The 57,292-nt window shown below is 56.8% G+C and carries 54 protein-coding genes, 4 tRNA genes and 2 pseudogenes (2 of these 60 running past the window's edge); 46 read left to right on the forward strand and 14 right to left on the reverse strand.

The genetic code is table 11. The features are described 5' to 3' along the window. From uvrB to G556_RS0101820, 12 genes are all read left to right on the forward strand, one after another. A protein-coding gene (gene uvrB, locus G556_RS0101765; protein WP_028821545.1) for an excinuclease ABC subunit UvrB crosses the window boundary here: on the forward strand, window positions 1-1,271 show its 3' portion. The gene continues 811 nt to the left of window position 1, outside the view; only the last 1,271 of its 2,082 coding nucleotides appear in the window; its start codon lies beyond the left edge, outside the window; the stop codon is at window positions 1,269-1,271. Between the two features lie 395 nt (window positions 1,272-1,666). Beyond that, on the forward strand, window positions 1,667-2,200 hold the full coding sequence (locus G556_RS0101775) for a hypothetical protein (RefSeq protein ID WP_028821546.1): 534 nt from the start codon (window positions 1,667-1,669) through the stop codon (window positions 2,198-2,200). Next, the gene (locus G556_RS09850; RefSeq protein ID WP_162139739.1) at window positions 2,188-2,973 is read left to right on the forward strand and encodes a hypothetical protein; all 786 of its coding nucleotides are present in this window, start codon (window positions 2,188-2,190) and stop codon (window positions 2,971-2,973) included. The genes G556_RS0101775 and G556_RS09850 overlap by 13 nt, the downstream gene beginning before the upstream one ends. Before the next feature lie 58 nt (window positions 2,974-3,031). After that, window positions 3,032-3,925, forward strand: a complete 894-nt coding sequence (gene tsaE, locus G556_RS11795) for a tRNA (adenosine(37)-N6)-threonylcarbamoyltransferase complex ATPase subunit type 1 TsaE (RefSeq protein WP_051176536.1) — start codon at window positions 3,032-3,034, stop codon at window positions 3,923-3,925. Then, window positions 3,922-4,581 (forward strand): tRNA (adenosine(37)-N6)-threonylcarbamoyltransferase complex dimerization subunit type 1 TsaB, encoded by a 660-nt coding sequence (gene tsaB / locus G556_RS0101790; protein WP_028821548.1) that lies wholly within the window; start codon window positions 3,922-3,924, stop codon window positions 4,579-4,581. Before tsaE ends, tsaB begins: the two co-directional genes overlap by 4 nt. After that, window positions 4,578-5,021, forward strand: a complete 444-nt coding sequence (locus G556_RS09860; protein WP_051176537.1) for a GNAT family N-acetyltransferase — start codon at window positions 4,578-4,580, stop codon at window positions 5,019-5,021. The genes tsaB and G556_RS09860 overlap by 4 nt, the downstream gene beginning before the upstream one ends. 19 nt (window positions 5,022-5,040) lie before the next feature. After that, complete coding sequence (gene tsaD / locus G556_RS0101800) at window positions 5,041-6,084, forward strand: tRNA (adenosine(37)-N6)-threonylcarbamoyltransferase complex transferase subunit TsaD (protein ID WP_028821549.1); 1,044 nt, start codon at window positions 5,041-5,043, stop codon at window positions 6,082-6,084. 12 nt (window positions 6,085-6,096) lie between these two features. Beyond that, window positions 6,097-6,597, forward strand: coding sequence for an NUDIX hydrolase (locus G556_RS0101805; RefSeq protein WP_028821550.1), 501 nt, complete (start codon window positions 6,097-6,099; stop codon window positions 6,595-6,597). Window positions 6,598-6,760: 163 nt separating this feature from the next. After that, complete coding sequence (locus G556_RS0101810) at window positions 6,761-7,807, forward strand: thioester domain-containing protein (protein WP_162139740.1); 1,047 nt, start codon at window positions 6,761-6,763, stop codon at window positions 7,805-7,807. 228 nt (window positions 7,808-8,035) lie between these two features. Then, window positions 8,036-8,272, forward strand: a complete 237-nt coding sequence (locus G556_RS11365; RefSeq protein ID WP_155941714.1) for a hypothetical protein — start codon at window positions 8,036-8,038, stop codon at window positions 8,270-8,272. Then, window positions 8,218-8,505 carry a hypothetical protein gene (locus G556_RS0101815; protein ID WP_028821552.1) on the forward strand — a complete coding sequence of 96 codons (288 nt, stop codon included), beginning with the start codon at window positions 8,218-8,220 and terminating at the stop codon, window positions 8,503-8,505. Before G556_RS11365 ends, G556_RS0101815 begins: the two co-directional genes overlap by 55 nt. A 148-nt stretch (window positions 8,506-8,653) precedes the next feature. Then, on the forward strand, window positions 8,654-9,097 hold the full coding sequence (locus tag G556_RS0101820) for a Fur family transcriptional regulator (protein ID WP_028821553.1): 444 nt from the start codon (window positions 8,654-8,656) through the stop codon (window positions 9,095-9,097). On the opposite strand, the gene G556_RS09865 is transcribed toward G556_RS0101820, so the two are convergent. Both G556_RS09865 and G556_RS0101830 read right to left on the reverse strand, forming a co-directional pair. Beyond that, window positions 9,094-9,834 carry a trimeric intracellular cation channel family protein gene (locus G556_RS09865; protein ID WP_051176538.1) on the reverse strand — a complete coding sequence of 247 codons (741 nt, stop codon included), beginning with the start codon at window positions 9,832-9,834 and terminating at the stop codon, window positions 9,094-9,096. The genes G556_RS0101820 and G556_RS09865 overlap by 4 nt on opposite strands. Window positions 9,835-9,870: 36 nt before the next feature. Then, window positions 9,871-10,227, reverse strand: a complete 357-nt coding sequence (locus G556_RS0101830; protein ID WP_036915384.1) for a hypothetical protein — start codon at window positions 10,225-10,227, stop codon at window positions 9,871-9,873. A 191-nt stretch (window positions 10,228-10,418) separates the two neighbouring features. On the opposite strand from G556_RS0101830, the gene mutA reads away from it, so the two are divergent. The 3 genes from mutA to meaB are packed head-to-tail and all read left to right on the forward strand — an operon-like array spanning window position 10,419 to window position 15,559. Next, window positions 10,419-12,341, forward strand: coding sequence for a methylmalonyl-CoA mutase small subunit (mutA, locus tag G556_RS0101835; RefSeq protein ID WP_028821555.1), 1,923 nt, complete (start codon window positions 10,419-10,421; stop codon window positions 12,339-12,341). After that, on the forward strand, window positions 12,338-14,518 hold the full coding sequence (gene scpA / locus G556_RS0101840) for a methylmalonyl-CoA mutase (RefSeq protein WP_028821556.1): 2,181 nt from the start codon (window positions 12,338-12,340) through the stop codon (window positions 14,516-14,518). Before mutA ends, scpA begins: the two co-directional genes overlap by 4 nt. 27 nt (window positions 14,519-14,545) lie before the next feature. Then, complete coding sequence (gene meaB / locus G556_RS0101845; RefSeq protein ID WP_028821557.1) at window positions 14,546-15,559, forward strand: methylmalonyl Co-A mutase-associated GTPase MeaB; 1,014 nt, start codon at window positions 14,546-14,548, stop codon at window positions 15,557-15,559. Window positions 15,560-15,619: 60 nt separating this feature from the next. Here the strand turns inward: meaB and G556_RS0101850 are convergent, their stop codons facing one another. Then, complete coding sequence (locus tag G556_RS0101850) at window positions 15,620-16,948, reverse strand: MFS transporter (RefSeq protein ID WP_036915386.1); 1,329 nt, start codon at window positions 16,946-16,948, stop codon at window positions 15,620-15,622. Between the two features lie 9 nt (window positions 16,949-16,957). After that, window positions 16,958-17,692 (reverse strand): glycerophosphoryl diester phosphodiesterase, encoded by a 735-nt coding sequence (locus G556_RS0101855; RefSeq protein WP_028821559.1) that lies wholly within the window; start codon window positions 17,690-17,692, stop codon window positions 16,958-16,960. A gap of 349 nt (window positions 17,693-18,041) precedes the next feature. On the opposite strand from G556_RS0101855, the gene G556_RS0101860 reads away from it, so the two are divergent. Together G556_RS0101860 and G556_RS0101865 are read left to right on the forward strand one after the other, a co-directional pair. Next, window positions 18,042-19,769 (forward strand): glycerol-3-phosphate dehydrogenase/oxidase, encoded by a 1,728-nt coding sequence (locus G556_RS0101860; RefSeq protein WP_028821560.1) that lies wholly within the window; start codon window positions 18,042-18,044, stop codon window positions 19,767-19,769. Window positions 19,770-19,901: 132 nt separating this feature from the next. Further along, entirely contained in the window at window positions 19,902-20,852 is a 951-nt protein-coding gene (locus G556_RS0101865; protein ID WP_016456561.1) for a sugar-binding transcriptional regulator, read from the forward strand. Between the two features lie 88 nt (window positions 20,853-20,940). On the opposite strand, the gene G556_RS0101870 is transcribed toward G556_RS0101865, so the two are convergent. Next, window positions 20,941-21,444: a phosphoribosyltransferase gene (locus G556_RS0101870; RefSeq protein WP_024111569.1), complete on the reverse strand. Its 504-nt coding sequence runs from the start codon at window positions 21,442-21,444 to the stop codon at window positions 20,941-20,943. 183 nt (window positions 21,445-21,627) lie between these two features. On the opposite strand from G556_RS0101870, the gene tkt reads away from it, so the two are divergent. Both tkt and G556_RS0101880 read left to right on the forward strand, forming a co-directional pair. Continuing rightward, window positions 21,628-23,685 carry a transketolase gene (tkt, locus tag G556_RS0101875; RefSeq protein ID WP_028821561.1) on the forward strand — a complete coding sequence of 686 codons (2,058 nt, stop codon included), beginning with the start codon at window positions 21,628-21,630 and terminating at the stop codon, window positions 23,683-23,685. 109 nt (window positions 23,686-23,794) lie between these two features. Further along, window positions 23,795-24,541, forward strand: a complete 747-nt coding sequence (locus G556_RS0101880; RefSeq protein ID WP_028821562.1) for a fructosamine kinase family protein — start codon at window positions 23,795-23,797, stop codon at window positions 24,539-24,541. Window positions 24,542-24,889: 348 nt separating this feature from the next. Here G556_RS0101880 and G556_RS11205 read toward each other — a convergent pair whose 3' ends face one another. The 3 genes from G556_RS11205 to G556_RS0101895 all read right to left on the reverse strand — a co-directional run bounded on the left by G556_RS11205 (window position 24,890) and on the right by G556_RS0101895 (window position 27,811). After that, the gene (locus tag G556_RS11205) at window positions 24,890-25,042 is read right to left on the reverse strand and encodes a methionine/alanine import family NSS transporter small subunit (RefSeq protein WP_081675474.1); all 153 of its coding nucleotides are present in this window, start codon (window positions 25,040-25,042) and stop codon (window positions 24,890-24,892) included. Further along, window positions 25,043-26,716 carry a sodium-dependent transporter gene (locus tag G556_RS0101890; protein WP_233418158.1) on the reverse strand — a complete coding sequence of 558 codons (1,674 nt, stop codon included), beginning with the start codon at window positions 26,714-26,716 and terminating at the stop codon, window positions 25,043-25,045. A 111-nt stretch (window positions 26,717-26,827) separates the two neighbouring features. After that, the gene (locus G556_RS0101895; protein WP_028821564.1) at window positions 26,828-27,811 is read right to left on the reverse strand and encodes a malate dehydrogenase; all 984 of its coding nucleotides are present in this window, start codon (window positions 27,809-27,811) and stop codon (window positions 26,828-26,830) included. Window positions 27,812-28,127: 316 nt separating this feature from the next. Here G556_RS0101895 and G556_RS09870 point away from each other — a divergent pair, with 316 nt between their 5' ends. The 5 genes and pseudogenes from G556_RS09870 (at window position 28,128) to G556_RS0101915 (ending at window position 32,900) form a co-directional block, all read left to right on the forward strand. Further along, window positions 28,128-29,558: a hemolysin family protein gene (locus G556_RS09870; protein ID WP_036915391.1), complete on the forward strand. Its 1,431-nt coding sequence runs from the start codon at window positions 28,128-28,130 to the stop codon at window positions 29,556-29,558. Between the two features lie 26 nt (window positions 29,559-29,584). Next, complete coding sequence (locus G556_RS09875; protein WP_051176540.1) at window positions 29,585-30,652, forward strand: BMP family ABC transporter substrate-binding protein; 1,068 nt, start codon at window positions 29,585-29,587, stop codon at window positions 30,650-30,652. 5 nt (window positions 30,653-30,657) lie between these two features. Then, window positions 30,658-31,206, forward strand: a pseudogene (locus tag G556_RS11670) (ribonuclease H family protein); the annotation flags it as partial. A gap of 66 nt (window positions 31,207-31,272) precedes the next feature. Next, a pseudogene (gene proC / locus G556_RS11675) lies at window positions 31,273-32,058 on the forward strand (pyrroline-5-carboxylate reductase); the annotation flags it as partial. Between the two features lie 569 nt (window positions 32,059-32,627). Beyond that, window positions 32,628-32,900, forward strand: coding sequence for a hypothetical protein (locus G556_RS0101915; protein WP_155941715.1), 273 nt, complete (start codon window positions 32,628-32,630; stop codon window positions 32,898-32,900). A 189-nt stretch (window positions 32,901-33,089) separates the two neighbouring features. Here G556_RS0101915 and G556_RS0101920 read toward each other — a convergent pair. Then, window positions 33,090-33,161, reverse strand: a tRNA-Val gene (locus G556_RS0101920). A gap of 110 nt (window positions 33,162-33,271) precedes the next feature. Further along, window positions 33,272-33,763 carry a SixA phosphatase family protein gene (locus tag G556_RS0101925; protein ID WP_036915393.1) on the reverse strand — a complete coding sequence of 164 codons (492 nt, stop codon included), beginning with the start codon at window positions 33,761-33,763 and terminating at the stop codon, window positions 33,272-33,274. Between the two features lie 140 nt (window positions 33,764-33,903). On the opposite strand from G556_RS0101925, the gene G556_RS0101930 reads away from it, so the two are divergent. From G556_RS0101930 to G556_RS0102015, 18 genes are all read left to right on the forward strand, one after another. After that, window positions 33,904-33,976: transfer RNA gene (locus tag G556_RS0101930), tRNA-Gly, on the forward strand. Between the two features lie 34 nt (window positions 33,977-34,010). Continuing rightward, window positions 34,011-34,081 (forward strand) — tRNA-Cys (locus G556_RS0101935). Between the two features lies 1 nt (window position 34,082). Then, window positions 34,083-34,157, forward strand: a tRNA-Val gene (locus tag G556_RS0101940). Between the two features lie 181 nt (window positions 34,158-34,338). Next, window positions 34,339-36,579 carry an acyltransferase family protein gene (locus G556_RS0101945; protein ID WP_028821567.1) on the forward strand — a complete coding sequence of 747 codons (2,241 nt, stop codon included), beginning with the start codon at window positions 34,339-34,341 and terminating at the stop codon, window positions 36,577-36,579. 104 nt (window positions 36,580-36,683) lie between these two features. Then, complete coding sequence (gene thrS, locus G556_RS0101950) at window positions 36,684-38,699, forward strand: threonine--tRNA ligase (protein WP_028821568.1); 2,016 nt, start codon at window positions 36,684-36,686, stop codon at window positions 38,697-38,699. Then, window positions 38,692-39,255 carry an HIT family protein gene (locus G556_RS0101955; protein ID WP_016456547.1) on the forward strand — a complete coding sequence of 188 codons (564 nt, stop codon included), beginning with the start codon at window positions 38,692-38,694 and terminating at the stop codon, window positions 39,253-39,255. The genes thrS and G556_RS0101955 overlap by 8 nt, the downstream gene beginning before the upstream one ends. Further along, window positions 39,255-39,878 carry a phosphatidylinositol phosphate synthase gene (gene pgsA, locus G556_RS09885; RefSeq protein WP_036915397.1) on the forward strand — a complete coding sequence of 208 codons (624 nt, stop codon included), beginning with the start codon at window positions 39,255-39,257 and terminating at the stop codon, window positions 39,876-39,878. Before G556_RS0101955 ends, pgsA begins: the two co-directional genes overlap by 1 nt. Then, entirely contained in the window at window positions 39,878-40,732 is an 855-nt protein-coding gene (locus tag G556_RS09890; RefSeq protein WP_051176541.1) for a phosphatidylinositol mannoside acyltransferase, read from the forward strand. The genes pgsA and G556_RS09890 overlap by 1 nt, the downstream gene beginning before the upstream one ends. Then, entirely contained in the window at window positions 40,729-41,877 is a 1,149-nt protein-coding gene (locus G556_RS0101970; protein WP_028821569.1) for a glycosyltransferase family 4 protein, read from the forward strand. Before G556_RS09890 ends, G556_RS0101970 begins: the two co-directional genes overlap by 4 nt. A 19-nt stretch (window positions 41,878-41,896) precedes the next feature. Further along, complete coding sequence (locus G556_RS0101975) at window positions 41,897-42,472, forward strand: CDP-alcohol phosphatidyltransferase family protein (protein ID WP_036915400.1); 576 nt, start codon at window positions 41,897-41,899, stop codon at window positions 42,470-42,472. Further along, window positions 42,469-43,260, forward strand: coding sequence for a DUF881 domain-containing protein (locus G556_RS09895; protein ID WP_051176542.1), 792 nt, complete (start codon window positions 42,469-42,471; stop codon window positions 43,258-43,260). The genes G556_RS0101975 and G556_RS09895 overlap by 4 nt, the downstream gene beginning before the upstream one ends. Before the next feature lie 3 nt (window positions 43,261-43,263). Further along, the gene (locus G556_RS0101985) at window positions 43,264-43,596 is read left to right on the forward strand and encodes a small basic family protein (RefSeq protein ID WP_016456541.1); all 333 of its coding nucleotides are present in this window, start codon (window positions 43,264-43,266) and stop codon (window positions 43,594-43,596) included. Continuing rightward, window positions 43,589-44,296 carry a DUF881 domain-containing protein gene (locus tag G556_RS0101990; protein ID WP_028821571.1) on the forward strand — a complete coding sequence of 236 codons (708 nt, stop codon included), beginning with the start codon at window positions 43,589-43,591 and terminating at the stop codon, window positions 44,294-44,296. Before G556_RS0101985 ends, G556_RS0101990 begins: the two co-directional genes overlap by 8 nt. A gap of 189 nt (window positions 44,297-44,485) precedes the next feature. After that, complete coding sequence (locus G556_RS0101995; RefSeq protein WP_036915402.1) at window positions 44,486-44,989, forward strand: FHA domain-containing protein; 504 nt, start codon at window positions 44,486-44,488, stop codon at window positions 44,987-44,989. Next, the gene (gene ftsR / locus G556_RS0102000; RefSeq protein WP_028821573.1) at window positions 44,989-45,687 is read left to right on the forward strand and encodes a transcriptional regulator FtsR; all 699 of its coding nucleotides are present in this window, start codon (window positions 44,989-44,991) and stop codon (window positions 45,685-45,687) included. Before G556_RS0101995 ends, ftsR begins: the two co-directional genes overlap by 1 nt. 46 nt (window positions 45,688-45,733) lie before the next feature. Beyond that, complete coding sequence (locus G556_RS0102005) at window positions 45,734-46,192, forward strand: bifunctional nuclease family protein (RefSeq protein WP_016456537.1); 459 nt, start codon at window positions 45,734-45,736, stop codon at window positions 46,190-46,192. A 144-nt stretch (window positions 46,193-46,336) separates the two neighbouring features. After that, complete coding sequence (locus tag G556_RS0102010) at window positions 46,337-46,885, forward strand: MerR family transcriptional regulator (protein ID WP_028821574.1); 549 nt, start codon at window positions 46,337-46,339, stop codon at window positions 46,883-46,885. 35 nt (window positions 46,886-46,920) lie between these two features. Next, window positions 46,921-47,934, forward strand: coding sequence for a YihY/virulence factor BrkB family protein (locus tag G556_RS0102015; RefSeq protein WP_036915404.1), 1,014 nt, complete (start codon window positions 46,921-46,923; stop codon window positions 47,932-47,934). Between the two features lies 1 nt (window position 47,935). On the opposite strand, the gene G556_RS0102020 is transcribed toward G556_RS0102015, so the two are convergent. Beyond that, complete coding sequence (locus G556_RS0102020) at window positions 47,936-49,150, reverse strand: pyrophosphate--fructose-6-phosphate 1-phosphotransferase (protein ID WP_028821576.1); 1,215 nt, start codon at window positions 49,148-49,150, stop codon at window positions 47,936-47,938. Window positions 49,151-49,284: 134 nt separating this feature from the next. Here G556_RS0102020 and G556_RS10920 point away from each other — a divergent pair, with 134 nt between their 5' ends. Together G556_RS10920 and G556_RS0102030 are read left to right on the forward strand one after the other, a co-directional pair. Further along, window positions 49,285-49,674 carry a hypothetical protein gene (locus G556_RS10920; protein ID WP_051176543.1) on the forward strand — a complete coding sequence of 130 codons (390 nt, stop codon included), beginning with the start codon at window positions 49,285-49,287 and terminating at the stop codon, window positions 49,672-49,674. Between the two features lie 55 nt (window positions 49,675-49,729). After that, window positions 49,730-50,353 carry an L-threonylcarbamoyladenylate synthase gene (locus tag G556_RS0102030; protein WP_016456532.1) on the forward strand — a complete coding sequence of 208 codons (624 nt, stop codon included), beginning with the start codon at window positions 49,730-49,732 and terminating at the stop codon, window positions 50,351-50,353. On the opposite strand, the gene G556_RS0102035 is transcribed toward G556_RS0102030, so the two are convergent. Beyond that, window positions 50,354-51,256, reverse strand: a complete 903-nt coding sequence (locus G556_RS0102035) for a LysR family transcriptional regulator (RefSeq protein ID WP_028821577.1) — start codon at window positions 51,254-51,256, stop codon at window positions 50,354-50,356. A 72-nt stretch (window positions 51,257-51,328) separates the two neighbouring features. Between G556_RS0102035 and G556_RS0102040 the strand changes: the two genes are divergently transcribed. Both G556_RS0102040 and G556_RS0102045 read left to right on the forward strand, forming a co-directional pair. Further along, window positions 51,329-52,372, forward strand: a complete 1,044-nt coding sequence (locus G556_RS0102040) for a YeiH family protein (protein ID WP_051176544.1) — start codon at window positions 51,329-51,331, stop codon at window positions 52,370-52,372. 65 nt (window positions 52,373-52,437) lie between these two features. Then, on the forward strand, window positions 52,438-53,325 hold the full coding sequence (locus G556_RS0102045; RefSeq protein WP_028821579.1) for an acyl-CoA thioesterase: 888 nt from the start codon (window positions 52,438-52,440) through the stop codon (window positions 53,323-53,325). Between the two features lie 44 nt (window positions 53,326-53,369). Here the strand turns inward: G556_RS0102045 and G556_RS0102050 are convergent, their stop codons facing one another. Continuing rightward, window positions 53,370-54,629, reverse strand: coding sequence for a dihydroorotase (locus tag G556_RS0102050; protein ID WP_028821580.1), 1,260 nt, complete (start codon window positions 54,627-54,629; stop codon window positions 53,370-53,372). Window positions 54,630-54,734: 105 nt separating this feature from the next. After that, window positions 54,735-57,292: the 3' portion of an aminopeptidase N gene (gene pepN, locus G556_RS0102055; RefSeq protein WP_028821581.1), read on the reverse strand. The gene runs 43 nt beyond the window's last position; 2,558 of the gene's 2,601 nt are visible here — the last part of the coding sequence; its start codon lies off the right edge, out of view; the stop codon is at window positions 54,735-54,737.

Genomic DNA, 57,292 nt, shown 5'->3' on the forward strand with positions numbered 1-57,292 from the left:
TTGAGCAAGAACTCAACGAGCGCGTCGAGGAACTAGAAACCCAGCACAAACTTTTGGAGGCCCAGCGCCTGCGGATGCGCACCACTTACGATCTCGAGATGATGGCTCAGATCGGAACCTGCTCGGGCATTGAGAACTACTCGAGGCACATCGACGGCCGTCCGCCGGCGTCTCCGCCGAACTGTCTGCTTGACTACTTCCCGGAGGATTTCGTTCTCGTGGTTGACGAATCGCACGTCACCATTCCGCAGATCGGCGGCATGTACGAGGGCGATATGAGCCGAAAGCGCACTCTGGTGGAGCATGGCTTCCGCCTGCCCAGCGCAATGGACAACAGGCCGCTAAAGTTCAACGAATTCGTCGAGCGCATCGGTCAGACCATCTACCTTTCTGCGACTCCTGGGCCGTATGAGATGGAGCGCTGCGATGGGGTTGTGGAGCAGATTATTCGCCCAACTGGCCTCGTCGACCCCGAGATCATCGTGAAGCCAACCCACAACCAGATCGATGATCTGATGGGCGAGATCAACGAGCGCACGCAAAAGTATGAGCGCGTTTTGGTAACGACCCTGACCAAACGGATGGCCGAGGACCTCACCGATTATTTGGTGGAAAACGGTATCAGGGCCCGTTACCTGCACTCTGAGATCGACACGCTGCAGCGAGTGACTCTGCTTCGCGAATTGCGCGAGGGGCAGTACGACGTGCTAGTTGGCATCAACCTGCTCCGCGAGGGCCTAGATCTTCCCGAGGTGTCTTTAGTTTCTATTCTTGATGCGGACAAGGAGGGTTTCCTGCGTTCTCAGCGCTCGCTGATTCAGACGATCGGTCGTGCTGCACGCAACGTTTCGGGCCAGGTGCACATGTATGCCGACAAGATAACCGACTCTATGGAGACGGCCATCGACGAGACGAATCGTCGTCGCGAAAAGCAGATCGCTTACAACAAGGAACACAACATCGACCCGAAGCCGCTGCGCAAGAAGATTTCGGATATTACGGAGCTGCTCGCCAGGGAAGAGGCAGACACCGATGCGCTGCTTGGTAAAAAAGCTCCGCGTGGCCTGCACAGCGCTCTTGACGTTGACAACCGCAAGAAGATCGACCCGAAGGACATCCCGCAATCTGAGTTGGCCGACCTCATCGTTGAGCTGTCCACCCATATGAACACCGCTGCAGGCGAACTACAGTTTGAGCTAGCAGCCAGGTTGCGCGACGAAATCGCGGATCTAAAACAAGAGCTGCGGCAGATGGTAGAGGCAACGAAGTGATTAAGGGGCTCGGAATTGATTTCGTATTCGTACCCCGGAACTGGTCAAGGCTATTAGCTGACTAAATTGGCGAGCAGATCATATCTGCTCGCCAATTTTTTGCAGATAAAGTGCTGTCGCCTTTGCTTTTTCTTGCCCGCCAGGCGGCTTAACAGATGGGCCAACCCGAGGGTGCGCATTTTTTTGGCATCGGAAAATTACAGGTTTCTCGATTTTTCGAATCGGATGGCGGAAAGCTTGGGGAAATATCTGCATGAGCGCTTTGGCTGCTGATTTTCCAACTCAGTGAAATGGGAACAAAATGCCAGGCTCAGAATAAGGTATTGGGTATTAATTTCCCCCTAGGGGATCGGTTTGGTCGGCTAACATTTCCATATCCCACCCACCCCCGGAAAATGGAAATGAAAGCTGCACCACCCACACTCGCCCTGCTAATTTTGCTGACCGGCTGCGGCGCAACAGCGCCCGAAACCCAGCCGAAAACGCCGACGCCTGCGGCTGCCTCCGAAACCACCGACCCGCTATACGAAGAAGCCGTGGCCGTAGCAAAAGCTATCGACGAGATCGATCAGAGGTACTACTACCAAAACAAGTACGATCCGTTCCCCGAAGAGGAATACAGCAAATACGCTGCCGGGGATTTTATGGATGCTAGTAAGGCCTTTTATGAGGTAGCTAAATCTGAGGGAACTAAGTGGCTGTCAGTCGAAAACGCGACCACTAACTATTCCCTGATCCCTGGAGTCTCTTTAGAGGGCGCAGAAGTTGTACTGCAGCAATGCTCCGACGGGACCAATGCGATATTTGAAGAAAATGGGCAACAGAAAAAAGGTGGAAAAACGAGATCTAGGTTCTTCTTAAAAAGATTCGACGGGGATCTGAAAATTTTCAAGTCCATTTTTGAAGAAGGTGCTCAATGCGAAGCATAAGAAGGCATCTTTCTTGTATACCAGTATTAGTGATGGTGCTTTCTTTTAATGTGAGCAACTCGTTTGCTTCACAAGACAATGTGAGAGTTGGTTATAGGAATGATTCTGGAACCGTCACCGTGGAGGCGTCGTCCCCTGGCGTTGTAGCCGAGGCCCCGGTGGTAACCGGACCTGCGGCGTCGAAGCCTTTAACTATGGCCGAGATCCAGGCGAACTCGCATCTCTGGGAACGCCCGGAAGAGGTAGGGCTGGCTGGCGGCAGATCTTACGTCAGTTATCACCCGGCCCCCAGAGACTCGGAAGCTGTCGACTACGAGGGCCTGGCGGCAAGGGCGGTCGCCAAGATGCAAATCCCCGAGACGCAGATTGTTTTCGGTCCTGAGCCCTCCGTCAACGAGTGGAACGCTATTCCGGTTAACTTCCCGATCTGGCTGGATCTGGGCGCCAAACGGGCCGTCTCGCAAACAGTGGTGGAGGACGCCATCCGGATCGAACTTAGCGCCAGCCTCGCAAATACCTATTGGCAGATGGGCGACGGATCGGCCTTCTCTTGTTCTGCAATGACCGCTCGCCCGAGCGGAGTTCAGAATCCGCCTAGACCATCTCCCACGTGCGGATATACCTATACGCGAAAAGGCGACTATCAGGTGTCCGCGATCTCGACTTGGCAGGTGAACTGGTCTGCCAACGGCAGATCGGGCGTCATGACCGTTGCGCGCGGGGGAGCCAGGACACTAAAAATCAACGAGTTGCGCAGCCTAATCACACGTTGAGCAAGCGAATGCGACTGGCGTGTGCTATTGGCTCGCCGCACGCGTACAATTTGCATTCGTGAGTCAAGAAATAGAGATATTAGCGGCGCGCCCGGAGGACGCCCAGCGGATCGTGGACGTTATCGGGCATCCAGACTTGTCGGAGCCCTCCTCGTTGAGCGTCGACGAGATTCGCAAGCTGCTCGAAACCGAAATTGGCGTGTTGGCCTTGGCAGACGGTGAGCCGGTCGGTGCGCTATTCCTTGACGTAACTAAATCATCGCTTCACGACGTTCGCGTCATTCCTCAGGTTCAAGACGAAGGCATCGGCGCCGAGATGATCAGGGCTGTTGCAGAGCTTGCAGCGGATCAGGGCGCCACAGAACTGCACGTCAACTGCCCAACCTCTAAGACAGCTCGCGGGTGGTACTTGGACAATGGTTTCGTGTCTACCGGCTCTTCCGAGCTGACCCGAAATTTGCCCCTGCGGGTCATCGTCCCAGACGCTGGCGCCATGAAAAAATTGGGGGCTAAGTTAGCGAAGATCTTGGTGCCCGGCGACATGATCATCGCCAGCGGCGAACTAGGCGCGGGGAAAACGACCTTTACCCAGGGTCTCGGCGCTGGCATGGGAGTCAGTGGCCCGGTTATTTCGCCGACCTTCGTCCTAAGCCGAATCCACGAAAACGAAAATGGTCCGGCACTCATTCACGTCGATGCGTATCGTCTCGGCTCCGCAGCAGAGCTTGAAGACCTAGACCTGGAACTTCAGATGGAGAATGCCGTCACGCTAGTCGAATGGGGAGACGGGCTGGCCGAGGGGCTGCGCGAGAACAGGTTAAACCTGGAGATTCTGCGTGCATCTGACCCCGCCGATCAGACCAGGATCGTATATCTCGACGGCGTCGGCCCTAGGTGGCAAGACGTCGATTTAGCCGCCGAGCTGCAAATCAGCGAAGGAGAAACGAAATGACGAATGGCTGGACGCTGGCCATTGATACGGCAACAGGAATTAACGTCGGCCTCGCGAAAGATGGTGAGGCGGTCGCTTCCGCTCGTGAAGAGAGTACCCGAAAGCACGTTGAGCTTACTCAGCAGCTGGTAAATCAGACCCTTGAGAAGGCCGGAATCGAGTTCAAAGACCTGAGCCAGGTAGCCGTCGGCGTGGGCCCGGGCCCCTTCACCGGACTACGCGTCGGCATCGTTACTGGAACGACCATCGCGAGCATGCTGAAGATTCCGGTTCGAGGCGTCTGCACGTTGGACGCGATCTCGCTAGGCGTGGAGGGCACCCAGGATCGGTTCGTTGTTGTCACCGACGCCAGGCGCAAAGAAATTTATTGGGCGAGTTACGACCGCCAAGGCAAGCGCGACGGCGAGCCTCAGGTAAGCATCCCCGAAGAGGTCGAACAGGTGCCGGCGTATGGGACTGGCGTGAGCGTCTATCCGACGATCTTCACCGGCGGTAAAGAACTGCAACTTGACGCGGGTCTGTTGGCCGCGCGGCTAGAGCTCCTGCCCGATGTCGGTTTGAGCCCGATTTATCTGCGCAAGCCGGACGCTAAGCTGCCAGCGACGCGCAAGTCGACTCTCGGACATCGACGAATCACACTGCCAGAAATAAAGTGAGCGACCACAAGTTACGCGCGGCCAAGGAGAGCGATCTCGACGCGATCGTAAGTTTAGAGGAGTGCTTTACGGCCCGAGAACGCTGGTCTCGAGAGGCTTGGCGCAGCGAGCTCTCCTCCGAAGCGACGAACGTCTTCGTCGTCGAGGCACCTAGCCCGGTAGCCGTCGCAAGCTTCGGCAACGCGGTAGACATCATAGAGCTTAGAACGATCGCCGTGTCACCGAATCACCGACGCAACGGGTTGGCGGCGCAACTGGTTCGGGAAGGTCTCAAATGGGCTTGCGGGACATCCGCGGAACAGATGTTTTTGGAAGTCGCCCAAGACAACGTGCCTGCCGCGACTCTCTACAAGAAGTTGGGTTTCGAGCTAGTGAGCAGGCGAAAAAGCTACTACGGTCCAGGACGTGACGCGTTAGTCATGGCCAGGGCAATCAGGTGAAAGAGAAAACGAGGAAAATATGAGTGAGCCTCTAGTAATCGGCATCGAGTCGAGCTGCGACGAGACCGGCGTCGGAATCGTCTGGGGTCGTGAGCTGCTCGCCAACGAGGTGGCCAGCTCGGTAGATCTGCACACCCGCTTCGGTGGGGTTGTTCCGGAGGTTGCTTCGAGGGCGCACCTCGAGGCGATTCGTCCCACGCTCGAGCGCGCGCTAAAGAAGGCCGACGTCGATATCAGCGAGTTGGATGCCGTCGCCGTAACCGCGGGCCCAGGCCTGATGGGTTCCCTAGTGGTCGGCATGGCCGCGGCTAAGGCCCTTGCCACCGTCGCGAATAAACCTCTATACGGCCTTAATCACCTGGTGGGACACGTGGGCGTCGACATGATCGAGCACGGTCCGCTGCCGGACCCGACCCTCGCGCTGCTGGTCTCCGGCGGACACTCTCAGCTGCTGCTGGTGAAGGACATCACGAGTGACATCACCGAGGTCGGCACCACAATTGACGATGCCGCGGGAGAGGCCTACGACAAGGTTGCCCGTCTGCTCGGCATGGGATACCCCGGTGGCCCAGTCATCGACAAGGCTGCGCAACTGGGCGATCCGAAGGCTATCCGGTTCCCGCGCGGTCTCACCGCGAAGCACGACCTCGAAAAACACCGCTTTGACTACTCGTTCTCCGGTCTGAAGACCGCAGTCGCACGCTGGGTCGAGCAGCGCATGTACGACGGCGAAGAAGTACCCGTCAACGATGTTGCCGCCAGCTTCCAGGAGGCAGTCGCGGACGTGCTCACGGCGAAGGCCATCGACGCGTGCCAGCACTACGGCGTCGACACGATGGTTCTAGGCGGTGGGGTAGCGGCCAACTCTAGGCTACGCGGGTTGCTTTCTGAACGCGCGGAGGCTGCCGGTATCGAGCTGCGCAGGCCGCGCCCGGGTCTATGCACCGACAATGGTGCGATGATTGCCGTTCTCGGCGCTGCCGTTGTCGAAGCTGGACGCGCGCCCAGCGAGTTGACAATCAGCTCGGATTCCGGAATGCCCGTTGAGAAGATCATTGCATGATTCGAGAAGAGTATGGTTTATCAGCCTGATCTAACGACCTTAGGTTTCGTGCTTTCTCGTGATCGTCAAAGCGTTCTCATGGTGCACAGAATCGCTCGCGAATCTGATGAGCAGCTGGGCAAATGGAATGGCCTGGGAGGCAAGGTTGAGCCTGGCGAAGACGTCTGGAGTGGTTTAGCCAGGGAGCTTCGCGAAGAGGCGGGTATCAAAGCCACATCTATGCAGCTTCGCGGCACTGTTAGTTGGCCCGGCTTCCATAGCGACGGTGGCGACGTCTTCGGCATGATCTTCATCGTCGACGAATACGAGGGGCAGCCCGACACAGCCAGCGAAGAGGGGCCGCTCGAATGGAAGAAGATCAGCGAGATTCCAAACCTGCCGATGTTCGAAGGCGACAAATATTTCGTCCCGCTCGTTTTCGATCCGGAGGTCTCGTCTTTTCACCTCGTTATTCCGTACGAGTTCGGCGAGCCGACAGGATGGGGCGGACATATTGAAAGAATCGGTGACTAAGTAACTTATTCGCCTGTGGATAACTTGCCGGTCGAAGCGTTTTCGTCCATAGATTTTCTCGTGTCCGAAAGGACTTTTATTGAAGTCGATGGATAGGAAAATCATGCACTCGCGAACACGAAAAACAACTCGGCTGTTTCTTCTCTTCTCCCTAGCAGTCTTGTTGCTAAACGTTAGGCCGGCATTCGCGGATGACGGCCTCTACCGATTGCAAAACCCAGACGGCACCGATTACGGATTTGCGGTGGTGGGCAGTAACGACTTGAAGTATGGCACCCGCATCTTTACGGCCTCGGATTCCACTACGACGATTCGGGCCTATTGCGTCGAGAACACCGTTGCGGTTAGGCGCGACCACACCCTGAAGCTGTCCGAATGGGGCGAGTTCCCAGGAAGTAATAATTTTGGCGCAGATGAACAAGTGCGTCTTAAAGCAGCTTGGATAGCGGCCAACACATACCCGCAGATAGACCTAGAGCTGATGAGGGAGAAGACGGGGGTCGATGGTTTGTCGGTCAAGGAGGCCATTACGGCTAGCCAGGCGGCAATATGGCATTTTACCGATGGCCTTCAGTTGGCAGACGTCAGCGGGGCCTCAGGGGGTGAAAAGGCCAACGTTGTGGCCGCCTACAACTACCTGACTGGCGACGCGAACGTCGGGGCAAATCTAGGGCCGAGCGTCCAAGTTACTACCCCTGACGTGGGAACCGCGGGACAGCGCCTTGGCCCAATCAAGGTTTCTGCCAACACGCAGGCCGTCGCTATCAAGGGTCTTGACATGCCGCTCGTCGATGCGCAGGGCCGAAGCGTCGATGCCAAAAATGCACCGACAAATGTCGACTTGTACGTGGACATTCCAGACGATGCCCCCGCAGCCAGCCAACAATTCAAAGTCTCTGCCATTAGCGACGCATACCTCGGTCATCTCCTGGTGGACACCGATGCCCAAAACCCGACCCAGACCATCATCGTCAGCGGAAGCCACAAGGTGAGCGCAGAGGCTGAGGGGAAGATCACTTGGGAAGCGTTGCCGCCTGCTCCGGCGGAACCCGAGCCGAGTCAAACGCCCGAACCCGTAGCCACTCCGAGCGCTCCGGTAACTGAAGCCAAAGCGCCTGGATTGCCGAAGACTGGGGAGCAGGGGTTCGCTGTGTTGGCGCTAGCCGTCCTTGCTGCTGGAGGAGCCTGGGTTTCGCTCCGCAGACGCTAGCGCAACCGGCTTTGTAGCAAGGAGATTAACTATCTTGAAAAAATATCTGCAAAAGGTTTGTAGGTTTTTCGGGCGAGTCCTGTTCCCAAACGAAGCTCGCCCATAGCGATCCCTAGACTGCGGTTTTTCATCTACAACTGTCAGAAAAATATTGATTTTCCGTCTCGTAAACTCGACGGGTCAGAACCCCCTCTGGCAATCCTCAACAGGGTGAATGTTAGGAAAACTATGCCTAATCTTGCTAAGAAAATTAGCCTACTTGTGCTTTTGAGCACGCTTTTCACTTTACTGGTCGGGATTAACCCGGCTCGTGCAGAAATCAACAACGAATTCTCGCTGGCCCCCAGCGGTGAATTCGACTCGGGGTATCGAGTATCCGGCGAGAATAGTTCTTCGCTGAAGGCCAGCCGTTGGAGGCCTGCGACAGGGCAACTGTTTCCTGGCTTGGCAAGCCACGTCCTGTAGTTCCTTATGCAGTATCGACTCCGTCGACATCGGTTCCGAGCGAAGTCATCGAACCGACTCCGTCAGAGACCCCTTCGGCTACTGCAACTACTTCAGCAATCGAGGTTGCCGTAGTCAAGAAGAGCGAAAGCTCTAAGCCGGGTTTGCCTAAGACCGGCGCACAGGGTGCAGGAATGCTCGCGCTAGCCGCGCTGGTTGGCTTTGCTACGGTTCGCGTTATTCGAAATCGCTAGTTAGCTAGTTAGGTAGTGCCAAAAATCTTTGACCGGTCAGGAAACTTGCCGGTCAAAGATTTTACTCAAAAGAGGTAAAGACGTGGTATTTTATCGATCCGGGATACCTAAACTTTGAATTACTCAAAAGAGTGGTAGGTTTATTACAATGAGTGAGGTTAACGACTGGGTCGCGCGAATCCGCGGGGCAGGCTTGCGCGCCACCAACCCACGCCTGGTTGTGTTAGAAGCGCTAGCTCAACGACCCCACGTTAGCGTCGAAGAGCTGGTCGACATCGTCAAGTCGTACGGCAAATCAGTTAGCCTGCAATCTGCCTACAACGTTTTGACTGATTTGTGCCATGCTGGGCTCGTCAGAAGTATCGAGTTGCCCCACCAGCCCGCTCGCTATGAATTAGACAACGGTGACAATCATCACCACGCGGTTTGCTCTAGCTGCGCAAAGATTTATGACGTCTCTTGCGCTGTCGGCTACACGCCATGTCTGACTCCCGCAGAAGATCACGGAATGCAGATCAAAATTGCCGATGTTTTCTATCGGGGAGTCTGCGTTAATTGTCAAGAGTGCGAGCTGGACGAAGTAACCAGCTAGTTTCCTTCCGGCCTAATGGCCTCGATGCTGCCGGTCGGTGCCTCTGATAAGCGGGCCTTCCTGATGCCCCTCTTCCTGAACGCATTAGATAACTTTCCAGCCTTCAGATCTATCCCGCCTCTAGGCAGCGACCAGCCCTTTTTGGAGGCTATCCAACCGAAGAGTACACAACACACGATTGCTAGCGCCATGGCCAGGTTCGGGTAGCCAAGCTGCATGATGAAGTAAGCAATGAGAGCTCCGGCTAGGGCAACAGTTGCGTATAGCTCGTTACCTCCGAAAATCACCGGTGTGCGTCCAGCCAGAACGTCGCGGATAACTCCTCCTCCGACGCAGGTAATGACGCCTAACATGACGCATGCAACCGGGCCTAACCCGTAGTTGATCGCTTTGATTGTTCCTGTAGCTGCCCAGCAACCGAGCCCCAGAATGTCTAAGAATCCGAGCAATTTGCTGAACTTCTTCCCGCTCATGTTGACGATGTAGCCGAGAACTGCAGCGCCAATCGCGCAGGGTAAATAGAGGGGGTTCTCTAGGGCTGCCGGGACTACGCCGAGGCCGGCTAGCATGACGTCTCGAATTAGACCTCCGCCCAACCCCGTTGCGATGGCTAGGACTGCGAACCCGACGATGTCGAATTTAAGCGAACGGGCCAGGACCGCTCCGATCAAGCCGTTGGCGGCCACAGCGGTCACGTCTACGGTGTTAAAAACAATTTGCGGGTCGATGGGTTGCACGTAACAAGGTTATGCCATGGTCAGACAAAACCATCTTTATGGAGCCGTAGGAAAATCTCTTCGGCTCACATTCCAAGAAAATCGCGGATAGCGGGCATCTCGCGACGAATCTGCTGTTTGTCGTGACGCCAAGTTCGGAAGTTTCCAATAGCCCGGGTCTGCCGCTAGATGAATGAACGATCTGGTGGCCCTGACCTGGTCGCGCGAAAGGTAGTTCGCCAGGTGGGTCGAGCCGGCCGAAATTCCCGCAACCCAATCGAAGTGGATCCTGTTGCGCAATAGCTCTACGACGACTGGGGCAGTGGCGCTATTTCGCATACCGCCGCCCTCAAAAATCAAGGCAACCCCGAATACGTTGTTGGTGAGCTGTTTGCTCTCGGTTCTGCCTATCATGACTTCAAGCTTGCCAGCCAGATCAGAATGCGGACTATCTTTGCGAATATTTTGGCTAAATCGGTGCACGCTTTTGCAGATAATGCCTAATATGGTCGGCTTTAGGTGGGATTAACTACTTGGAATCATAGGTCGTTGGTATGGTTTTACTATTGCCTCGTTAAGAGCAGCGAGGTACTTAGTAATTACATATGGGAGGAATCACACAGATGACGACCACCCCAGACGTTGCACCCGAGGATCTGACTCTTGCTGGCGACTTTGATTCGCCTACAATGCAGCAGTGGAAGGACGAGGTTGCAAAGGTTCTCAACAGAGGGCGTCCTGAAAACAAGCAGCTGACTAGCGACCAAGCTTACGAGAGGCTGCGCAAGACCACGGTCGACGGCATCACCGTCGAGCCGATCTACACCAAGGACGACGCTGTCGACCTTGGCTACACTGGCTCCGCGACTTTCGTTCGCGGCACTACTGTTCGTAACGGTGAGATGGATGCTTGGGATGTTCGTGTTTTGCACGAAGATCCTGAGGCTAAGTTCACCAACACTGAGATTCTGGAGGATCTGCAGCGCGGCGCAATGAGCGTGTGGCTGCGTGTGGATCCGGATGCGGTTAAGCCGGAAGACGTTGAGAAGGCACTAGAGGGTGTCGATTTGACGCTGGCTCCCGCTGCTGTGTCCAGCTACACCGATCAGATCGCTGCCGCCGATGCGCTTTTGGCTGTTGCCGAGAAGCGTGGCGACGACAAGGCGATCATCTCGCTGGGTCTCGACCCCATCGGTCAGGCTGCGACCACTGGCGAAAAGGCGGATCTGAGCAAGCTCGCCGATTACGCCAAGAAGGTTCAGAAGTTCGCCAAGCTGAACTCCGATAGCGAGTACGTTGCTGACACCCAACTTTCCCGCGCTATCACCATCGACGGCACTATATGGCACAACGCCGGTGCGGGCGAAGTCCACGAACTCGGCTGGCTCCTCGCCACCGGTGCAGAGTACGTTCGCGCTCTGATCGAGGCCGGCCTTAGCGCCGACGAGGCCTTCAACGCCATCGAGTTCCGTGTCACCGCCACCACCAACCAAATGTTGACCATCGCAAGGCTGCGCGCTCTGCGCGTCGCTTGGGCACGAATTGGTGAAGAATTTGGTGTCGACGAGCGCCTGCGCGGTGCACGTCAGCACGCTGTGCAGTCTCGCCGCCAGATCACTCGCGACGATGCTTACGTGAACATGCTGCGTGGCACCATTTCTTGCTTCTCCGCCGCTGTTGCTGGCGCAGAGGCTGTCACCGTTCTTCCGTTCGACACCGCTTGGGGCCTGCCCAACAGGTTCAGCCGTCGTGTCGCTCGCAACACCCAGATCGTTCTGGCCGAAGAGTCCAACATTGGCCGCGTAAACGACCCCGCTGGTGGCGCTTGGGCGATGGAATCGCTGACCAAGGAAATTGCCGACAAGGCTTGGGCTGAGCTGCAGACCGTTGAGGCCGCTGGCGGCATGGCTGCCTACTTGGCAGACGGTTCCGTCGAAAAAGACCTCGCCGAGGTTAACGAGGCTCGTGCAAAGGCCCTTGCCACTCGTAAGCAGCCGATCACCGGTGTTTCCGAGTTCCCGAACCCGACCGAGGCCCCGGTTGAGGGCTTCCGCGAGCGTCTCGAGCTCGAGCGTGGCGGTCTTCCGTTCCTGCGCGATTCCGAGGTATTCGAGGAAATGCGCGACGCGACGAAGGGTCATGACAACGCTAAGGTATTCCTGGCTGGTCTGGGAACTCGTCGCGACTTCGGTGCCCGTGAAGGCTTCGCATCGAACTACTTCCACATCGCTGGCCTGGCCACGATCCTTCAGGAAGGTGGCTCGACCGAAGAAATTGTTGCAGCATTCAAGGAATCCGCCACTCCCGTCGCCTGCCTATGCTCCTCGCGCAAGGTTTACTCCGAGAAGGGCTTGGAAGTTGCCAAGGCTCTCAAGGACGCCGGCGCGAAGACCGTCCTGTTGGCTGGAAACATCAAGGAGCTCGGTGACGTTGACGCCTCCGGTGTCATCGATGGCACCATCGCCTTGGGCGTAGACGTCGTAGCTGGGCTAAACGACATTCTGCAGACTTTGGAGGTTCGCAAGTGAGCACCTTGCCACGTTTTGATCAGGTAGACCTCGGTAACCCTCAGGAGGCTGCCGACGGTAAGAACATTTTCATGCACAAGCTCGGCCCCGAAGCTGAGAAGTGGACCACTCCCGAGCAGATCGAGATTGAGCACATCTACGGCAACGAGGATCTGGAGAAGCTGGACTTCCTGGACACCAAACCAGGCTTCCCGCCTTACCTCCGCGGCCCGTACGCCACGATGTACACCTCTAGGCCTTGGACTATTCGTCAGTATGCTGGTTTCTCCACCGCTGCCGAGTCCAACGCTTTCTACCGCCGCAACCTGGCCGCTGGCCAGAAGGGTCTGTCGATTGCATTCGACCTTGCTACCCACCGCGGTTACGACTCGGACAATGCTCGTGTTACCGGCGACGTCGGTATGGCAGGTGTGGCCGTCGACTCGATCTTGGATATGCGTCAGCTCTTCGACGGAATTCCGCTAGATCAGATGTCGGTCTCGATGACCATGAACGGTGCGGTTCTGCCGATTCTGGCGTTCTACATCGTCGCGGCTGAGGAGCAGGGTGTTAAGCCTGAGCAGCTGGCCGGAACCATTCAGAATGACATTCTGAAGGAGTTCATGGTTCGTAACACTTACATCTACCCGCCGACACCGTCGATGCGTATCATCGCCGAGATTTTTGCTTACACCTCGGCTAACATGCCGAAGTTCAACTCGATCTCGATTTCCGGCTACCACATGCAGGAAGCCGGCGCTACGTCAGACATCGAGATGGCGTACACCTTGGCTGATGGCGTTGAGTACATTCGCGCTGGTGAGTCGGTTGGTCTGAAGGTCGACCAGTTTGCCCCGCGTCTGAGCTTCTTCTGGGCTATGGGTATGAACTTCTTCACCGAGGTCGCCAAGATGCGTGCGGCTCGTATGCTGTGGGCTCGCCTGGTTCGCCAGTTCAACCCGCAGAACAAGAAGTCCATGAGCCTGCGTACTCACTCGCAGACCTCCGGTTGGTCGCTGACCGCTCAGGACGTCTACAACAACGTCGCTCGCACCTGTGTCGAAGCTATGGCTGCAACTCAGGGTCAGACCCAGTCGCTGCACACCAACGCGCTCGACGAGGCCATCGCGCTACCGACCGACTTCTCCGCGCGTATTGCCCGTAACACCCAGCTGTTCATTCAGCAGGAGAGCGGCAACACCCGCACGGTCGACCTGTGGGCTGGCTCGGCTTACGTCGAAAAGCTGACCAAGGAGATCGCCAAGAACGCTTGGAACCTGATTCAGGAGGTCGAGCAGGCCGGCGGTATGACTAAGGCTATCGAGGCTGGCATCCCGAAGATGCGCATCGAGGAAGCCGCTGCTCGTACCCAGGCTCGCATCGACTCCGGCCGTCAGCCGGTTATCGGTGTTAACAAGTACACTCTCGATTCTTCTGATCCGTTGGATGTGCTGGTTGTTGACAACGCAACCGTTCGCGCCGAGCAGATCGCCAAGCTCGAGAAGCTGCGCGCTGAGCGTAACGAGGAAGACTGCCAGGCAGCTTTGGAGAAGCTCACTTGGGCTGCTGCCAACCCTGACTCTTCCGACCCCGATCGCAACCTGCTCAAGCTCGCCGTTGACGCTGCTCGCGCCAAGGCATCGCTGGGCGAGATCTCCGACGCACTGGAGAAGGAATTCGGCCGTTACACCGCTCAGATCCGCACGATTAGTGGTGTTTACTCTAAGGAATCCGGAATGTCCCCACGCATGGATGAGGCCAAGAAGAAGGTCGAGGAGTTCGAGGAGATCGCAGGACGTCGTCCGCGTATCATGATCGCGAAGATGGGCCAGGACGGTCACGACCGTGGCCAGAAGGTTGTCGCAACCGGCTTCGCAGACCTCGGTTTTGACGTTGAGGTTGGTCCTCTGTTCCAGACTCCGGAAGAGGCAGCTAGGGAAGCTATCGAAGGCGACGTCCACGTCGTCGGCGTTTCCTCGCTGGCCGCTGGCCACCTGACTCTGGTTCCGGCTCTTCGTCAGGAACTGGACAAGCAAGGCCGTGACGACATCGCGATCGTCGTCGGTGGCGTTATTCCTGAGCAGGACTACGACGAACTGCGCAAGGATGGCGCGATCGATATCTTTGGCCCGGGCACCAACATCGTCGATTCGGCGATCAAACTGCTCGACAAGATGATCGCAGCCGAGCAGGAATAATAACTAGCAAGATGTAAGGAGAAGCTAATGGCAAGGAAGATTGATGTACCGGCCCTAGTCGAAGGGATCAAGGCAAGCAATCGCTCCGCCATGGCGCAATCCATCACTCTTGTTGAGTCGAAAAAACCTGCACACCGTGCACTAGCCAGGCAGCTCCTGACCGAGATTGCACCCCTCACGGGCAATGCGATCCGGTTAGGGCTGACCGGCGTGCCGGGCGCGGGTAAATCTACTTTTACGGATTCGCTTGGCACCAAGCTTATTAAGGAGTACGGCAAGAAAGTGGCCGTGCTCGCTGTGGACCCATCCAGTAGCAAAACTGGTGGTTCTGTGCTGGGCGACCGCACCCGAATGGCAAGACTGACGTCTCTCGATGAATCGTTTGTCCGTCCTTCGCCATCGGGCACCCACCTTGGCGGTGTAGCCAGGGCTACCCGTGAAGCAATGCTCATCGTCGAGGCAGCGGGTTACGACGTTGTTATCGTCGAAACAGTTGGTGTTGGACAGTCCGAGGTTGCTGTTTCGGGCATGGTCGACACGTTCCTCATGCTTTCTCTGACGGGAGCCGGAGATCAGTTGCAGGGCATCAAGAAGGGCATCCTGGAGATGGCCGACGTGATTGCCGTCAACAAGGCAGACGGCCCGAACGAGCGAGAGGCCAGGGTAGCTGCCCGCGAGTTGGCAATAGCCATGAAGCTGGTTACTGGCAACAGCAGCGACCGAATTCCTCCAGTGCTGACTTGTTCAGCGCTTAACGATGTTGGTCTGGATGAGGTCTGGAAGGCCGTCATCGAGCATCGCGAATGGTTGGAAAAGACCGTCGGGCTCGAAGCCTATCGTGGGCATCAGCAAGTCAGCTGGATGTGGGCGCAGGCAGAAACTGCGGTCCTGGACATCATGCACCGCGACGCGAAGATCCTTCCACTTGTGAAGGAGCTGGAGGCCAAGGTTATTAGCGGCCAGACAAGCGCTCTTGAAGCGTCTGCAAAGTTGCTGGAGGAGTTTTCTGAACTCATTCCGCAGGTAGATTGGGCTAACTAGAGATTTAGCGCCTATAAAAAAGTCGCGGGCCACCTCCGGGGCCCGCGACTTTTTGTTTAGTTAAGCCTGCTTGGCTTTCTTGTTGATTCGGTGGTTGATAGTTGCCAGGAAGAACGCGCAAACGGCGCCGGAGATCGCCACGACAAGGGTGATTGTGAAGATGATCGCGTAACCAGTTTGCGGATTGTCCTTGTGGGCGTCAACTATGCCGGAGGTCACCAGGTTGCCCCAGATGATGGATGCGTAAACCAGGAATGAGCCGACGGACATTGCCGAACCGTTGATCTCCTCGGGCAGATTGAGCTCGGCGACCGGGGCCAAAATGACCGCTTTGCCGAGGAACACGCCCATAGCCATCAGCATGAGCAGAACCATTGCTGGCCACATCAGAGTCGTGTTTGCTGGCAGCAACAGAAGAAGACCTGAGCCGATCGCAATCACGGACAGGCCGACAGCCATCATCATGGTTGATGACTTGAACACGTAGTCGGCGAGCATACCTGCCAGCAGACCTGCGATGATGCCGATGAATCCGGTGTTGAAGATGCCGAACGCGCCAGCGACGCCGTCAGATGCGTTGAACACGAGCGATAGGTACGGTGCCGACGAGTAAATTAGGTTTACGTAGCTCCAGTAGACGCACAAGCCCGCCAGGCCTGCGAGCCAAAGACGTGGCTTTTTCAGAACCTGGATGAGCCCGATCAAAGCTGCCTGATTCTCAGACTTTCCCTCGCTCTTTGCAATTGCGTTATTGGGAACGTACTTGCGGATGAGCAGGATCATGGGGATGAGGAAAAGTGCGTAGGCGATCGCGAAACCGCGCATAACGATGTTTGCTTGCTCGGGGAAAACGAACAGTGCGCCAACGACGAGGAGGTTCATGACGAACTCCAAAGCGCGGCGAATCGTCTCCAGCAGCCCCATCGCTAGGCCACGGCCCTCGCTGTCGGAATCTTTGGAGAGGTAGCTAACGCCGTTGACAACGGCCGGCCAGCCGACTGCGTCGCCGACCGCCCAAGTGAAGGCGATGGCCAGCATCATTTGGAAGGGCATCCCGGGGATTAGGTACAAAACGAGCGTCGTGAATAGGCGCCAGCCCGCCCAGATAGTAAGGATGTTCTTGATGGGGAAGCGGTTGTTAACCCAGCCGCCGGGCACATACATGAACATTGCCAGTCCGATGACGCTCATCATCTGCCCGAATTGGGCCATGGTGATGCCCAACGCGTTACACATTGGCAGAATCAGGGAGCCTTTAAAAGCCTCGAAAGAGGAGTAGACCAGCTGGCCGGTCGCGACGACCGCCAGGTATCCGCCAACTTTACCTTTTCGCAGGAATGCGGGAAGTTTCTTCTTCGGCTTCGAGGTTTCGGTGGTTGTATCGCTCATGTATTTTCCTTAAAAGTTCTTGACCATCTGGCCTGCGATGTCGGTGAAGACGCCGGTGCATCCCCAGTTGAAGAGTTCGTTTGCGCGGGATAGGGAGTTGACCGTCCAAACGTTGACGCCGAAACCTGCGTCGCGGAACTCTTGCACCTTCTGGCGTGTCAGGCCCTTGTCTTCGGGGTGGATGTAATCTGCCCCAACGAGCTCGAGGATCGAGCGCCAGTCGTCGTAGAGGGCGCAGGTCTCGTAGAGGCATCCGACGGGATATTGAGGCGCACGACGCTTGAATTCAGCCAGCAGGACGTGGTTGAAGCAGGAGACGATTACCTTGCGCTCCGGGTTGAGACGGTCGAGCTCGGCGATGACCGAGTCGAGCATCTGCAACGACATCTCTTTGCCGTTCTCGTTCGATTTGAGCTCGATGTTTCCGTTCAAGCCTGTCTCGTTCATGATGTCTACGAGCTTGTGCAAAGTGAGGAGCGGTTCGCCAACGAAGTCTTGACCGAACCAAGATCCCGCATCGATCTGGGGTAGGTCTTTGGCGCTCAGTTCGTAGTATCCGCCCGACTTGTTAGTGGTGCGGTCGAGAGTGGTGTCGTGGCAGATGATGGCGGTTCCGTCTCCGATGATGTCGACGTCCGTCTCGAACCACTTGACGCCTTTTTCTGCGGCCAGCCTGAAGGAGGATTCAGTATTTTCTGGCGCTAGGGTGTTGAGACCACGGTGGGCAAAAACAATTTTCTCCATGAGAATCACTTTCTCGAGCTGTGGGTTATCGAAAGCTAAATGGTCTGCGGCGAGCATTTGCCGTGATCGTTGTCACTTCGAAATATTCCAGCAAAAAGATATGGGGTCAGGGGTTATCTGTACAGTTGACTAGCAATTTTGATTACTCAAAAAAAGAGGTTCAGATGAATCAACTATCTGGATTTTCGCGCGTGAATTGGTCAATTGAGAGTTTTGACGAGCGGCATTAATTTCGATTTTTGGTCTGGATAGCTCAATAAAAGATTGAAGACTGCACGCTTGTGCATTGGTTAGGGTTGGCTAACCAATAAAGTGATAATTGTGTTGCATAACTACGAATGGAGAAGCAATGCAAAAGACACAGTTGTCAGTCGCAACCCGAAAAGAATCTTTGCAGAAGATGGCAGCCGAAGAATTAGATATTTTGGTTATCGGCGGCGGAGTCACTGGCGCTGGAACCGCCCTGGACGCTGCCTCTCGTGGGCTTCGAGTGGGCATCGTTGAAGCTCAGGATTGGTCATCGGGTACGTCATCACGTTCGTCAAAGCTCGTGCACGGCGGCCTGCGGTATCTGTATCAACTGAACTTCGCGCTCGTCGCGGAATCACTTAGGGAACGCGGACTGCTCCTAACTAAAACGGCTCCCCACCTGGTCAAGGCGCAGCCGTTCCTATGGCCGCTGAAGATGCCGGTTATCGAGCGCGCCTATTCCGCTGTCGGCGTCGGGCTTTACGACGCAATCGCTCAATTCGCCCACAAGGGTTCTGTGCCCATTCAGCGCCATCACACCAAAAAGGGCTCGCTGAAGCTGGCTCCCGCGCTGTCGGAGAAGGCACTCATCGGATCGCTCGTTTATTATGACGCAAGAGTTGACGATGCGCGGCTCGTCATCAACCTGCTGCGCACCGCGGCGGGCTATGGCGCGCTGGCCGCGAATCGTGCGCAAGTCGTCGAATTGATCAAAGAAGGGGAGCGGGTGGTTGGTGCGCTTGTTCGAGACGTAGAAGACGGCACCGAATACAAGATCCGCGCCAAGCGCGTCATCAATTCAACCGGAGTCTGGACTGAGGAAACGCAGAAACTTTCCGGCTCAACCGGTGGCTTGAAGGTCCTGGCTTCAAAGGGCATCCACATCGTCGTGCCAAAGGACAAGATCGATTCTTCCGTCGGATTGTTCCTGCGGACGGAGAAATCGGTGCTGTTCATCATTCCTTGGAAGCGATACTGGATTATCGGGACGACCGACACCAAATATCATGAGGATCTGCGCGAGCCCGTTGCAAATAAAGAAGACATTCAATACCTGCTCGACCACGCGAACTCCGTTCTCGCAAAGCCCCTAACCGTCGACGACATCATCGGCACCTTCGCGGGGCTACGTCCGTTGCTGCAGCCGGGCACCCTCGACGGCGACAAGACCAAATCGACGAAGGTGTCCCGCGAGCACACCGTTACGGAGGCGGCTCCCGGTCTTTGCGTCATCGCCGGTGGCAAGCTGACCAGCTACAGAAAGATGGCCGAAGACGTCGTCGACTTCGCCTTGGGTGCAGAACGAGCCAAGCAGTTGCCTTGCCTGACGACGAATATTCCACTGAGCGGTGCCACCGGCTACGAAGAGATGTGGGAGGACCGTCGGGCCATAGCTGGCGAGAATCAGCTGAGCATAGAACATGTGGAAGATCTTCTTGACCGCTATGGCAGCGACGTTAGCTACCTGTTTGAACTTATTGACGAAGAACCCACCCTTCGCGAATCTCTGAAGGAAGCGCCTGAGTATCTCCGCGCCGAAATAGCTTTTGGAATCAAATACGAGGGCGCGCTGCACCTCGAGGATCTGGTGCGCAGGAGGACGAGGCTGTGCTACGAGCGTCGCGATCGTGGCTTGGCTGCCGCCGAAGAAATCGCCGAGATTGCGGCCGGCATACTCGGTTGGTCTGACGAGATAAAGCGCGAGGAGCTAGAAAACTACAGGCGCTACTGCGCAGCCGAGAAGAAGGCGGAGGAGATGCAGGATGAGGTCGAAGCCCAGCAGGAGATGCTAAAGGCAGACGGAATCACCGAATTCAAGATTGGCTGATGTCGCTTACCTCAAACGCGCCACGATTTTATCGGCAATGTTGCAATAGTTGAAAAAATGCACAATTGTGCACAAAATTTTTTTGATGTAACTTTGCTCTTACGTTTACGTGGCGCGTTGGAGGCAAGCACTATGACAGATCAGCTAACCGAGCTGTATACGGCAGCGCATTCTTACTACGTCGAAGGCGAAACCATGGAAACCATCGCCCGAGACATGGGGGTGTCGAGATCTACCGTATCCAGGATGCTTTCGCGCGCCCGCGAAAACGGGGTGGTGCGAATCTCTCTCGTCGAGCCGCCCGCCTCGCAGTCTCGGCTAGCCGCGAAGATCTCGTCCCACTTCAACGTAAAGGTGCATCTTGTTGAGGTGCCCGATGAGGCCCCCATTGGGGCAAGGCTGCGATCGGTGACCTCCTACGCCAGCCAGATCCTCTCCGCCCTCATTTTCGACGGGGCAAGGCTGGGAATCGCTTGGGGTGTAACCGTCGCGCACATGGCGCGTCAGATGACGCCACGCCACATGGCCGGCGTCCAGGTCGTGCAGATGAATGGCTCCGCGCACGCAAAAGATACTGGTTTGCCGTATGTCGGCAGCATCCTGCAGGCATTTGCTGAGGCATTCAACGGAACCGTAGTTCCGTTCACCGTGCCCGCCTTCTTCGATCACGTCGAAACCCGCCGACTGATGTGGCAGGAACGCTCTGTCAAGTTGATCCTGGAAGAACTCGAACAACTCGACCTGGCGGTGTTCGGAGTTGGCGCCCTAACCGCACGCGTACCTTCGCACGTCTACTCTTCTGGGTATCTGTCTGCTGGCGAAGTCATGCGCGCCCAGCGCCAGGGAGCTGTCGGAGACGTCTGCACAATCCTGATCCGCGAGGACGGCAGCTACGACAACATCGACTTAAATGAGCGAGCCACAGGCATGACTCCCGACCAACTCGCCAGGATTCCGCGACGCATGTGTGTTGTCGGAGATCCGAGCCGTGCCCGAGTCCTGCTCGGCGCGCTTCGCAGCGGGGCAGTAAGCGACCTGGTCTGCGACGGCCAAACCGCCAAAAATCTGCTCAGTCTCATCTAAAGCAAAACAAAAGTCCTTGACCAAACGGCCAAGGACTTTTTTGATTTTGATCGAAGGCTATGGGGACAGAGGGCTGATAACTATCGTGTCACTCTGCTGCCGTTACAGGCGGCAGAGCTGACCACGGGAAAACAATCCATTTGTCGGTGCGGTGCCAGATGTAGTCGGGTTCCGTAACCGTTGTCGGCTTCGCGTACAGCACCGCGCTTCGCACGTCCGCCCCGAACCCCTTCAGCAGCTTCAAGACCAGGGCCAAAGTTCTTCCAGAATCCACCACGTCGTCGACCACCAGAACCCTCTTGCCGGCGATCGAATCAGTATCTAACATGGGCGCCAACAAAACTGGGTCAGGCAATGTCTTCGCAATGTCAGTGTAAAACTCAACGTTGATGGCATCCGTCAGCTTCTTGCCCAGGGCATACGTCAAAGCGCCAGCCGGAATCATGCCGCCACGGGCAATCGCCAGCACCACCTCGGCATCAAAGCCAGAATTGGCAATCTGCTGGGCCATCTCTCGGCTGGCGGTTCCGAAACGCTCCCAAGTTAGAACTTCCCGGGTTTCATCCGGGGTTGCGTCAGCGTGGTAACTCATGACTTTAAGGTTACGCTGGTCGCAGGAGTGACTGTGTGAAAATTGCGCCAACATCGTGCAATCATATTTTTGCTCGGACCGTAGCGAGCACACTTACAAGTACACGTACAATGGTCTAGTACAATTGCATTTCATCGCTGATCCACCGTTGGATCTTCACAATCGAAATGAGGATTAATTAAAGTGAGCGATTTCACCTGGACAAAACAGGACGAGCGTGCGGTTGACACCGCCCGCATTCTAGCCGCCGACTCAGTGCAGAAGGTCGGCAACGGACACCCCGGAACTGCCATCTCCCTAGCCCCGGTTGCTTACCTGCTTTACCAGAAGGTTATGAAGACTGACCCGAAGGATCCTAAGTGGATTGGTCGCGACCGTTTCATTCTTTCTGCGGGTCACGCCTCGATTCTCCAGTACAGCCAGCTCTTCCTTGGCGGCCTGGGCCTCGAGCTCGAAGACCTCCAATCGCTGCGTACCTGGGGCGCACTGACTCCTGGTCACCCAGAATACGGCCACACCGATTTCGTAGAGGTCACCACCGGTCCGCTCGGCGCTGGCATCAGCAACGCGGTCGGCATGGCAATGGCTGCACGTCGTGAACACGGTCTGTACGACCCGGAGAACAAGGGCGAGAGCGTTTTCGACCACTACGTATACGCTGTCGCTGGCGACGGCTGCCTCCAGGAAGGTGTCGCAGCCGAGGCCGTTTCGCTCGCAGGCACACAGCGTCTGGGCAACCTGATCCTGATCTACGATGACAACAGGATCTCCATCGAGGGCGACACTCAGATCGCCTTCACTGAAGACGTCTCCAAGCGCTTCGAGGCATACGGTTGGGATGTTCACGAGGTCGACTGGACTTGCGGCGGCAAGGATTACAAGGAAGACGTTCCGGCCCTTTACGATGCAATCGAGAAGGGTAAGAAGGTCACCGACAAGCCGACCCTCATCCACCTCAAGACCATCATCGCCTGGCCGCTGCCCACCATGCAGGGTAGCCACACCACTCACGGTTCCGCATTGGGCGACGAAGAGATCACCCGCCTCAAGGATGCTCTCGGCTTTAAGGACGAGCCGTTCGCAATCGAGGACGAGGTTGTCGAGTACTCGCGCAAGAACCTCGCGGAGCGCGGTAAGGCGGCTCGCGAAGAATGGAACGCCAAGTTCGACGAATGGGCGAAGGCCAACCCCGATCGCAAGAAGCTGCTCGACCGCGTACGCGCAGGCGAGCTGCCTAGCGACCTTGAGCTGCCGACCTTCGAGCCCGGCTCCATGTCCACCCGTAAGGCATCCGAGGTTGTCCTCAACAAGTTTGCTGACCAGCTGCCCGAGCTGTGGGGTGGCTCCGCTGACCTCGCGGGCTCCAACAACACCACGATGAAGGGTGAGCCGAGCTTCCTGCCGGAAGACCGCGTCACCGACGACTGGCAGGGCAACCCGTTCGGTCGCACCCTGCACTTCGGCATTCGTGAGCACGCCATGGGCGGCATACTGAACGGCATTAACCTGTCCGGCTTGACCAAGGCGTACGGCGGCACCTTCTTCGTGTTTGCCGACTACATGCGCCCACCGGTCCGTCTGGCTTCGCTGATGAACCTGCCGACCATCTTCGTCTGGACGCACGACTCGATTGGCGTCGGCGAAGACGGCCCGACTCACCAGCCTATCGAGCACCTGTGCGCATACCGTGCGATCCCGGGTCTGTCTATCGTTCGTCCTGCCGACGCTAACGAGACCGCCATCGCATGGCGTGAGGCCCTTAAGCGCACCGATGGCCCCGTCGGTCTGGTTCTGTCTCGTCAGGACCTGCGCACCATCGATCGCAACGAGTACGCCAGCGCTGAAGGCGCAGCGAAGGGCGCTTACGTCGTGAAGGAAGCCTCCTCCGATGCCAAGCTGATTCTGATTGCCACCGGCTCCGAGGTTGAGTTGGCTCTCGACGCTGCTGAGAAGCTCGAGGCAGAGGGCACCCCGACTCGCGTCGTTTCCATGCCTTGCCAGGAATGGTTCGACGAACAGCCGGAGAGCTACCGCAACGAGGTGCTGCCGCCTGAGGTCACCGCTCGCGTTAGCGTTGAGGCCGGCATTGCACGCGGCTGGGAGAAGTACACCGGTTGCAAGGGTCGTTCCGTCTCGATCGAGCACTTCGGTGCCTCCGCTAAGGGCGCCAAGCTGTTCGAGGAGTTCGGCTTCACCGTTGACAACGTCGTGAAGGCCGCGAAGGAATCGCTGAACGCCTAAAGCATCGAAAACAGGTGGCCAGGTCCGGTTCGGGCCTGGCCACTTTTGTCTTCGCGCTGTTTTCCACTTCGCTGCCGAATCGACGCGGTCTAGCTGAAAGGATGTAAGCATGAATTTCACAAAGCGAAGCAGCGCAGATCAAGCAAGGTGGGAGGCGCTTGGGCTGAAGTGGCTCGCCGATGCCGATGGCGCCAACGTCGTGCCCGTCGTCAGCTTCGATAATGGTGAGTTGGTCGAACCCATGCTCGAATCGGCTCCGCAGACCCGAAAGGCAAGCGAGGAATTCGGCGTGGCGTTGGCTAAAACCCACGCTGCAGGCGCCCGCTGCTTCGGTTGCGGCCCCGACGGCTGGGACGATTCTAAGTTGGCGTGGATTGGCCGTTCCCGCCTGGTGCTGGGCGAATACGACAAGTGGGGAGCTTTCTTCGCGGACCTTCGGTTGATGCCATACGCGAAAAACTCTCTAGAGCTCGGCGCCATCTCAAAGAATTGCATGCGGCTTATCGAAAAAGTCTGCGAGAAGCTACGCAATGGGGATTTCGATGACGACCGAAAGCCGGCGAGAATCCACGGCGACATGTGGGCCGGCAACGTGCTGTCGACGCCCGATGGCTTGACGTTGATTGACTCCGCCGCGCACGGCGGGCATCCGGTCACCGACCTGGCCTTGCTCGAGCTATTTGGCTACCCACATCTGGAGGTAATCAAGTCTTCATACGCCGAAGCAGCGAAGCTCGTTTCCGGTTGGCGGGAACTGATCGGTCTGCATCAGCTGCATCCGCTCCTCGTCCACGCCCAGCTCTTCGGCGGCGGCTACGGGTTGCAGGCCGAATCGGTGGCGCGTCAATACGCTTAAATTTTCGGCCAAATAAGCGCCGGCAGTTGCCCTAATGAATTTGAGATACAGAGCTATATTTCATGACCGAAGGTCACGAAACAGGCCTTGAAAAATTGAGCCAGTTGCGCAAACGGGTGCCGACGTCACCTCCGCCTGGCTCAGCGCACAGATCGCCGTCACGGACCCCGAGGGAACGGCCAAGCTGCTCCACGGTAAGGCCATTAAGCAGTCCGTAGATCTATGGGTGAACAGCAATTCATTGATGAATACTGCTAGGTCTTCCTCAACCCGTACCGGACGGCGGACCCGGCTTACACGATGACAGCCCCGATGCCTGGCGTCATGCACGCGTTGGTCCGGTGTCGGTTAAGGGGCTGGACGTTCGACGGGATTCCCGTTGTCGTCCAGCAGCTGCACCGAACCCTCGGGGTGACGCAGCAGGTTGATCAGCGAGACCGTCAGGCCGCCCCACAGGATGACTGCGAAAACCACGAACATCACTATTGCTGTAATAGTCATTTAGATATCCTTTCGGCCTTCGATTTGGCTACGACGGTAGCGCTCTAGGGCCTCGAGCTCTTCAGACGCAATGGTCGGGTCGTCCAACACCTCTTGCAGGTGTCCGGAGTCGACCAGCCTGTCGAGGATGGGTGGCGGCAGCTTGTCTCCGTCGGTGTCGAACTTAGACGCCGCGGACCTCATGCTCCAAGGCAAAGAACTCAGGACGAAGGCCACGATGACCAACGCCACCGTCATGCCCCAGCCGAACACGTCGATGAACCAGCTCGGCATGCCGCCGTAGCCGTCGGTGAGGACTTTCTGCACCTCGTTGATGAGGATGTAGCCCAATACAACCGGCGTCACGCCGCCGACCAGGACCTGCCAGCCACGTCCGAGCTTGAACGAGCTAGAGCGGTTGAGGTGGTTGCGAAGGGTGGGCAATGCGCCGAATGCAGCGGTCAGCGTGATGGTCGAGATCAGAGCCACGGTTACGATGCCGAAGTTGTTAACGAAGTTGTCCAGCACATCCAACAGGTTGAGTCCCGTGGTGGTGGGGAACAGCAGTAGCGAGGTAAGGGCCATCGGAACGCCTACAAGCAACACGCTCGGAACCCTCTTTAGGCCGAGCTTGTCCTCAATGGAAGCGATCAGGGCTTCGATGATCGAGATCATCGAAGTAAACGCGGCGAATGTCAGTGAGCCGAAGAACAAGATGCCGATCAAGGTTCCTGCAGGTGCCTGATTGATGATTGTCGGGAAGGCGATGAACGCCAGGCCGATGCCGGCGCTTGCTGTCTCATCGACGCCAACGCCCTGAACCTGAGCCATGAATCCCAGAACAGCAAAAACGCCGATGCCCGAAAGCAATTCGAACGAGGAGTTAGCGAAGCCGACCACCAAGCCGGAACCCGTCAGGTCGGAGTTCTTTGGCAGGTAAGAAGCGTAGGTCTGCTGAATACCGAACGCCACCGATAGCGAGAAGAAAATCTGGCCGAACGCGGCAGCCCAAACGCCGGAGTCGAGCAGCGCGTCCCACTTAGGAGTGAAGAACGCATTGATGCCGTCGGTCGCGCCCGGCAAGGTGAGAGCAACACCGACCATAATCAAGAACATGACGGTCAGCAGCGGCATGAAGATTTTGTTTACGCCGGCGATGCCCTTTTGGACGCCGAGCGTCAAGACCGCGATCACAGCCACCCAAACGATCAGCATCGGCGTGAAGATCTGACCGATGTAGTCGAACCCGATGTGCGCCTGCTCCGCGGGTACAGACTGGGTGAATTGTTCTGTGAAGAACGTTCCGGGATCTTCTCCCCATGCCTTCGTAAACGAATAGATGAAGTACATCGCAGACCAGGCTAAAATCACGGCGTAGTAAATGCCGATGATGAAGCAAATGCACATGTGCCACCAGCCGATCGGCTCGGTCAGTTTGTGCAGTCTGCGGAAAGCCAGAGGTGACGAGGCGCGATAGCGGTGTCCGATTGCGAAATCTAGGAATAGCATCGGGATGCCGACCGCGAGAAGCGCGAAAACGTATGGAATGATGAACGCGCCACCGCCGTTGGAGTATGCCACGTACGGAAAGCGCCAAATGTTGCCGAGTCCAACTGCGGAACCCACTGCAGCGAGAATAAACGCCGTTCTGCTGTTGAATGCACCGCGCGTCGATTTGTCCTTGATTTCCTTCACGAGTGATGAATCTAACATCTCGGAAAAAGCGCGGCCTTTTGTCTCATTTTACGGTCGCAAAAAAGCGGGCAGGGGAATGCCCCTGCCCGCTAATTGTTATTTAGTTTTTTCTTAGATCAGGCCGAGTTCGGTAACGGTCTTGCGCTCTTCCTCCAGCTCTGCGGCGGAAGTGTCGAGCTTGGCGCGGCTGAAGTCGTTGATCTCCAGGCCCTCGATGACCTTGTAGTCGCCATTCGAGCAGGTAACAGGCATCGAGTAGATGAGGCCCTCGGGGATGCCGTACTGACCCTCGGAAACTACGGACATGGAAACCCAGTCGTTCTCCGGGGTGCCGAACAGCCAGTCGTGCATGCATTCGACGGTTGCATGTGCGGCAGATGCAGCGGAGCTCGCGCCGCGAGCCTCGATGATCGCGCCACCGCGCTTAGAGACGGTCGGGATGAACTCGTTCTCGAGCCAGGACTGCTCGATCTTGTCACCGACCGGTGCACCGGCAACCTCGGCATGGAAGACGTCGGGGTACTGGGTGTTGGAGTGGTTGCCCCAGACGGTCATCTTCTTGACCTCGGAGACAGGCACGCCCAGCTTCTTGGCCAGCTGAGTCTTGGCGCGGTTGTGGTCGAGGCGAGTCAGAGCGCTGAACTGGCGGTTCGGGATGTCAGGAGCGTTGTTCATGGCGATCAGTGCGTTGGTGTTTGCCGGGTTGCCGGTTACCAGGACGTGAACGTCGTCGGCGGCAACGTCGTTCAGGGCCTTGCCCTGACCGGTGAAGATCTTGCCGTTGGCGCTGAGCAGATCGGAGCGGTCCATGCCGGCCTTACGCGGCATAGAGCCAACCAGCATTGCAGCGTTAACGCCGTCGAATACCTTGCGTGGGTCGTCGCCGATCTCGATGTTTACGACGTTGTCGAACGCGCAGTCGTCCAGCTCCATGACGACGCCTTCAAGACGAGGAAGAGCGGGGGTGATCTCGAGGAGTCTTAGCTCGATGGGGCGATCGCCAGCAAGCGCACCACTAGCGATGCGGAATAGCAGGCTGTAGCAGATCTGTCCGGCGGCTCCAGTAACGGCAACCTTTAATGGCGTCTGGTTCATCAAAATCCTTTCAATTGTTTTTCCCTGCTTAAGGGAAACCCAGGGGTAGCTAGACCCCAAACCCGGCTTTGGGCTTACATATAGAAGCGTAGCGCGTCAACACTTGACGTTAGTCTGATGGGGATCATTGGGCAGGACATTTCGCTACATAAATGAGTTATTGCACGTTGTTGCTAGGGCATTTCGCGTTTGTGACTAGGGTTCGCGTGTCCAAGCGGATAACCTGGTCAGGTGAATGAAAGTAGCGACTCTCATAGTTTTCGTGCCGGCTACGGGCCGGCGTCACGTCTAACTGGCAGTTTTGCCGGTGATAGCAATGAGTGACTTGTGGGTTTCCATCGGCGTCATCTTCTTGCTCTTCTTTATCGGCGGAATCTTTTCCGCCTCCGAGATGGCGCTGGTTACGCTACGTGATTCTCAAATCAGAAAGCTTTCGCATAAGGGTAAACGAGGCAAGGCGATCGAGAAACTTACGAGCGATCAGAATCGGTTTTTGTCTTCGGTGCAGATCGGCGTGACTGTCGCTGGCTTCTTGAGTTCGGCGTTCGGTTCGGACTCTCTCGCTAACAAGTACCTCGGCCCCTGGCTCGATTCCATGGGAGTCCCGGCCTCGAACACTATCGCTATCATCGCCGTAACAGCGATGATTTCATTCCTGTCCATCGTGCTTTCGGAGCTGACTGCTAAGCGTCTAGCTTTGCAGAACACAGAGCAGTTCTCTCTTGCTCTCGCTCCGTTAATCGACGCCATCGCCACCATCTGCCGTCCGCTGATTTGGCTTCTCGGTAAGTGCACTAACGTCATGGTTCGAGTTCTCGGCGGCGACCCAAATGCCGGTAAGGAATCGGTGAGCGAGGAGGAGCTCCGCTCGATGGTGGCGAGCGCCGAGTCGCTAGGCATCGACGAACGACGTATCGTGGACGACGTTTTCGACGCGGGCGATCGCAGCCTGCGCGAGGTCATGGTGCCTAGAACTGAGGTTGACTTCCTAGACGGCAACGAATCAGCCGAGGACATCATCGACGTTGTAGTCGATAGGGAGCACTCCCGATACCCGGTAATTATTGGATCCCCCGACCAGGTGGTCGGCTTCCTTCATGTTCGCGACTTGATGAAGCTCGACGAGAAGCAACTCAAAGATCCGATTCTGACTCTGGTTCGCCCGGTTAAATCTTTGCCCGCCACCGTCAGGGTTCTCGTTGCGCTTCGCACGCTGCAGCGGGAAAACGCCCATTTAGCAATAGTCCTTGACGAGTATGGCGGCACCGCGGGTCTGGTGACGATTGAGGATCTCATCGAGGAATTGATCGGAGAGATCACTGATGAGTACGACGTCGTGGACGCCGAATACGCCCAGCACCTTGATCAGCACGATCTGGAGGGGCTGACCTCATTGGAGGACTTTGAGGAGCGGGCTCATCTCGTGTTGCCGGAGGGCCCCTACGACACGGTCGCCGGCTATTTCATGGCCCAAATCGGACGGCTTCCGGAGCTTGGCGACGAAATCTTCTCTCGTCTTCGTCCTTCTGGGCCGTTAGGCGAAGAGGAAGGCAACGAGGTGCCAGTTAAATTCACCGTCATAGAGATGGACGGTCGCCGTGCCTCGTGGCTGCGAATGAGGCGAATAGTGGCAGGCGATAGCGCCGGTTCGACGAATGAACAGGTCGTCATTTCTGATGCAAAATCTCGTAACGACCTTGCTGCATTTCAGCATTCCGAAGATGTTACGAGGTCAGAAGATTCTTAAGGTCCGATGAAAACAGGAAGGTTGCCATGTCTAGAAAAGTTTTCCCCAAAATAGCGCTCGGCCTGACTCTGCTAGGCGCCGTTGGGCTTGCGGGTTGCGCCCAGCCTCCGGCCACTAGCCAGCCGTCTGAGACACCGTCGACCGGCAAGGTTCAGGAGAACTTCAAGGCGTGCATGGTCTCTGTTGAGGGCGGCTTCTCGACGCCGGTGGGTAAGCAGGCTGAGGCGGGGTTGTCAAAGAGCCAAGAGGACCTTGGGATTGAAACAAACGAGGTTGAGGCCGACGACATCCCGCGTGCCCTGCAACAGATGGTTAGCTCCGGTTGCAAGTTGATCTTTGGCGTTGGCGAGGACATCACGACCCCGTTGGAAGCGGCAGCCAAGACTAATCCCGACGTCAACTTCGCGCTGCTTGGCGGCACGCCAAATCAGCAGCTCGGCAATCTCAAACCAATGGTTTTCAACACTCACGAAGTGGGTTTCCTCGCCGGATACCTGGCGGCTAGCCAGACTAAATCCGGCACTGTTGGCGTTTTTGGAGGCCTATTCGTCCCGTCCGTGACGATGTACCTGGATGGTTTCGTTCAAGGCGTTTCCTACTACAACGGTAAGAATTCCGCCGATGTCAAGGTTGTCGGGTGGGATCAGCAGGCCAAGTCGGGTAGCTACATCACCGACGGCGATCCATTCAACAACCCGGACGCAGCTAAGACGATCACCAGCGAACTTATCGGTAAGGGCGCGGACGTCATCATGCCTGTGGCCGAGGTTTCTAATAAGGGCGCCATCGAGCCCGCTAAGGCTGCTGGCGCGAAGTTGATCTGGAGCGGCGTAGATGGATGCACAGAGAATGCTGATGCTTGCGACATCATCATCGCATCTGCCATCCGCGACTACTCGAGTGCCGTCAGCGACGTCATCTATCAGGCCAAAGAGGGTGAGTTTAGCAATACCGCTTACATCGGCACTTTGAGGAACGCGGGAGCTAAACTCGTCGGTTTTTCCAGTGACGAGGCCAAAGCCAAGATCCGCGAAGTCAGCGACGGAATTGTCGCCGGTGGTATCGAGGTTCACTCCGACGCGGCTGTAGGGTAAGCAACATGATTATTGCTGCTGCAGACGGTTCCGCTCTAAACAATCCCGGACCTGCGGGTTGGGCTTGGTATATCGATCGGAACAATTGGGCCGCTGACGGCTGGGAGAACGGCACAAATAATCAGGGTGAGCTCAAAGCGGTTCTTAACCTTCTCCGCGCGACTGCCCACACCGACGAACACCTGAAGATCCTCTGCGATAGCCAATACGTCATTAATACAGTTACGAAGTGGATGCCTGGCTGGAAGCGCAAAGGATGGAAGAAGGCCGACGGCAAGCCCGTTCTCAATCTTGAGCTGGTTAAAGCGCTGGACGAGGCATTACAGGGGCGCATGGTTCGTTTCGAGTGGGTTAAAGGCCACTCCGGACACGACCTGAACGAGGCCGCGGACACGTGCGCCAGAGGAGCGGCTACGGCTGTCCAGCAGGGTAAAGAGGTCGATCGAGGCCCTGGTTTCAATCTGGTCCCTGCCCAGGGGCTGCATGAAGAACCCCAGGACGAACAGCTAGACCTTTTCTCGGGCGGTTTCGATCCTGAGCCGAAAGACCCAGAACCCGCTCAGCACAGGCCGGATCCCAAAACCTCGAAAGAAGATGATTCGAAAATGAAACTTGCATTCATCGGATGCGGGAACATGGGGGAGGCCATGCTCTCCGGCGCGCTACGCGCAAGCGTGGTAAATGCCGCGGATGTTCGGGTAAACACGCACACCGAAAAGTCCATGGCCAGGCTTGCAGAGAAGTACGGTGTAGCTGCACAGGCCGATAAGGCCAAGGCGGTCAAAGGTGCTGATGTGGTGGTGATCGCTACAGAACCATCCAGTTACCCCGAGGTGCTAGGCCAGATTTCTGGTGCGGTTGGTGTCGACGCAGTTGTGATCAGCATCACTCCCGCGTTCAACCTCGAGCAGCTACGCGGTTTCTTGGGAAAGAGCGGGCATTTGGTTCGCACGATGCCTAACATGCCCGCTCAGATCGGCAAGGGCTTCACGGGCGTCGTGTTTGAAGACGCAGTTGACGGCGCACAGCGTGAAGCCGTCATGAAGTTCTTGGGCAGCTTTGGGAAGGCTCAGCAAGTTCGCGAGGAGCAGCTCGGGGCGGTCACGGCGCTGGCCGGTTCTGCGCCTGCTTTCATCTACATGTTCATCTCCGCGATGGCAGACGCTGGTGTCGATTTCGGCATGACGCGAGCTCAAGCCCTGCAGATCGCCACGGCAACGGTTGAGGGATCAGCGGCATACGTGCGCGAGCGCGATTACCGAGTTGCGGACCTGCTTGAGGGCATCAGCTCACCGGGTGGCACGACCATTCGCGGCATCATCGAGATGCAAAAGCAGGGTGTACCCGCCGGCATCGTTGAGGCGATGCGCGCGGTGGTGACCAAATACGATGAAATGAATAGCTAAGTAGCGGTTAAATAATTATCGGGTGCATGAAACTGAGCGGAAGCTAGGTTTGTGCACCCGATAATTTATGAGAAAAAATCTGGGGTGGGAAAAATCCCGCCCCAGATTTGATTTATTTAATTACTTAACACGGCGACGAAGCAAAGATGCCAATTTTATTGAGATCGTTAGTGAGCTTGGTGACGTATACAACGGCTTTGTTTTCGTTCTAGCAAGCTTTTGCAGAGTGCTTTTGGAAGACTGTTTGAAAGACTTCGACGTGCTCAGAATATTTTCCGTATATTTATTTCATAGTTGAGGAAATCTGCAATTTTTTAAAGATATTAATAGGTTGTGTGGCTCTTAGTTTCTCTGAACAATCGGTTCTATGTCTATGGTGATTAAGTGTGGGAGGCTCATCTGGAAAAATGGTTTATTCACTATTTTTCTAATGTTCTAAGAATACCTAGAGTCATGATAACCGGAAAAAGATCACTTTTAGCTGTAATTGCTAACCCCTTAAAAACACTGAATCTGCACAGTGTGTTACCGTTGTGTCCGTATTTCGTGGATTAGAAGGGGAACCGAAAATGAATCGGGTTAATAAGGTTGCGTCCGGATTTTTGGCATCACTGGTGATGCTCAGCCTTTGTGCTTGCGGTCCAGCAAACAAGGGTTCTGAAACGACCTGCGGAGACTATCTTAAAATGAGTAGCTCGAAACAAAAGAAAACGATTGAAACCAATTTTAAAGAGAACAACAGGTCGTCTGAAAAGGACGAGGTTTCGAAGGTCGCTGGTATGGTTGTCTCTGGGTGCTCTTTCGTCGATGAGGAACAAACTCTGGACTATTTCTTCAAATAGCAAATTCAGTTACTAAGAGCGCTTCGCGGCATTTTTGCTGCGGGGCGCTTCGTTTTTTCGGACACTTTTAGCGAGACCAAAAATTCCGATTTTTCGGTGGCATCAAGATTGGTTAAAAATCTGGTGCTGCTGCATATTCGCTGCATACGATTGCTGTTGGGGACGAGTAAAAACTGGTTCTGACTAGGGTGGGCGATACTGGGTTCGAACCAGCGACCTCTTCGGTGTGAACGAAGCGCGCTACCACTGCGCCAATCGCCCTTTCGTCAGAAGAGATTAGCGCAGTGGTAAACGTCGTTCAAGCTGCGAAACGTCAATTTTGGCACGTGAAAATTCCGGTACGGGCTAGTTGCCGGTAGTAATGCGCTCGCTTAATTGAGTGGGCGGGTGATTTTATCTCCGGGCTTCGCCTCGCCCAGCTCCTGCCAGGTTCCTGATACTTCGAACTTGGAGAAGGCTGCGGTGGGGTAGGCGCAGGTCAATGCGTCCGCTTTTCTTGGGTCTTGGGCCCAAGACAACTCGGCGGCCAAGTGAGGGATGCTGGGGGCGTGAGCGACGATCAGCAAAGTGGAAATTTCGTCTGGAACTTCGGATATCTGCTGGCGTAGTGTCTTGACGGAGCACAGGTAGAGAGCTCGCATGTATTCCACGTGTGGATTGTTGGGCAGGTCTAGCTGGTCAAGAGTGTCGCGAGTCCTAGCCGCGTCAGAGCACATGACCATCTCGATGCTGTCGTCGCGCAAAGCCAGGCCGGCTGCTTTAGCCTGCTGACGTCCAAATGCGGAAAGCTTTCTTTCGTGATCGCTGCATCCGCTTCTGGATTCTGCCTGGGCATGACGCATCAAGATGAGTTTCTTAGCCATGCCTAGACATGCTATCTCGGGCGTAAAAGCGCGGTTTTTTGCTTTGGGAACTGGGGTTGTGGGCTCGATTTTGACATTCGCCAAAACTCCGCTAAGTTAGTCCTCGCACTTGAAAAACAGGGCAGCCCCGAAGAGGGCATGCGGACGTGGCTCAGTTGGTAGAGCATCACCTTGCCAAGGTGAGGGTCGCGGGTTCGAATCCCGTCGTCCGCTCGGAGAAGGTCTGAGGGCCTAGGCTCCTCAATTTGGTGGAGTGGCCGAGAGGCGAGGCACCGGACTGCAAATCCGTTTACACGGGTTCAAATCCCGTCTCCACCTCGGGCGGTTGGCGCAGCGGTAGCGCGCTTCCCTGACACGGAAGAGGTCGCTGGTTCGATCCCAGTACCGCCCACCACCTTCAAAAACTTCTTCAAGCTGATTCTAAAGCCATTCACCCTTCTTGTTTCGGAAAACTCGTTAGTATCTTTTTGGTTAAGGTCTGGTTGCTGCGAGAGTCGCGCTCTTCTTTGCCATTTACCTACAGGCAAGATTATTGTTCCTTCGCTGTATCTGATTATTTACAAGGGTGATTTAGCTTGCAGGTTAAGGCTGACGTGGCTAGCCACGCACCAAATTATCGACCCGAGCTGCACGGTCTACGAGCCACGGCCATCCTCATGGTGGCGGCTTATCACATCTGGATTGGGCGAGTAAGCGGCGGCATCGACGTCTTCCTCTTAATCTCTAGCTTCTTGCTGATGCAGACGTTTATGCGTCGCATTGATAACAGCCGGCACATCGAGTTGGTGGGGTATTGGCTTAAGGCCTTTAAACGGCTCTTACCGCCCGCTATCGTCACGATCTTGTTCACCGTGATAGCGGTACAAGCGTTCTTTCCCGCCGAACGAATTAGGGGAGTGCTGCGCGAGGCGGTTGCTTCGATTTGTTACTACGAAAACTGGTTCCTAGCGGTTAACAGCTTCGACTATTACGCGGATAAATCGGTCGTCAGCCCTCTCCAACATTTCTGGTCGTTATCGATCCAGGGCCAGATCTTTTTACTCTGGCCAGCCATCATCGCCGTTTGCTGGTTTTTGGGCAGAAAGATCAACTTCAGCGTTCGTCAGATCCTGACGCTAGTTTTTGGAGTTATCTTCGGTGGCTCCCTTATCTGGTCGATCATTCAAACCAACACCAATCAGTCCTACGCATATTTCAGCACCTGGACTCGGCTGTGGGAGTTTGCGCTCGGTGCGCTCCTGGCGCTGATATTGCCGGGTGTCGAACGGTTCTTCGGCTACGGCCCCGGAAAAGAATTCACCGGTTCTAGGAGCGCCCTTAACGTTCGGGTCGGGCTTGGCTGGTTCGGGCTGATAGCTATGCTCCTGTGTGGCGTTTTGGTCGACGTCCAGGGGATGTTCCCTGGCTATGTCGCGCTATGGCCGACGGGCGCTGCGGTGCTCGTCCTGATTGCGGGCAACACAGGTGTTTGGTATTCGGCAGACAGGATCCTTTCGAGCCGCCCACTCAAATTTTTGGGTGATATTTCTTACGCGCTCTATCTTGCGCACTGGCCGGTTCTGATCACCACGCTTCAACTCACCGGTTCGAGCCAGCTCAACATCCCGCAGGGATTCGTTGTCCTCGCTGTGTCGATCGCGTTCGCGACCGTGCTGACCAAATACCTCGACGCGCCGATCAGGTATTCCGACTGGGCCGCAAAGCGACACAGGAATAGCCTCGCGATAATTCTCGCGTCCCTGCTCGTCGGCCTGGTCCCGGTGATCTCCTATCAGACGATCATCCAGAAGCGGTTAGAGAAGATCTCGGCCGTCGTCAGTGTGGATAATCCTGGCGCTCTAGTTCTTAGCGAAGATTTTCAGGACTATTCGAGCAAGGACAAGCCCATCAAGCCGTTGCGTGAGCAAATGGAGGACGAGTGGGCAGCAATCGATGGCGTTCAATGCGACGGCGAATTCCGCCCCGACGACGAAACTCTCGCCGATGGGTGCCGGGTGGGGTACAACGACAGGAATAAGGTGGCGATTGTAACCGGCAACTCTCGCGTCGAACAGTATCTGCCTTTTATCGAGCCGGCGCTCAAGAAGAACGGCTGGACTATCGTTCAAGCCCTACGCGGTGGCTGCTCCTTCATTAGCCCAGACGAAGAAAGCTACCAGCGATACAAGATTTTGCGCGGCGAGACTCGAGCCTCCAGCGATTCCTCTGAGACATTTAGCGAATCTGTCGGCGTGGTTGAATCGCCGGTCAGCGATACCTCTAATGGGCCTAGTTGCTTTGAATGGTCAAAAGCGGTGGACGAATACATAGAAAAGATCAATCCCGATCTAGTGATTGCTGCTTCCACATATGTTCCGAATCCTGGCGACCAGAGCGAGGAGATAGTGCCCGGTTTCGACAAAATCGTCGAAAAGTACACCAGCCGCGGCATCCAAATTTTAGGGATCCGCGACGAGCCTAGACTCAAACAGACACCGTTCGAGTGCATGGATCCGATCGTCGAAAACGGCCTCAAAGATCTCGACGAAAAAACGGCCTACGAAATTGCTGCGAAAGTTTGCACGCAGCCGATGGGTGAGATCTACAGCAGCCAAGATCCGGCTCAGGCGCTCACCAACTTCGAGCGTCAGCCCGGAAAGCTCTACCTGTTCGACCCGACACCGTGGATATGCCCCGATGGGGAATGCCCGCTAATCATCGGCAACCTTTTCGTCTACATGGATTCTTACCACATGACCTCGGCGTACATGCGTTCGATGTATCCGCTAGTGGAGGACAAACTCGACAAAATTCTGATTTCGGCCGCCGGAGAATAAAACTCTGGAACCTTAATTGCCGTCCTTGGCATTAAATCAGGCAGAATAGGGAATGGAAACAGTCGTGCGGCCCAGTATGCCGCCGAGAATAGTTAGGAAGTTTCGTGTTGAAGAAAGTCTTTGTCTTGCGCGGCAACGAGCGTGAGCAGATAGAGGCGGAGAACGGTTTCGATCTTTTCGGTAACGACCAGAGCGTCGTAGCAATGAAGGTCAACGGAAATACCGTCGATCTGGCTACCGAGCTAAACGATTCGGACGAGGTGGAGCCTGTCCTGAACACTAGCGACGAGGGGCTGTCGATCATCAGGCACTCTGCGGCTCACGTAACCGCACAGGCACTACAAGAGATTTTCCCGCAGGCCAGGCTGGGCATCGGCCCGCCTATCACCGATGGCTTCTACTACGACTTCCAGGTCGATCCGCTAACCCCTGAAGACCTGAAAACTATCGAAAAGAAGATGACCCAGATCATCAAGGCTCGTCAGAAGTTCGTTCGCCGCGAGGTAACCGACGAACAGGCCAGGATTGAGGAGGCGGAGGAGCCCTTCAAGCTCGAGTTGATTGAGGACAAGGGTGGCGCCAATGAATCCGACGGTTCATCCGTCGAGGTCGGTGGCGGCCAGCTGACGATGTACGACAACGTTCGTCGTGACGGCACCGTCGCTTGGACCGACCTTTGCCGTGGCCCGCACGTCCCGCACACCGGCTACATCAAAGCGGTAGCGCTAACCCGCAGCTCGGCTGCATACTGGCGAGGTGACCAAGCAAATGCGGCCCTGCAGCGTGTTTACGGCACTGCTTGGGCGACGAAGGAAGACCTCAAGGCCTACAAGACTCGCATGGAGGAGGCCGCCAAGCGCGACCACCGCAAGCTTGGTCAAGAGCTAGACCTGTTCAGCTTCCCCGAGGAAATCGGCCCTGGCCTTTCGGTGTTCCACCCAAAGGGCGGCATCGTTCGCATGGAGATGGAGGACTACTCGCGCAAGCAGCACGTTGCGCACGGTTATAGCTTCGTAAACACTCCGCACATCACCAAGGGCGAGCTTTACAAGACTTCCGGCCACCTCGACTGGTACGCCGACGGCATGTACCCGCCGCTGCACATGGACGAGGAACGCGACGCCGAGGGCAACATCACCAAGCAGGGCTTCGATTACTACCTGAAGCCGATGAACTGCCCGATGCACAACCTCATTTACGCAGCTAGGCAGCGTTCTTACCGTGAGCTTCCGCTGCGGCTATTCGAGTTCGGCACTGTGTACCGCAACGAAAAGTCCGGCGTTCTGCATGGGCTGACCCGCGGCCGCGGATTCACCCAGGACGACGCGCACATCTACTGCACCCGCGAGCAAATGCGCGACGAGCTTTCCAGGCTGCTGACGTTCGTCCTGGACCTGCTTCGTGACTACGGTCTAAACGACTTCTACCTAGAGCTGTCCACCAAGAATCCCAAGAAATTTGTGGGCGATGACGACACCTGGCGCGAGGCAACCGAGACTCTTCGTGAGGTAGCCGAGGCCTCCGGCCTGGAGCTCGTTCCGGACCCCGAGGGTGCGGCCTTCTATGGTCCGAAAATCTCCGTTCAGGCCAAAGATGCCATCGGACGCACCTGGCAGATGTCCACTATCCAGCTCGACTTCAACCTGCCAGAGCGATTCGAGCTCGAATACACCTCCTCGGACGGCACGAAGAAGCGTCCCGTGATGATTCACCGTGCTTTGTTCGGTTCGATCGAGCGCTTCTTTGGCGTTTTGCTCGAACACTACGCGGGCGCATTCCCGGCATGGCTGGCTCCTGTCCAGGTCGTCGGAATTCCGGTCGCAGAGGCCTTCGAGGGCTATCTAGGCAAAATTATCGACCGGCTGCGTGCCCAGGGCGTGCGCGCCGAGCTAGATGCCTCGGATGATCGCATGACCAAGAAGATCCGTACAGCGCAGCGTCAGAAGGTTCCCTTCATGCTGATCGCGGGGGGTGACGACGAGGAAGCGGGCGCGGTTAGCTTCCGATTCCGCGATGGCAGCCAGCGCAACCGGGTTCCCATCGACGAGGCCATCAAGATCATCACCGACCACATCGCGTCTCGTTCTAATACGGATTTGAGCGCGAATACCGATGAGTGACCAGGAGATAGAAGACGAGATTCGCTTCGCGGGCGTGCCCGATTCAATGCAGCGGCTATGGACGCCGCACCGAATCGCCTACATTCACGGCGAGGACAAACCTGCGGATGCGAGCAGCGTCGAATGCCCGTTTTGCCGCGCGCCTAAAAAGGACGATGAGGAATCCCTGATCGTCCACCGCGGTGAAACTGCATTCGTCGTCATGAACCTCTATCCATACAACACTGGTCACCTTTTGGTGTGCCCATATCGCCACGTCGCCAGCTACATTGACCTCACCGAGGAAGAAACCCGCGAGGTGGCGGAGCTGACCCAACAGGCGATCCGTACAATCACGAGGGTTTCCAAACCGCAGGGCTTTAACCTGGGCATGAACCAAGGCAACGTTGCGGGCGCGGGTATTGCTGCGCACCTCCATCAGCACGTCGTGCCCAGGTGGCTTGGCGATGCTAATTTCCTGCCGATAATCGCACGGACTAAAGCCGTTCCTGAATTATTAAGCAAGACCCGCGAAATGCTCGCCAATGCGTGGGCGGATTCTCAGAAAGGTCAGTAATGCTCGAACACATAAGGGGATACTGGACCAAGCTGATCACCCCCGTGGCCAAGATGTTGATGAAACTTGGCATCACCCCGGACATGACAACTTGGGTAGGTGCCGCGGTCTCGATCGCGACGTCGCTGATCTTCTTTCCGAACGGATGGCTGTGGCAGGGGGCGCTCGTTGTCACCGTGTTCGTCTTAGCGGATTCTTTGGACGGCACGATGGCTCGGTTGACCAATCAGGCGTCGAAGTGGGGGGCATTCTTGGACTCCACACTAGATCGGATCACGGACGGTTTCGTCTTCGGCAGTCTAGCGATTTACTACGCCAGCACCGGCGAAGACCTGACCTGGTTTGCGATTGGCATATTCGCCCTGATCTTCGGTCAGGTCACCTCTTACTCGAAAGCTCGCGGGGAATCGTTGGGCTACGTGGTTAAGGGTGGCCTAGCCGGCCGAGCCGACCGTTTATTGATCGGCATGTTGGGCGCGTTCTTGACGGGTATTGGGGTCGAGTGGGCGCTGCCCGCCGCCTTCGTAGTTTTGCTCGTGCTCGGCATCATCACCGTTGGTCAGCGCATGTGGATCGTTAAACGCGCATACAACGCGGAGGCTTCCGGGCGGAACGGACAATAGTGTTTGACAAGCTGACCGCGTTAAAGCTTGCCGCGCACGTGCCCGCTTTCGTCTGGAAACCGCTGGGAGCGGCTGCCGCTGCCGTACTGGTAGCTCGTCGCCCCAAACCGATTCGCCAGTGGCAACTCAACTACGAAGTTGTTTGTGGGGCTGCGCCAACCGCTAGCCAGACTCGGGCTGGGATGCGGTCGTGGCTTAGAAACACGATCGGTTCCCTCCAATTGGGGAAGTGGAACACGGACAAAATTAATCGGTTGGTTTACGTCGCTCCCGTTGACGCGCGGCGACTGCGCCGCCACAGGGCAGAAACGGGCCTGATTCTTGCCCTTCCGCACATGGGGTCTTGGGATATGGCAGGTGCGTGGGCGTGCCAAAATGGTCTGCCTGTCACCTCAGTAGCTGAAAAACTGCCAGCTGGACAGTTCGAGTATTTCAGCGCGATCCGCGAAAAACTCGGCTTCAAAATCTTTAGCCACAAGACATCAGGCCTGATTCCTAAGCTCTGCCAGGAAATAAACGAGGGCAGAGTAGTGGCGCTCGTGGCAGATCGGGATTTCAGCAGGCGAGGCGTCGAGGTGTCTTGGCCTGCGGCCAACAAAACCTACGACCTGACGATGCCTCCCGGATGCGCTCTGATTGCTCAGCGCACGGGCGCCGTCGTGGTTCCGGTTGCGCCTTGGTTCGACGGAAAAATAATGCGAATCCACATTGGGCAAGCAATTGAGGTGCCCGAGGGCGTTGACGAGGTAGCGTACACAACGCAAGCCATGGCCAATTATTTTGCCGAACAGATTGCTGCGCACTGCCGCGACTGGCATATGCTGCAGCGTTTTTTCCCAGGAGTTAGACCGTGAATCCAAGCGATATCAAGCGTGTCGGGATCGTTTGCCCGTATTCCTTCGTTCGTCCCGGTGGCGTCCAAAACCACGTACTGGGTATGGCCGGTTGGCTGAAGAAACAGGGTTACACCGTCGGCATTCTCGCCCCGGGCTTCCCCGAGCAAGAATTACTGGATCTTTACGGAGTTGACGAGGCCGACTTCACTTCGGCGGGCCGAACGGTCCCCATCAAAATTAATGGTTCTGTCGCCAGGGTGAACTTTAGTCCTAGGGCAGCGATGGCCGCGTATCGCTGGCTAAAGAAGGGCCAGTGGGACGTCGTGCACGTGCACGAGCCGATCACGCCGACGCTGTCTCTGTTGACGCTTTGGCTCGCCGACGCGCCGGTTACTGGCACATTCCACAGCGCAAGCCCGATATACAAGGCGCTTCGCGCTTTTAACCAGATGCTGCCCAAAAGCATCAGCAGGCTTAATTCCGCGATCGCCGTTTCCTCCCTCGCAGCAGAGGTGGCGAACGCGCACACCGGAATCGAACCCGTGGTCATCGGTAACGGGCTGGAAATTGATGACTACACGCTCGCTGCCACAGAAGGCGAGTGGCGGGGTGGCGACAGTCCACTGATCACTTTCCTTGGCCGTTACACGGAGCCCCGGAAGGGCTTTCAGGTGCTGACCGCAGCGCTGCCTTTGATTCGTGAGAAGTATCCAGACTTGCGGTGCGTGGTGATGGGCCACGGACCGGTAACGAGCATCCCGGGAGTCGAATTCGTTGGTGGAGTCAGCGACGCTGAACGCAATGAGTGGTTGATGCGTTCCGACGCGTACATCGCCCCGCAGACTGGCAGGGAGAGTTTCGGCATCGTGCTGATCGAGGCTTTAGCGTGTGGCGCGCCGGTGGTAGCTAGCGACCTGCGAGCGTTCATCGACGTTCTATCCGACGAAGATGGTATCTGCGGGCACGTCTTTCAGGCTGGTAACCCGCAAGCTCTCGCTGACGCCGTATCGGCAAGCCTCGAAGAGCCTCGGGACCTGCGTCTCGAGCGTGGACGCAAGGTGGCGGCAAGATATGATTGGTCTGCGATCGGCCCGCAGGTCATCTCGATGTATGAGCTGGCAAAAAGCAGAAGAGAACGGCTGCATCCAAAGAAGCCCAATTAGTGGCTATACACTTGAACTCGTGATCAGCAAGTCGAGCAACAGAATCTTCACGATTCCCAACGTGCTGTCATTTTTACGCCTGTTGGGGGTGCCATTCTTTTTGGTGCTTGTCCTGATCGGGCGTGATCTTTTGGCTGTGATCCTTCTGGCTGTATCGAGTTCCACCGACCTGCTTGACGGCCAGATCGCACGCCGATTCAACCAGCAGAGCAAACTCGGTGAGGTGTTAGATCCCGCTGCCGACAGGCTCTATATTCTCGTGATCGTCGTGGCGCTAGCTGTTCGCGGCATAGTGCCGTGGTCGTACCTGATAATTCTTTTGGGCAGAGATTTAATGATGCTTCTGCTCGTGCCCGCTCTTCGTGCGCGTGGAGCGATCAGCCTGCCCGTTCATTTCGTTGGCAAAATCGCCACCTTCTGTCTGCTTATCGCGCTTCCGCTTGTCCTCCTGGGGGCGGGCAGCTGGGTTATCTCCCCGGCGGCGAAGATTCTCGGCTGGGCGTTCGCCTGGTGGGGTGCTTTCATGTATTGGTGGGCTGGGCTCGTGTACGTAAAACAGACTTTTTCTTCTGTGAAAGAAACCGAGGCATCGTGAGTCAGCGGCGCCCCGACGAGTCGATGGAGCTTCTCAACTCCATCACCAGAGAATCGAATCTTCGCCCAGACGAGCAGCACGATGACAGCCCCAGGGGTTGGCGGAGCGTGGGGGTTTTCCTGATCTGCGCAATCGCCGGTGCGGCTATGGCCGCCTCGGCATTGACGATCGGTCAGGCTCGACCCCAAGCGGTTGCTGATCGAGCCGAGATGGCTGGCCGGGCGAGCGCTGCAGAAGAGGAAAACGAACAACTTCGCTCCGAGGTTGAGCAACTGAGAGCACAGACGCTTAGCCTGCGCAACCAAAAGGGTTTGGGCACCGATGCGCAGTTGCGTGAACTCGAATCGTTCGTCGGCATTGAGGCCGCGAGCGGTCCGGGCGTGGTCATTGAGCTTCGAGAGGGCACCCTAAAGCCTGGCAAAAAAGAGACCGAGGAATCCCGCGTGCTAGACGACGATCTGCAGCTAGTCGTGAATGGGCTTTGGCAATCTGGTGCGCAGGCGATCGCCATCAACGATCACCGCGTGACGACGCGAACTGCGATCAGGCAGGCAGGGCAGGCGATCACGGTGAACTATCGTTCGTTGACTAGCCCATACAAGATTTCGGCCATTGGCGGGCAGGACCTCGCCGCTAACTTCGCGAACACCTCTGGCGGTGTTCTCCTTGGCCACTTGAAGCAGAACTATTCCATCGAATGGTCGCTGAACACCAGCGATGATCTGACGCTTCCCGCAGATCCCGGCCTGGCGCTTTCGCAGGCGAGGCCGCTGGCGGAGAAAGGATAAAATATGTGGGCGATTCTCGGACTTGTCGTCGGTGTGGTCGTGGCGCTGATTTGGAGCCCAGAGCTGCCGATCGGCCTGCAGGCATATCTGCCGATTATGATCGTAGCCGCAATCGACGCATTGATTGGCGCGCTGCGGTCTTACCTGCAAAAGACCTTCTCTCAGCGGGTTTTTCTGATTTCTTTCATCTCTAACGTTGCCGTGGCGGCCGCGCTGGTTTGGCTCGGCGACCTGCTCGGCGTGGGCAGCCAGCTTTCGACGGCCGTGCTGGTTGTTCTCGGCATCAGGATCTTCACGAACGCGGCCTCCATCAGGCGGGAGATCCTGCATGCGTAAGTTCGTCGAGAAGTTCTTCAAGCCGTCGTCCACGCAGCTTGTGCTGGGCGTTGCACTTGCTTTCCTGGCGTTCGCGCTCGTCATTCAGCTCGCTCGTCCCGCAACCAAGAACCCCTACGAGGGGATGCGCCAAGACGACCTGATCCAGGTGCTCGATGGCTTGAATGACGAGTCCGAGAGACTGAACAAGGAGATCAACGAGCTGCGCGTCACCCGAGACAAGCTGCAGAGCGGTTTGGATGCCAACCAGGTCTCCGAGGAGGAAGCGGCTAAGCGCAAAAAGAGCCTCTCCGTGTTGGCGGGCATCGCGCCCGCAAGCGGCAGGGGAGTGAAAATCACCATCCGCGCTCCAAAGCAGAAGCTGAAGGCGGGTACACTGCTGAACTCGATTCAGGAGCTTAAGGACGCTGGGGCCGAGGTGCTCGAGATTAACGACTCCATCAGGCTCGGCGTCGACAGCTGGATCGGAGATAACGAACAAGGAATAGTTGTCGATGGCCAGCAGCTGGGCACGCCAATCATCATCAAGGCGATCGGCGACCCGCACGCCTTGGAGGAGGGCGCTAAATTCAGGGGCGGCCTGGTCAGTCAAATAGAAAGCCCGAAGGTTGGCGGTAGCGTCGAAATTGTTAAATCTGACGAGATAAATATCGAATCGGTCAGAGAAATGCCTCAACCGCTGATAGCTAAACCTGCGTAGGCCAAACCACCTAGCCACAAACCGTGTAGCAACGGGTAGAGTTAGTTTTCGTAAACGGAACGAATTCAAAGATTTCAATAAGCTAATTGCTGAAATTGGGCGTTTTCGATTCCTTAAACGCCCAATGCGGTTAAAAGGATAGTATCTAGCCAGTAAACTAATTCACATTAGTTGTTCGAGGGGAGTGCGATGATTACCTGCGCAATATGTGGCAAGGAGAATCCGAACGAGGCAAACTTCTGCCAAAAGTGTGGTGCAAAGCTGGGCGCGCAAAGCAACGAGACGACACGGATCATCTCTTTCGTTGAAGACGAGGCACGCGACGATATTCGCACGGTTGAACTGAGCCCTGAGGACGCTAACGCCGTCCGCGATCTTCCCGAAAACAGCGCACTCTTGATCGTCACTAGGGGCCCCGACGTCGGTGCCCGCTACCTTCTCGATTCCGACGAGGTGACTGTTGGGCGCAGCCCGAAGAGCGATATCTTCCTGAACGACATCACGGTCTCTCGCTACCACGCTAAGTTCACCATGAACAATGGCTCGGTGGTGTTGGTCGATCAGCACAGCCACAACGGCACCTACGTGAACCGCACACTAGTGGATCAGCAGGTGACGTTGCGTCAGGGCGACGAAGTTCAGATCGGTAAGTACCGGATGCTGTTCTTCGCTAGCGAGCGTGGTAGTAGGTAATGCCCAAGGCGCCCAAGCGCAGCATCGGGCAAGTCTTAAACGTTCTTAAGCCCGAGTTCCCAGACATTTCGATTTCAAAAATTAGGTATTTGGAATCGGAAGGATTGTTGTCGCCTGAACGCGCCCCGAGTGGTTACAGAAAGTACTCGAACTCCGATATCGAGCGGCTAACTTATATTCTTCGCGTGCAGCGTGATAACTATCTGCCGTTGAAGGTGATCCGAGAGAATTTGGAGGTCATAGACAGCGGCGGCGAGGTGCCGGAACCGACCGCTCCTGAGGACACTGTCCCCGAGGAAAATAAGCCGCAGGTCGCCAAGGCTAGGGCGGCAAAGAAGAGCAAAAAGCAGCCGCTGAAGCTGAGCCGACAAGAGCTAATGCAGGTTTCTGGCCTCTCTGAGGCGACTTTGATGGAGCTAGAAAGGCACCGAATGGTGCTGCCCAGGAGAGGTTCCGTCTATTACGGGCGCGATGCTCTGACCATCTGCGTCGTCGCGCGAAAGCTAGCCGGCTACGGTATGGATACCCGTCACCTGAGGGCAATCAAACAGTCCGCCGAACGCGAAGCAGGCATGATTGAGCAGGCCGCCAGGCCCACGATCTTGAAGTCACCCGAGCCGAGTAAAGCGTTAAACGAGGTTAGCCAGCTGGTCGTACACGCCCACGCAGCAATGATCTACACAATGCTAGAAAGATAAGGCGAAACTCGCACCTTGGGCGGGCTTGCTCAATAGAATTTCAGACATGATTGAGCTTGACGTCGTTGGGGTCCGTGTCGAGGTTTCGACGAGTTCTCCGATGCTTCTGCTCAGACAAAGCGATGGGTCTCGATTCTTGGCCATCTGGATCGGCGCCGCCGAGGCGTCGGCAATCGTCAACGCGCTGGAGTGCGCGAAGCCGCCACGTCCGCTTAGCCACGATCTGATGTCCAGCCTGCTTGAACTGATCGACGAACCCGTAGAGGGTGTCATAACCGACGTTGAGGATGGTGTCTTCTATGGACACCTGACTGTAGGAGACAATGAGATCGAGGCACGCCCCTCTGACATGATCGCGCTGGCTCTTCGCTCTGACTTCAAAATCAGCTGCTTAGAGTCCGTAATGGATAAAGCTGGGGTTGAGGTTTTGGAAGAGGCTGAAGATGAGGTTGAGCGTTTCAAAGAGTTTCTAGAACACGTTACCCCAGAGGATTTTGAGGGATAAAAGGCCTAGCCGGAAAGGTATTTAGCCGGGTCTGAGGCAGTCGCTTAGCTCTTTGGTTTTGCGACACGAGAGGTTCAAAGAACGGGAACTTGAGACTTTTAGCTGTAGCGTTTCAACCAGCAACGAAAGAGAAAGGCTAACGACGTGAGCGCAGCGCAACAGAAGGAACGCCAAGAGGCGCTTTTCGACGGCGACTTCAGCCCGATTCCTGAAGACGTCGGCTTCCGCGGTCCTGCTGCGTGCCAGATCGTTGGCATCACCTACCGCCAGCTAGATTACTGGGCTCGCACAAAGCTCGTCGTTCCTGGCATCGCCCAGGCATCTGGCACCGGTTCGCAGAGACTCTACTCGTTCCGCGACCTACTGCTGCTCAAGGTAATCAAGCGTCTGCTGGACGCCGGCATCTCGCTTCAGCAGATTCGAGTGGCCATAGATCACCTCCGCCAGCGCGGCATCGAGGATCTGTCTCAGGTAACTTTGATGAGCGACGGCGCATCGGTTTATGAGTGCACAGACGCCAACGAGGTAGTCGACCTGCTTCAGGGCGGGCAGGGCATGTTTGCCATCGCCCTCGGCGGTGTTTGGAAGGACGTCGAGGGGACGATCGCCCAACTGCCGTCCAACGACGAAGCTTCATTCGAAGGCAAGGACGAGTTGGCCGCACGGCGGCAAGCTAAACTGACAGCAATGTAAGACTTCCGGCCCAGCTGCCGGTTAGGGGCTAGCGGGTGATCCGGATCAATAAATTGTTAAAGTGGGTTGGTCAGACCCCTGTTGTTGCCCACTTTATTCGCGCGGCGCAGCGCTACATGAACAGACTGGGCAATCAATTCGCTGGCTCAATCACTTTTTTCAGTGTGTTGGCGATCGTGCCCATTTTGATGTTTGCCTTCGCGGCTCTCGGCCTGACTCTAACCGTAATCCGTCCGCAATGGATGGGGCTGGTTCAAGAAATAATTCGTGACAATCTTATGGTTGGCCCAATCCAGGAAAAAGTCCTAGGGCTGGTTGAGGTGTACCTTTTCGGCTGGCAGCAGGTCGGTATCGTTGCCATCATCGTCGCCCTCGTCGTGGGGTCGGGCTGGATGAACAACTTAAAGAACGCGATTAGGGGAGTCACCAGCACAGACTTCGATCTGCGTGAAAGCCGCAGGTTCTTCTTGTGGGAGCCGCTGTTTAGCGCAGCAATGCTGCTGGTCCTAATGGTGTTGATTGCGGTCAGCTTCGCGCTGAGCGTCGTCGGGGTCTATTTGGCTGAACAGATAGTTCGTTGGCTGAACTTGGAGAATCTAGGATTCAGCCAGACATTCATCCAGGTTGTCTCGCTGGCTCTCGGTTGGCTTTTCATCTCGGCCATGTTCATGGTCATTTATGTTGCGCTGCCGCAGACGAAATCTCCGCGTCGAACCGTGGTCATCGGATCTGGCCTAGCCGGCGCCTGTTTCTTGGCGGTACAGGGCGCGGCAAGCATGCTGAGCGACCTATTCTCGGCGAACCGAAGCATCCAATTGTTCGGCCCGATCATCGTGACCATGCTTGTGCTCAACATCTTCGCCAGGCTGCTTCTCTTTTGGGCTTCATGGATCGCCACCGCAACCCAGCCGGCCATCGCGTACCGCTGGAGTCCCGCGGATGAACCGCTTCGAAATCGTCCGGACACGATCACGGTCCCGGGCCACTGGGAAGCGGCAGACCGGGACCGTGAATCTAATGAGGCGCTAAAGTTTCTGCGCGGCGAGTGATTTACTCGACGGCCTCAGGAGCGGGCTGACCCATGTCGGTTACCATGTCGACGAACCATTGCTGGGTGATGTCGAACGGCTTGTGGCCAGCGATGCGCTTGAAGTCGATGACGCTCAGTTCATCGTTCGCATCTTCGTCTAGGCCGACGACGCCGGCCTTGCCCTCGAGGGCCGCGTCGACAGCCATCTTGCAGGTGCGGTCGATGAGCTCGAGATCCTCCTCGCCCGAAGCTGCGGAACGAGAGAAGTAGCCGGACTTCTGAACCATAGTTTTAGCGGCGTCGAGCTTGCTAGCGAACTGCTTGCCGAACCATGCGCCAGGGTTGATCTTGTCGAGCTGTACGTGGTCGAAAGCGTCGCGCGGAACCTCTTCGCCGGCAGCCTCCATGGAAGCGACGATCTCAGGAACGCCAGCGCCTTCGGAGATGAAGATGTTAACGTTGCCGACGGTGTCCATGATCTTCTTGAGACGCTTTGCTTCCTCGTCAAGATCGATGTGCATCTCGGGCAGGTAGATCGCGTGCACGTCCCAAGCCTCGCGCGACAGGCCGATCTCGGGCAGCCAAGTCTGCTGATCGAGCCATTCACGGTAGTAGCGGGTAGCCTCCGCGGCCAAGTAGCCACAGTTGCGGCCCATGATCTCGTGTACGATCAGCTCGCGCGGAGCTGCGTTGTGCTCGGCGATGACGTTCTTCGCGTAGTCGGCAGCCTGCTGGGCGGCGGTCCAAGCGCCGAGACTCTGCTTGATCGGGAAGATGTCGTTGTCGATGGTCTTGGGCAGGCCGACGACGGTCAGATCGAAGTTGTTGTCCTTCAGGTAAGCGGCCAGATCGGCGGCGGTGGTGTTGGTGTCGTCGCCACCGATGGTGTGCAGCACCTGAACGCCATCCTCAACAAGCTGCTTTGCGGCCACTTCAAGGGGGTTCTCGCCTTCTGTGACCAGACCGCGCTTCACGCAGTCCTTGACGTTGGTCAGCTTCACTCGCGAGTTACCGATGGGGGATCCGCCGAACCCGTAAAGCGTGTCTGCATTCTCGCGCACGACGTCGGTGACCGGAATCGAGTTGCCCTTAAGAAGGCCCTCGTAGCCGTATAGGTAGGCGATGATCTCGGTCTCTGGAGACTTCTCGGTGTAGTACTTGATCAGCCCAGCGACTGCCGAGGATAGGCAGGGCGCGAAACCGCCAGCGGTGAGGAGTCCAACTTTTTTAGCCATGTTTTCTCTTTCTGTAACTAGAGGAGTGAATAGGCGTTACTTGGTTACAAATTCAATTCTAGCCGGGAACAACCGTTAAAACATCCCTTGTCTTTTGGCAGAATTACCAATGTCTGCTTGCTAGGAGAACTTTAATGTCGAATGAACGTGGGTTGAGCCTTTCTACCTTGACCGCTTGTTTGCTACCTGCTTTTGTCATTGTCGCAGGTCTCGGCATCGACGGTGCCGCCCAGGTTGCCGCGAATCGGAAGGCCGAGGCAATCGCGTCTTCCGCCGCCAGAGCCGGGATGGATGCCAGCGCGGCCTCGCGAATTCAGGGCGACATGGGCAGCTACTTCGCCGTTAGTGCCGCCAAAGATTACGTCTCTAAGTACTCGAACCTAAACGCGGATGTGAGCGTGGCAGAAAGTGGCGAACTGAACGTCGTGACTAAGGGGAGGACGCAGACGATATTTCTTTCGATCATCGGTGTGGATCAACTCGAGTGCAGGGGAGAGGCTAGCGTCGATCTGTTCTCCAGCTAGCCGAAAAGTTGGCGGTTTTGCCTAGCTGCGCGCCCGAGCCGGCTAGCATTGGGTAATGGCAGAATATCTTCAGGTTCATCCAGTAAACCCGCAACATCGCGCGCTGGTGCGCACTGCCGAAGCATTACGTGACGGCGCAGTCATCGCTTATCCGACGGACTCCGGTTTCGCTTTGGGCACTCGTTTAGGTAATCAAGAGGGCGTCCAGCGAATTCAACAAATCAGAGACTTGGACGAGAAGCACAACCACACGCTCGTGGTCAGTGAATTCGCCCAAATCGGCAAGTATGTCGAGATGGGCAACAGCGTCTTTCGGGCAATCAAAGCGGCCACACCGGGGCGCTATACCTTCATCCTGAAAGCCAGCAGGGACGTGCCAAGGATGGTGCAAAACCATAAGCGCAAGACCGTCGGCGTTAGGGTGCCAGATCACGTGACCACGCTCGCGCTCCTAGACGAGCTGAACGAACCCTTGGTTTCCTCAAGCCTCATCCTCCCCGGCGAAACGGAGGCCATGTCGGATGGGGAACTCATCAAGGAGAGGCTCGAGCACGACGTCGATATCATTCTCGATTCAGGCGACGTGATTCCGGACCCGACGACGGTTGTCGACTTTACGGTCGAGGATGCCCCGCATATTGCTCGTCTCGGGTCGGGCGATCCGAGCCTTTTCGAGTAGCTAGCTTCCCGACGCGGCGTCGGCGCAGATAGCTCTTAAGAAGCTAGCCGCCGGGCCGCGTGGGGGAGTCTCGAGCGGCCAAACTGCCCTAATCGGGCGGGAGAATAGCTGTCTTGACTCGAGGCCAACTTCCGTGACAACGCCGACTTTTATCGCTCCTGCGACGGCCCTTCGGCTCATCACGGTTGGACCAGCGCCCGCGGCCACGTTCGCGAGCACCACAGAGTTGCTGCTTGCCACGATCGCAGGTGCAACATGTTCGGAGCCTAGAGCTAGCTCAAGGACCTCGCGCGTGCCGGAGCCCTCCTCGCGCAGTACCAGTGGGGTGTTAGCGAGCTTTTTGAGGCTGATTGGGCTGCGCCTGCGAGCCCAGGGGTGAGACGCGGCTACTACTAACACGAGCTGGTCGTGGCCGAGCATCAGCGACGCCAAGCGTTCGTCTAGGTGAGGCGACTCGATGATGCCAAGGCGTGTGTCACCCTCGAGCACCCTGGACATTATCTGAGAGGAATTGTGCACCGACATCTGTACGTTAACGCCAGGGTTCTTGACCTGAAATTTGGTTAGCCAGCCGGGTGCGTAGCATTCCGCAACCGTTTGAGAGGCCATAATTTCCAGGTTGTTTGCGATGTCGCTCTGCAGGCTGGCGACGGCGGCATTGAATTCGGTTCCAGCCCTAAGCAGCGGTTCCGCCCACTGCGCGATTAACGCACCGGTCTTCGACAGCCTGGACCCAGAATGGGAGCGCAGCAGAATATTTTGGTTTAGCCTGCGCTCGAGTTGCAAGATCGCGCGCGATGCGTTGGGCTGGGCCATGCCACAGGCCGTCGCCGCTTGAGACAGGCTGCCCGTCTGGCCGACGAGGATGATTAGTTGGAGAACCTGGAGGTTTGGCCACGACATATCTAAAGTATATGGCCGTCATAGTTATTTGAGAATTCCGTAGCCTGTGGAGAAGGTAAATAATTATCTTACGTGACTGTGACTCAAAAACCGCTCGCGCGAATCGGCTCGAAATCGTCCTCGGTTCTAACCCAATTCCGTAGTTTCCTTCCGGGGCTTGCGCTGATCGCGGCCCTGACGCTGATAGCGATGGCAATAAACAACTTCATCCCCATCATCAGCGCCTTGCTGATAGCCATCGTTTTGGGTGCTGTGGCGGCTAATGTTCACGAGACCCCGGCCGCATTCTGGCCTGGGATTAACTTCGCATCAAAACACCTGCTTCGCTCAGGAATCATTCTTCTTGGCCTGCAGGTGACGTTGTCTTCGCTGGCGGCTCTCGGGTGGCAGCGCCTAGTGCTCGTCGTGCTGATCGTCTCCCTCGGCGTGAGCTCGACGATTGCGATCGGGCGAATGATGAAAATGTCTAATACTCTCGTCGGTGTTATCGCATGTGGCTTCTCCATCTGCGGAGCTGCAGCCGTTGCTGGGGCTAAGGACGTAGTCGGCGCCAAAGATAACGAGACGGCGACCGCGCTTGCCTTGGTAGTTGTCTTCGGCACCTTATGCATCCCGATTCTTCCTGCTCTCTGTTCACTGTTCGGGCTGGATCCGGCGAGCGCAGGAACCTGGGTTGGTGGGAGCGTGCATGAGGTAGCTCAGGTCGTCGCTGCGGGAGCCGCGCTCGGCGAACCGGCAATGACGATCGCTATCGAGGTGAAACTCGCACGCGTCGTCTGCCTCGCCGGAGTCGTTGCCGTCCTCGGCCTGCTTCGCCGTCGTAAGGGCAGCGGTGTGGCTGATCTCGAGGGCAAGATGCCCCCGCTCATCCCTGGCTTCGTGCTCGGTTTCTTGGCGATGGTCATAATCGGTTCGCTCCTGCCCATTCCCGCACCAGTTCTTGGCGGTGCGAAGATCCTCCAAACCGCGTTGTTGGCCATGGCGATGACCGGTCTTGGGTTCGGCATTCGTGTCGACGAGCTGATCAGAGTTGGCCACAAGCCGGTGCTGTTGGGCTTGATTGCGTCAATCATCGTTTCGGTGGTCTCGCTCGGCGGAGCCATGCTGCTCGCCTAGTCCCTGCCCGGTTTAGCGCTTTAGCTAGAGCACAAAAATGCCCAGAACGTGGCATGCTAGAGGTTATGCCGAAGACCACTTCTGAGTTACTAGACCTGCTAGACCTAACAGAAACGTCGCCCGATGTGTTTTCCGGTTCGCAGCCGGACACCATAATGCAGCGAACGTATGGCGGGCAGGTAATGGCCCAGGCGATAGTGGCTGCATACAAGACGCTCCCCGAAGATCGCAGGATGCATTCCATGCACGCTTTCTTCCTGAGGCCCGGAAACGCTCACGTTCCGATCACCTACAAGGCAAGTAGGCTGCGTGATGGAAGGACGTTCTCGACGCGCAGGGTCGCCGCCAGCCAAGAAAAAGACATCTTCGGCATGTCCGCCTCGTTTCACCACATGGAGGATAGCCGGCTGAACCACCAGGACGAACTGCCCAGCCCAACTCCGCCGCCGGAAAAATGCCCCAGGCTAGTTGACTTCATGAACGCCGCATATGGTGAGCACCCGATGTGGCACGAATGGGACGCTCTGGACGTGAGGTTCGCAGGAGATTCCGCGGGAAATGGCAGCCCCAAGCTGCCGAAAATTCCGGTCCACAGCCACAAATCCCACATGAGGGTCTGGATTAAAACTCAAGAAAAGCTTCCCGACGACTACGCGATTCACCAAGCGATTTTGGCGTATGCGAGCGATCTGACCCTGCTTTCGGTGACGACCGTGCCGCACTCCGTAGCTTTTATGTCCACGAAGATCCAGACCGCGTCGATCGACCATGCGATGTGGTTCCACAGACAAGGCAGGGCAGACGAGTGGCTGCTCTACGACATGATCTCACCCTCTGCCAGCCATGCGCTCGGGTACGGCACCGGCAGGCTGTTTCAGGACGGAAAACTGATCGCCTCCTGCGCCCAGGAGGGCCTGGTTCGTGAGGTTGAGAACCGGCCTATCTTAAGCTGAATTTAAGACGGGACCGCCGAAACCGGCGGGCCCGTCTCTAGCTATTAAGCCGAATGCGAGTAGGTGATCTGGCCCAGGCAGAGCGTCAACTCGATCGGATCGGGCAAATCCAGGCCGTGATACGGGTTGTTGCGGCCCTTCGATGCCGACTTCTCACGGTCTACGACTGCGCGTCGGGTTGGCTCGATTAGAGTCAGGTTTGCGGGCTGGCCGGGCTCGACCGGACGGCCCTGGTTGCTGATCCTGCCTAGTTGCGCCGGGCGGTAGCTGAGAATATCCGCGACCTTTTCCCAACCGATTAGGCCCGGGTTGACCAAGGTCTCGATGACCACAGCAAGAGACTGCTCGAGGGCAATCATGCCGGGTTTGGCGTCCGGGAAAGAATGAGATTTATCGGCAACTGTATGCGGGGCATGGTCCGTTCCTACGATATCGATGATTCCATCTGCTAACCCGTTGCGGATGCTCATGACGTCGTCCTCTCCGCGCAGGGGCGGATTCACCTTGAACGAGGTGTCGAGGCCGAGCAGCTTTTCGCTGGTCAAGAGCAAGTGGTGGGGTGTGGCTTCGGCGCTCATCCGCACGCCGCGAGCCTTCGCCCAGCGCACAACAGCCAGTGACTGCGCAGTTGAGATGTGGCATGCGTGCACGCGCGCGCCGGTCAGCTCCGAGAGCATGGCATCGCGAGCGATGATCGAAGACTCCGCCGGCCACGGCCAACCAGGCAGCCCTAGTTCCTCGGCGATCGACGCCTCATCTGCGCAGGATTTGGCCGTCGCCAGGTTGTGATCCTGGCTGTGCTGAGCTACCAGCAGATTATGCTTGGCGGCCGCTTCGAGAGCTCGCCGCATGAGAGAGGCATCCATGACGCATTTGCCGTCGTCGCTGAGCACTTTAACGCCAGCCGCGGCTAGTGCATCGATGTCGTTTAGCTCCTTGCCTTCCAGGCCTTTGGTGATGGATGCAATGACCTCGACCTGAGCGCTGGCATTCTTCGCGCGTCGACGCATGTCCTCGACGCGCTCAACGCTATCGGTGACGGGGGAGGTGTTGGCCATCGCGAACACGGCGGTGTAACCACCGGCCGCTGCGGCTGCGGTGCCGGTCTCGATCGTCTCGGCCTCCTCGCCGCCAGGTTCGCGCAGGTGCGTGTGCAGATCCACCAGACCTGGAAGAGCAATCAAACCGTCCGCCGATATCTCCTTGGCTCCAGAGGGCTTTTCCGCGACGAACCTATCGCCGCTGACGTAAATATCCCGCTTGGTTCCATCCGCTAGCTGTGCACCTTTAATAACCAGTTCCATGAACCGAAATCTACCCAATTCATAGCGCCTTTATGCGATCGGCAAGGCGTTGCGGAAAAAATAAGAGGGCCACCGAACGGTGACCCTCTTATCTAGAACAAAAACTTAAGCGTTCTCGGCGTCTAGCTGCTGCGCCTTGATCGCGCGCTTGCTCAACGAGATTTCCTCGCTGAGCACGCGCATGGCCTCATCTGGAACCTTGTGGCTGGCGATGAAGGCTTGCAACCTATCGAGCCAGGCCTCGTCCGCTACGGTGTAGGGCCACAAATTGCTAAGCGCGGTGGTGCGAATAACGTGTCCGCGGCGCGCCCAGATGGAATCGGGCTGGCACATCTGCTCGAGAATTTCGAGGTACTTGTCTGCGTACGTCGCGGTGATGTCCTCCTGGCCGTAATTCCAGAAGTTCTCCGAAATCTCGGTGTATGTGTGGTTGGGCAGATCCTCGACCTCGGTCAGCTGTGCCCAGGCGTCAGCCTTAGCTGCTGCGTCCTTGAGGCAAGCGCGGGCCCCGGCGGCAGATTGTGCGCCAGAGATCGTGTTGTCTGCCTCAAGCTCCTTGGCGATCAGTGCCTCGTCGGCGACGCCGATGCGTGCCAGAGACTTGATGATCAGCCAACGTCGATCCGAATCGATGGGCAGACCCTCTGGGACGTCCTCGCCCTTCAGCCACCCCTGGAGCAGGTCGGCACCTGCGGGAGATCCGATCGCGTTGACCAGAGCGTCCGCGAACGCCAACTGGCTGTCCGAACCGGGCTGCGCGTGCATCAGGTGTTCGGTCAGGCCAGCCACGAGCGTTGCCTTGCGGTTAGCCCTGTTGTTCGGGTGAGAGTAACTGCTAGCAGCAACGGATAGCTGAGCTAGCTCGTTGCGAATCGCGGAGTCGTCGTCCTCGCCGGCAAGACCCTGAAGAACGATATTTAAGAATTCCTTCGAGGGCAGCTCGGCATCTCGAAGAGCATTGTTCATGGCGGTCCAAACCATTACGCGGGCCATCGGATCCGGCATGTCCTTCAGGTGCTTCGATGCAGTTGCCATGCTGGCCTCGTCGAGGCGTACCTTCACATAGCCCAGGTCGCGGTCGTTCAGCAGCACCAGGTCCGGAGCCTTGCGTCCGACCAAAGCTGCGATCGGGGTGCTGGAACCGTGCACGTCCACAGGCATGCTTTCGGTTGCGACGAGCTTGCCGTCCTCCGTCAGCTCGTAAAGACCAATCGCGATCTTGTGGGTGCGCAACGTGTCGTGCTTTTTCGGAGCCTTCTGGATCACCTCGAAGTTAGTGATGGTGCCGTCATCGTCGAGGTCGAGCTTGGGATAGATAGTGTTGACGCCTGCGGTTTGCAGCCAATCGCTGGTGAAACCGCTCAGGTCTTTACCGCTAGCTTTCTCGAGCGCGCTCAGCAGATCGTCGAACTCGGTGTTGCCCCAGGCGTGCTCCTCGAAGTATTCACGCACACCGCTCAGGAAGTTATCCTCGCCGACCAAGCTGACTAGCTGCTTGAGGACGCTTGCGCCCTTTGCGTAGGTGATGCCGTCGAAGTTCTGGTCTACGGCGTCCAGATCCACCATCTCGTTGGCTATGGGGTGGGTGCTGGGCAGCTGATCTGCGCGATAGGCCCATGCCTTGCGGGCGTTGGCGAAGGTGACCCACGGGTTGCGGCCGCCGTATTTCTTAGCGATTTCGCCCTGACAGAAGTAGGCAGACCACTCGGCGAAGCTCTCGTTTAGCCAAATGTCGTTCCACCACTTCATGGTCACCAGGTCGCCAAACCACATGTGAGCCAACTCATGCAGAATCGTATTGTCGCGGGCGTCGTAGCGGTCAACGCTAACCTTTGAGCGGAACAAGTACTGATCGCGGAAAGTGACGCAACCGACGTTCTCCATCGCGCCGAAGTTGAACTCGGGAACGAAAATCTGGTCGTACTTCTCGAAGGCGTATTCGCGTCCGAAGGCCTCTTCGTAAACCTCGAAGCCGCGTTGTGCAGCCTCTAGGATGCGATCGGCGTCCAGGTATTGCGCCATCGACGGGCGGCAAACGACGGCCGCTGGGATGTCGCCCTTAATCGATTTAATGGTGCCCTGCTCGACGTGGTATTCGCCAGCAACCAGGGCAGTCAGGTAGGTCGAGATGGGCGGGGTGGGCGAGAACGTCCATTTGGCCATATCGCCGTCGAGGATCTCCGGCTTCGGAGTCGGGGAGTTCGAAATGGCCACCCAATGGGCAGGGGCGATAAGAGTCAGCTGGAAGGTTGCCTTCAAATCGGGCTGTTCGAAAGTTGCGTACATGCGTCGAGCGTCCGCGCTCTCAAACTGTGAGTACAAGCTGATCTTGCCGTCGGTCGGGTCGACGAAGCGGTGCAGGCCCTCACCGGTACGTGAATAGCGCATTAGGGAAGTTACCGTCAGCTCGTGGTCCCCCTTGCTGGGAGAGAGCTCGAGACGGCTGCCCTGGTAAGAAGAAACGTCGATCGGCTCCGAATCCAGATACGCCGAGAGGACGCGCTCGCCGATGACGTCGATCCAAGTCGGCTCGCCGGTGCTAGAGAACCTAGCAGTGGTGGTCTGGACGAAAGTGGTATCGGGGGATTCGAGCTGGCTGCCATCAGGGTAGCGCCCACTCAGGTCGACTACGACTTCGTACGACTTTGTAGCGATCTGCTTAG

It is taken from the genome of Propionimicrobium lymphophilum DSM 4903, assembly GCF_000423485.1.
GTDB lineage: Bacteria > Actinomycetota > Actinomycetes > Propionibacteriales > Propionibacteriaceae > Propionimicrobium > Propionimicrobium lymphophilum.

Excerpts from the sequence above, each read along its gene's own strand:
- G556_RS09875 (WP_051176540.1), top strand. The coding sequence starts at position 29,585 with ATGTCTAGAAAAGTTTTCCCCAAAATAGCGCTCGGCCTGACTCTGCTA.
- meaB (WP_028821557.1), top strand. The coding sequence starts at position 14,546 with ATGGCAAGGAAGATTGATGTACCGGCCCTAGTCGAAGGGATCAAGGCA.
- ftsR (WP_028821573.1), top strand. The coding sequence starts at position 44,989 with ATGCCCAAGGCGCCCAAGCGCAGCATCGGGCAAGTCTTAAACGTTCTT.
- G556_RS0101895 (WP_028821564.1), bottom strand. The coding sequence starts at position 27,811 with ATGAACCAGACGCCATTAAAGGTTGCCGTTACTGGAGCCGCCGGACAG.
- G556_RS0101855 (WP_028821559.1), bottom strand. The coding sequence starts at position 17,692 with ATGGAGAAAATTGTTTTTGCCCACCGTGGTCTCAACACCCTAGCGCCA.
- G556_RS0102050 (WP_028821580.1), bottom strand. The coding sequence starts at position 54,629 with ATGGAACTGGTTATTAAAGGTGCACAGCTAGCGGATGGAACCAAGCGG.
- G556_RS0101775 (WP_028821546.1), top strand. The coding sequence starts at position 1,667 with ATGGAAATGAAAGCTGCACCACCCACACTCGCCCTGCTAATTTTGCTG.
- tsaB (WP_028821548.1), top strand. The coding sequence starts at position 3,922 with ATGACGAATGGCTGGACGCTGGCCATTGATACGGCAACAGGAATTAAC.
- G556_RS0102030 (WP_016456532.1), top strand. The coding sequence starts at position 49,730 with ATGGCAGAATATCTTCAGGTTCATCCAGTAAACCCGCAACATCGCGCG.
- G556_RS11365 (WP_155941714.1), top strand. The coding sequence starts at position 8,036 with ATGCCTAATCTTGCTAAGAAAATTAGCCTACTTGTGCTTTTGAGCACG.
- G556_RS0102005 (WP_016456537.1), top strand. The coding sequence starts at position 45,734 with ATGATTGAGCTTGACGTCGTTGGGGTCCGTGTCGAGGTTTCGACGAGT.
- G556_RS0101915 (WP_155941715.1), top strand. The coding sequence starts at position 32,628 with ATGAATCGGGTTAATAAGGTTGCGTCCGGATTTTTGGCATCACTGGTG.
- pgsA (WP_036915397.1), top strand. The coding sequence starts at position 39,255 with ATGCTCGAACACATAAGGGGATACTGGACCAAGCTGATCACCCCCGTG.
- G556_RS0101860 (WP_028821560.1), top strand. The coding sequence starts at position 18,042 with ATGCAAAAGACACAGTTGTCAGTCGCAACCCGAAAAGAATCTTTGCAG.
- G556_RS0102035 (WP_028821577.1), bottom strand. The coding sequence starts at position 51,256 with ATGTCGTGGCCAAACCTCCAGGTTCTCCAACTAATCATCCTCGTCGGC.
- G556_RS11205 (WP_081675474.1), bottom strand. The coding sequence starts at position 25,042 with ATGACTATTACAGCAATAGTGATGTTCGTGGTTTTCGCAGTCATCCTG.
- G556_RS09850 (WP_162139739.1), top strand. The coding sequence starts at position 2,188 with ATGCGAAGCATAAGAAGGCATCTTTCTTGTATACCAGTATTAGTGATG.
- G556_RS0102020 (WP_028821576.1), bottom strand. The coding sequence starts at position 49,150 with ATGGCTAAAAAAGTTGGACTCCTCACCGCTGGCGGTTTCGCGCCCTGC.
- G556_RS0101955 (WP_016456547.1), top strand. The coding sequence starts at position 38,692 with ATGAGTGACCAGGAGATAGAAGACGAGATTCGCTTCGCGGGCGTGCCC.
- G556_RS0101995 (WP_036915402.1), top strand. The coding sequence starts at position 44,486 with ATGATTACCTGCGCAATATGTGGCAAGGAGAATCCGAACGAGGCAAAC.
- G556_RS0101870 (WP_024111569.1), bottom strand. The coding sequence starts at position 21,444 with ATGAGTTACCACGCTGACGCAACCCCGGATGAAACCCGGGAAGTTCTA.
- mutA (WP_028821555.1), top strand. The coding sequence starts at position 10,419 with ATGGGAGGAATCACACAGATGACGACCACCCCAGACGTTGCACCCGAG.
- G556_RS0102045 (WP_028821579.1), top strand. The coding sequence starts at position 52,438 with ATGCCGAAGACCACTTCTGAGTTACTAGACCTGCTAGACCTAACAGAA.
- tsaD (WP_028821549.1), top strand. The coding sequence starts at position 5,041 with ATGAGTGAGCCTCTAGTAATCGGCATCGAGTCGAGCTGCGACGAGACC.
- G556_RS0101850 (WP_036915386.1), bottom strand. The coding sequence starts at position 16,948 with ATGAGCGATACAACCACCGAAACCTCGAAGCCGAAGAAGAAACTTCCC.
- G556_RS0101880 (WP_028821562.1), top strand. The coding sequence starts at position 23,795 with ATGAATTTCACAAAGCGAAGCAGCGCAGATCAAGCAAGGTGGGAGGCG.
- G556_RS10920 (WP_051176543.1), top strand. The coding sequence starts at position 49,285 with ATGTCGAATGAACGTGGGTTGAGCCTTTCTACCTTGACCGCTTGTTTG.
- G556_RS0101805 (WP_028821550.1), top strand. The coding sequence starts at position 6,097 with ATGGTTTATCAGCCTGATCTAACGACCTTAGGTTTCGTGCTTTCTCGT.
- G556_RS0101820 (WP_028821553.1), top strand. The coding sequence starts at position 8,654 with ATGAGTGAGGTTAACGACTGGGTCGCGCGAATCCGCGGGGCAGGCTTG.
- G556_RS0101925 (WP_036915393.1), bottom strand. The coding sequence starts at position 33,763 with ATGGCTAAGAAACTCATCTTGATGCGTCATGCCCAGGCAGAATCCAGA.
- G556_RS0101830 (WP_036915384.1), bottom strand. The coding sequence starts at position 10,227 with ATGATAGGCAGAACCGAGAGCAAACAGCTCACCAACAACGTATTCGGG.
- G556_RS0101865 (WP_016456561.1), top strand. The coding sequence starts at position 19,902 with ATGACAGATCAGCTAACCGAGCTGTATACGGCAGCGCATTCTTACTAC.
- G556_RS0101985 (WP_016456541.1), top strand. The coding sequence starts at position 43,264 with ATGTGGGCGATTCTCGGACTTGTCGTCGGTGTGGTCGTGGCGCTGATT.
- G556_RS0101990 (WP_028821571.1), top strand. The coding sequence starts at position 43,589 with ATGCGTAAGTTCGTCGAGAAGTTCTTCAAGCCGTCGTCCACGCAGCTT.
- G556_RS09870 (WP_036915391.1), top strand. The coding sequence starts at position 28,128 with ATGAGTGACTTGTGGGTTTCCATCGGCGTCATCTTCTTGCTCTTCTTT.